This is a genomic window from Streptomyces sp. NPDC096176, from assembly GCF_044763255.1.
Classification (GTDB): domain Bacteria; phylum Actinomycetota; class Actinomycetes; order Streptomycetales; family Streptomycetaceae; genus Streptomyces.
In genome coordinates this window covers 119756-175729 of the sequence record NZ_JBIWFV010000011.1, presented here as the reverse complement: position 1 = coordinate 175729, position 55974 = coordinate 119756, and the positions used below count along the sequence as shown (strand labels likewise).

At 70.2% G+C, this 55974-nt stretch carries 50 protein-coding genes and 7 pseudogenes (2 of these 57 only partly in view); 20 read left to right on the top strand and 37 right to left on the bottom strand.

Annotated features, from left to right (window positions below):
- The 4 genes from ACIQ7Q_RS27470 to ACIQ7Q_RS27455 all read right to left on the bottom strand — a co-directional run.
- Window positions 1-374, bottom strand: partial view of an ABC transporter ATP-binding protein gene (locus tag ACIQ7Q_RS27470; protein WP_403867540.1) — the start only. The gene continues 448 nt to the left of window position 1, outside the view; only the first 374 of its 822 coding nucleotides appear in the window; its start codon is at window positions 372-374; its stop codon lies beyond the left edge, outside the window.
- Between the two features lie 18 nt (window positions 375-392).
- Window positions 393-1400, bottom strand: coding sequence for a FecCD family ABC transporter permease (locus ACIQ7Q_RS27465; RefSeq protein WP_403867537.1), 1008 nt, complete (start codon window positions 1398-1400; stop codon window positions 393-395).
- Complete coding sequence (locus tag ACIQ7Q_RS27460) at window positions 1397-2452, bottom strand: FecCD family ABC transporter permease (RefSeq protein ID WP_403867746.1); 1056 nt, start codon at window positions 2450-2452, stop codon at window positions 1397-1399. The genes ACIQ7Q_RS27465 and ACIQ7Q_RS27460 overlap by 4 nt, the downstream gene beginning before the upstream one ends.
- 101 nt (window positions 2453-2553) lie before the next feature.
- Window positions 2554-3531: an ABC transporter substrate-binding protein gene (locus ACIQ7Q_RS27455; protein WP_403867534.1), complete on the bottom strand. Its 978-nt coding sequence runs from the start codon at window positions 3529-3531 to the stop codon at window positions 2554-2556.
- Window positions 3532-3615: 84 nt separating this feature from the next.
- On the opposite strand from ACIQ7Q_RS27455, the gene ACIQ7Q_RS27450 reads away from it, so the two are divergent.
- Window positions 3616-4815, top strand: a complete 1200-nt coding sequence (locus tag ACIQ7Q_RS27450; RefSeq protein WP_403867531.1) for a hypothetical protein — start codon at window positions 3616-3618, stop codon at window positions 4813-4815.
- 176 nt (window positions 4816-4991) lie between these two features.
- Here ACIQ7Q_RS27450 and rpsR read toward each other — a convergent pair whose 3' ends face one another.
- From rpsR to rpmG, 3 genes and pseudogenes are all read right to left on the bottom strand, one after another.
- Window positions 4992-5228 (bottom strand): 30S ribosomal protein S18, encoded by a 237-nt coding sequence (gene rpsR, locus ACIQ7Q_RS27445; RefSeq protein WP_403867528.1) that lies wholly within the window; start codon window positions 5226-5228, stop codon window positions 4992-4994.
- Window positions 5229-5261: 33 nt separating this feature from the next.
- Window positions 5262-5576: pseudogene (locus ACIQ7Q_RS27440) on the bottom strand (GTP-binding protein); the annotation flags it as partial.
- 68 nt (window positions 5577-5644) lie between these two features.
- On the bottom strand, window positions 5645-5809 hold the full coding sequence (rpmG, locus tag ACIQ7Q_RS27435) for a 50S ribosomal protein L33 (protein ID WP_403867526.1): 165 nt from the start codon (window positions 5807-5809) through the stop codon (window positions 5645-5647).
- Window positions 5810-5876: 67 nt separating this feature from the next.
- Here rpmG and rpmB point away from each other — a divergent pair, with 67 nt between their 5' ends.
- The 4 genes from rpmB to ACIQ7Q_RS27415 all read left to right on the top strand — a co-directional run bounded on the left by rpmB (window position 5877) and on the right by ACIQ7Q_RS27415 (window position 8275).
- Window positions 5877-6113, top strand: a complete 237-nt coding sequence (gene rpmB / locus ACIQ7Q_RS27430; protein WP_403867523.1) for a 50S ribosomal protein L28 — start codon at window positions 5877-5879, stop codon at window positions 6111-6113.
- Window positions 6113-6418 (top strand): 30S ribosomal protein S14, encoded by a 306-nt coding sequence (gene rpsN / locus ACIQ7Q_RS27425; RefSeq protein ID WP_403867520.1) that lies wholly within the window; start codon window positions 6113-6115, stop codon window positions 6416-6418. Before rpmB ends, rpsN begins: the two co-directional genes overlap by 1 nt.
- 152 nt (window positions 6419-6570) lie before the next feature.
- Complete coding sequence (locus ACIQ7Q_RS27420; RefSeq protein WP_403867517.1) at window positions 6571-7014, top strand: Fur family transcriptional regulator; 444 nt, start codon at window positions 6571-6573, stop codon at window positions 7012-7014.
- 40 nt (window positions 7015-7054) lie between these two features.
- Window positions 7055-8275, top strand: coding sequence for a GTP-binding protein (locus ACIQ7Q_RS27415; RefSeq protein WP_403867514.1), 1221 nt, complete (start codon window positions 7055-7057; stop codon window positions 8273-8275).
- An 89-nt stretch (window positions 8276-8364) separates the two neighbouring features.
- On the opposite strand, the pseudogene ACIQ7Q_RS27410 reads toward ACIQ7Q_RS27415, so the two are convergent.
- The 6 genes and pseudogenes from ACIQ7Q_RS27410 to galE form a co-directional block, all read right to left on the bottom strand.
- Window positions 8365-8595 (bottom strand): annotated as a pseudogene (locus tag ACIQ7Q_RS27410) (GTP-binding protein); the annotation flags it as partial.
- A 188-nt stretch (window positions 8596-8783) separates the two neighbouring features.
- Window positions 8784-9550 (bottom strand): annotated as a pseudogene (locus tag ACIQ7Q_RS27405) (NPP1 family protein).
- 28 nt (window positions 9551-9578) lie between these two features.
- Window positions 9579-10675: pseudogene (locus ACIQ7Q_RS27400) on the bottom strand (glycoside hydrolase family 19 protein).
- A 68-nt stretch (window positions 10676-10743) separates the two neighbouring features.
- Window positions 10744-11028 (bottom strand): annotated as a pseudogene (locus ACIQ7Q_RS27395) (transporter); the annotation flags it as partial.
- 717 nt (window positions 11029-11745) lie between these two features.
- Window positions 11746-12425, bottom strand: a pseudogene (locus ACIQ7Q_RS27390) (ATP-dependent helicase); the annotation flags it as partial.
- A gap of 401 nt (window positions 12426-12826) precedes the next feature.
- Window positions 12827-13816 carry a UDP-glucose 4-epimerase GalE gene (gene galE, locus ACIQ7Q_RS27385; protein WP_403867511.1) on the bottom strand — a complete coding sequence of 330 codons (990 nt, stop codon included), beginning with the start codon at window positions 13814-13816 and terminating at the stop codon, window positions 12827-12829.
- A gap of 195 nt (window positions 13817-14011) precedes the next feature.
- On the opposite strand from galE, the gene valS reads away from it, so the two are divergent.
- Window positions 14012-16582, top strand: coding sequence for a valine--tRNA ligase (gene valS, locus ACIQ7Q_RS27380; RefSeq protein WP_403867508.1), 2571 nt, complete (start codon window positions 14012-14014; stop codon window positions 16580-16582).
- Window positions 16583-16652: 70 nt separating this feature from the next.
- Here the strand turns inward: valS and ACIQ7Q_RS27375 are convergent.
- Together ACIQ7Q_RS27375 and ACIQ7Q_RS27370 are read right to left on the bottom strand one after the other, a co-directional pair.
- A pseudogene (locus ACIQ7Q_RS27375) lies at window positions 16653-17202 on the bottom strand (transposase family protein); the annotation flags it as partial.
- 406 nt (window positions 17203-17608) lie between these two features.
- Window positions 17609-17953 (bottom strand): hypothetical protein, encoded by a 345-nt coding sequence (locus tag ACIQ7Q_RS27370; protein ID WP_403867505.1) that lies wholly within the window; start codon window positions 17951-17953, stop codon window positions 17609-17611.
- 442 nt (window positions 17954-18395) lie between these two features.
- Between ACIQ7Q_RS27370 and ACIQ7Q_RS27365 the strand changes: the two genes are divergently transcribed.
- From ACIQ7Q_RS27365 to ACIQ7Q_RS27340, 6 genes are all read left to right on the top strand, one after another.
- On the top strand, window positions 18396-18887 hold the full coding sequence (locus tag ACIQ7Q_RS27365; RefSeq protein ID WP_403867502.1) for a hypothetical protein: 492 nt from the start codon (window positions 18396-18398) through the stop codon (window positions 18885-18887).
- Window positions 18888-18931: 44 nt separating this feature from the next.
- Complete coding sequence (locus tag ACIQ7Q_RS27360; protein WP_403867499.1) at window positions 18932-19591, top strand: Crp/Fnr family transcriptional regulator; 660 nt, start codon at window positions 18932-18934, stop codon at window positions 19589-19591.
- 102 nt (window positions 19592-19693) lie between these two features.
- The gene (locus tag ACIQ7Q_RS27355) at window positions 19694-20509 is read left to right on the top strand and encodes a hypothetical protein (protein ID WP_403867496.1); all 816 of its coding nucleotides are present in this window, start codon (window positions 19694-19696) and stop codon (window positions 20507-20509) included.
- 55 nt (window positions 20510-20564) lie between these two features.
- Window positions 20565-22826 carry a hypothetical protein gene (locus ACIQ7Q_RS27350; protein ID WP_403867493.1) on the top strand — a complete coding sequence of 754 codons (2262 nt, stop codon included), beginning with the start codon at window positions 20565-20567 and terminating at the stop codon, window positions 22824-22826.
- Window positions 22827-22876: 50 nt separating this feature from the next.
- On the top strand, window positions 22877-23524 hold the full coding sequence (locus ACIQ7Q_RS27345) for a hypothetical protein (RefSeq protein ID WP_403867489.1): 648 nt from the start codon (window positions 22877-22879) through the stop codon (window positions 23522-23524).
- On the top strand, window positions 23521-23769 hold the full coding sequence (locus tag ACIQ7Q_RS27340; RefSeq protein ID WP_403867486.1) for a hypothetical protein: 249 nt from the start codon (window positions 23521-23523) through the stop codon (window positions 23767-23769). Before ACIQ7Q_RS27345 ends, ACIQ7Q_RS27340 begins: the two co-directional genes overlap by 4 nt.
- Window positions 23770-23831: 62 nt before the next feature.
- On the opposite strand, the gene ACIQ7Q_RS27335 is transcribed toward ACIQ7Q_RS27340, so the two are convergent.
- The 3 genes from ACIQ7Q_RS27335 to ACIQ7Q_RS27325 all read right to left on the bottom strand — a co-directional run bounded on the left by ACIQ7Q_RS27335 (window position 23832) and on the right by ACIQ7Q_RS27325 (window position 29360).
- Window positions 23832-24542 (bottom strand): tyrosine-type recombinase/integrase, encoded by a 711-nt coding sequence (locus tag ACIQ7Q_RS27335; protein ID WP_403867483.1) that lies wholly within the window; start codon window positions 24540-24542, stop codon window positions 23832-23834.
- 1365 nt (window positions 24543-25907) lie between these two features.
- Window positions 25908-27236 (bottom strand): class I SAM-dependent RNA methyltransferase, encoded by a 1329-nt coding sequence (locus ACIQ7Q_RS27330; protein WP_403867480.1) that lies wholly within the window; start codon window positions 27234-27236, stop codon window positions 25908-25910.
- 75 nt (window positions 27237-27311) lie between these two features.
- Window positions 27312-29360: an APC family permease gene (locus ACIQ7Q_RS27325; protein WP_403867477.1), complete on the bottom strand. Its 2049-nt coding sequence runs from the start codon at window positions 29358-29360 to the stop codon at window positions 27312-27314.
- A 184-nt stretch (window positions 29361-29544) separates the two neighbouring features.
- Here ACIQ7Q_RS27325 and ACIQ7Q_RS27320 point away from each other — a divergent pair, with 184 nt between their 5' ends.
- On the top strand, window positions 29545-30213 hold the full coding sequence (locus tag ACIQ7Q_RS27320) for a potassium channel family protein (RefSeq protein WP_403867474.1): 669 nt from the start codon (window positions 29545-29547) through the stop codon (window positions 30211-30213).
- Entirely contained in the window at window positions 30213-30896 is a 684-nt protein-coding gene (locus tag ACIQ7Q_RS27315) for a potassium channel family protein (protein ID WP_403867472.1), read from the top strand. Before ACIQ7Q_RS27320 ends, ACIQ7Q_RS27315 begins: the two co-directional genes overlap by 1 nt.
- A gap of 497 nt (window positions 30897-31393) precedes the next feature.
- On the opposite strand, the gene ACIQ7Q_RS27310 is transcribed toward ACIQ7Q_RS27315, so the two are convergent.
- The 8 genes from ACIQ7Q_RS27310 to ACIQ7Q_RS27275 form a co-directional block, all read right to left on the bottom strand.
- Complete coding sequence (locus ACIQ7Q_RS27310; protein WP_403867469.1) at window positions 31394-32134, bottom strand: DUF3159 domain-containing protein; 741 nt, start codon at window positions 32132-32134, stop codon at window positions 31394-31396.
- A gap of 3 nt (window positions 32135-32137) precedes the next feature.
- The gene (locus tag ACIQ7Q_RS27305; RefSeq protein ID WP_403867466.1) at window positions 32138-32578 is read right to left on the bottom strand and encodes an OB-fold nucleic acid binding domain-containing protein; all 441 of its coding nucleotides are present in this window, start codon (window positions 32576-32578) and stop codon (window positions 32138-32140) included.
- 33 nt (window positions 32579-32611) lie between these two features.
- Entirely contained in the window at window positions 32612-33295 is a 684-nt protein-coding gene (locus tag ACIQ7Q_RS27300; RefSeq protein ID WP_403867463.1) for a response regulator, read from the bottom strand.
- Window positions 33296-33357: 62 nt separating this feature from the next.
- Entirely contained in the window at window positions 33358-35901 is a 2544-nt protein-coding gene (locus ACIQ7Q_RS27295; protein ID WP_403867460.1) for an ATP-binding protein, read from the bottom strand.
- A gap of 215 nt (window positions 35902-36116) precedes the next feature.
- Window positions 36117-36848: an ABC transporter ATP-binding protein gene (locus ACIQ7Q_RS27290; RefSeq protein ID WP_403867457.1), complete on the bottom strand. Its 732-nt coding sequence runs from the start codon at window positions 36846-36848 to the stop codon at window positions 36117-36119.
- Between the two features lie 236 nt (window positions 36849-37084).
- Window positions 37085-37864 carry a DUF3710 domain-containing protein gene (locus ACIQ7Q_RS27285; protein ID WP_403867454.1) on the bottom strand — a complete coding sequence of 260 codons (780 nt, stop codon included), beginning with the start codon at window positions 37862-37864 and terminating at the stop codon, window positions 37085-37087.
- A 1-nt stretch (window position 37865) separates the two neighbouring features.
- Complete coding sequence (gene dut / locus ACIQ7Q_RS27280) at window positions 37866-38378, bottom strand: dUTP diphosphatase (protein ID WP_403867451.1); 513 nt, start codon at window positions 38376-38378, stop codon at window positions 37866-37868.
- Entirely contained in the window at window positions 38378-38998 is a 621-nt protein-coding gene (locus ACIQ7Q_RS27275) for a PaaI family thioesterase (protein ID WP_403867448.1), read from the bottom strand. Before ACIQ7Q_RS27275 ends, dut begins: the two co-directional genes overlap by 1 nt.
- 58 nt (window positions 38999-39056) lie before the next feature.
- On the opposite strand from ACIQ7Q_RS27275, the gene ACIQ7Q_RS27270 reads away from it, so the two are divergent.
- Window positions 39057-39515 carry a DUF3093 domain-containing protein gene (locus ACIQ7Q_RS27270; RefSeq protein WP_403867445.1) on the top strand — a complete coding sequence of 153 codons (459 nt, stop codon included), beginning with the start codon at window positions 39057-39059 and terminating at the stop codon, window positions 39513-39515.
- Between the two features lie 31 nt (window positions 39516-39546).
- On the opposite strand, the gene ACIQ7Q_RS27265 is transcribed toward ACIQ7Q_RS27270, so the two are convergent.
- The 4 genes from ACIQ7Q_RS27265 to ACIQ7Q_RS27250 form a co-directional block, all read right to left on the bottom strand.
- Window positions 39547-40497, bottom strand: coding sequence for a hypothetical protein (locus ACIQ7Q_RS27265; RefSeq protein ID WP_403867442.1), 951 nt, complete (start codon window positions 40495-40497; stop codon window positions 39547-39549).
- 12 nt (window positions 40498-40509) lie between these two features.
- Window positions 40510-40806 (bottom strand): DUF4193 domain-containing protein, encoded by a 297-nt coding sequence (locus ACIQ7Q_RS27260; RefSeq protein ID WP_005310959.1) that lies wholly within the window; start codon window positions 40804-40806, stop codon window positions 40510-40512.
- A 382-nt stretch (window positions 40807-41188) separates the two neighbouring features.
- Window positions 41189-42424, bottom strand: coding sequence for a sensor histidine kinase (locus ACIQ7Q_RS27255; RefSeq protein WP_403867439.1), 1236 nt, complete (start codon window positions 42422-42424; stop codon window positions 41189-41191).
- Between the two features lie 5 nt (window positions 42425-42429).
- Complete coding sequence (locus ACIQ7Q_RS27250) at window positions 42430-43083, bottom strand: response regulator transcription factor (RefSeq protein WP_403867436.1); 654 nt, start codon at window positions 43081-43083, stop codon at window positions 42430-42432.
- 301 nt (window positions 43084-43384) lie between these two features.
- Between ACIQ7Q_RS27250 and ACIQ7Q_RS27245 the strand changes: the two genes are divergently transcribed.
- A complete protein-coding gene (locus ACIQ7Q_RS27245) occupies window positions 43385-43552 on the top strand; it encodes a hypothetical protein (protein ID WP_189888452.1) in 168 nt (55 codons plus the stop codon).
- 79 nt (window positions 43553-43631) lie between these two features.
- Here the strand turns inward: ACIQ7Q_RS27245 and ACIQ7Q_RS27240 are convergent, their stop codons facing one another.
- Both ACIQ7Q_RS27240 and ACIQ7Q_RS27235 read right to left on the bottom strand, forming a co-directional pair.
- Window positions 43632-44432, bottom strand: a complete 801-nt coding sequence (locus ACIQ7Q_RS27240; RefSeq protein WP_403867742.1) for an inositol monophosphatase family protein — start codon at window positions 44430-44432, stop codon at window positions 43632-43634.
- A 23-nt stretch (window positions 44433-44455) separates the two neighbouring features.
- The gene (locus ACIQ7Q_RS27235) at window positions 44456-45583 is read right to left on the bottom strand and encodes a ferrochelatase (RefSeq protein WP_403867433.1); all 1128 of its coding nucleotides are present in this window, start codon (window positions 45581-45583) and stop codon (window positions 44456-44458) included.
- A gap of 107 nt (window positions 45584-45690) precedes the next feature.
- Here ACIQ7Q_RS27235 and ACIQ7Q_RS27230 point away from each other — a divergent pair, with 107 nt between their 5' ends.
- From ACIQ7Q_RS27230 to sepH, 3 genes are all read left to right on the top strand, one after another.
- Window positions 45691-46941 carry an MFS transporter gene (locus tag ACIQ7Q_RS27230; protein ID WP_403867431.1) on the top strand — a complete coding sequence of 417 codons (1251 nt, stop codon included), beginning with the start codon at window positions 45691-45693 and terminating at the stop codon, window positions 46939-46941.
- Window positions 46892-48220, top strand: coding sequence for a D-arabinono-1,4-lactone oxidase (locus ACIQ7Q_RS27225; RefSeq protein WP_403867428.1), 1329 nt, complete (start codon window positions 46892-46894; stop codon window positions 48218-48220). Before ACIQ7Q_RS27230 ends, ACIQ7Q_RS27225 begins: the two co-directional genes overlap by 50 nt.
- 808 nt (window positions 48221-49028) lie before the next feature.
- Window positions 49029-50078 carry a septation protein SepH gene (sepH, locus tag ACIQ7Q_RS27220; protein WP_403867426.1) on the top strand — a complete coding sequence of 350 codons (1050 nt, stop codon included), beginning with the start codon at window positions 49029-49031 and terminating at the stop codon, window positions 50076-50078.
- Window positions 50079-50131: 53 nt separating this feature from the next.
- Here the strand turns inward: sepH and ACIQ7Q_RS27215 are convergent, their stop codons facing one another.
- Window positions 50132-50962, bottom strand: a complete 831-nt coding sequence (locus tag ACIQ7Q_RS27215; RefSeq protein WP_403867423.1) for a sulfurtransferase — start codon at window positions 50960-50962, stop codon at window positions 50132-50134.
- Window positions 50963-51193: 231 nt separating this feature from the next.
- Between ACIQ7Q_RS27215 and ACIQ7Q_RS27210 the strand changes: the two genes are divergently transcribed.
- Window positions 51194-51967 (top strand): VOC family protein, encoded by a 774-nt coding sequence (locus ACIQ7Q_RS27210; RefSeq protein WP_403867419.1) that lies wholly within the window; start codon window positions 51194-51196, stop codon window positions 51965-51967.
- Here the strand turns inward: ACIQ7Q_RS27210 and ACIQ7Q_RS27205 are convergent.
- The 4 genes in view from ACIQ7Q_RS27205 to ACIQ7Q_RS27190 are tightly spaced (at most 38 nt apart) and all read right to left on the bottom strand, a layout consistent with a single transcriptional unit that may run on beyond the window.
- Window positions 51939-52643, bottom strand: coding sequence for a thymidine kinase (locus ACIQ7Q_RS27205; protein WP_403867416.1), 705 nt, complete (start codon window positions 52641-52643; stop codon window positions 51939-51941). The genes ACIQ7Q_RS27210 and ACIQ7Q_RS27205 overlap by 29 nt on opposite strands.
- Before the next feature lie 38 nt (window positions 52644-52681).
- Window positions 52682-53893: an alkaline phosphatase family protein gene (locus tag ACIQ7Q_RS27200; protein WP_403867413.1), complete on the bottom strand. Its 1212-nt coding sequence runs from the start codon at window positions 53891-53893 to the stop codon at window positions 52682-52684.
- Window positions 53893-54477 carry a DUF5998 family protein gene (locus tag ACIQ7Q_RS27195; protein ID WP_403867410.1) on the bottom strand — a complete coding sequence of 195 codons (585 nt, stop codon included), beginning with the start codon at window positions 54475-54477 and terminating at the stop codon, window positions 53893-53895. Before ACIQ7Q_RS27195 ends, ACIQ7Q_RS27200 begins: the two co-directional genes overlap by 1 nt.
- Before the next feature lie 37 nt (window positions 54478-54514).
- Window positions 54515-55974, bottom strand: partial view of a GNAT family N-acetyltransferase gene (locus ACIQ7Q_RS27190; protein ID WP_403867407.1) — the 3' end only. 1885 nt of this gene lie beyond the right edge of the window; only the last 1460 of its 3345 coding nucleotides appear in the window; the start codon falls outside the window, past its right edge; the stop codon is at window positions 54515-54517.

The following is a 55974-nucleotide window of genomic DNA, read 5'->3' as shown; positions in this document are numbered from 1 at the left end:
CGGTACACCACGGGGTCGTCGCCCTCGCGCAGCATGCCCAGCGGGCCACGGGCCGCGTACCGCCCCTGCCGCACCAGGTGCCGGACCGTCATCCCCGGCACCGCGGGGGCCGCCTGGTGCAGCAGCGCCACCCTGGCCGCCGTGGCACGCCGTGACAGGGCGGCGAGGTCGTCCCCGCCGAGCAGCACCCGCCCCCGGTCGGGCCTCAGCAGCCCGGCGGCCAGGCGCAGCAGGGTCGACTTGCCGCATCCGTTGAGACCGATGAGCGCGGTCAGCTCACCCGGCCGGACCGTCAGGTCGACGCCCCGCAGCACGGGTCGTGCGGGGTAGCCGAAGTGGACCCCCTGGACCTGTATCCCCATGGAGTCGGTCATGCTCTGTCCTCCGTCGATTCAGAACGTACGGCCCGGCGCGCGGCGCACGACGGCCAGCAGCAGGGCGGCGCCGAGGCAGGCGGTGAGGGCGCCGACAGGTAGCGTGAGCCGGTCGGCGTCCAGCACCCGGGACAGCAGTCGCGAGGACAGCTGCGCCGCGGCATCCGCCCCGCAGACGACGACCGCTCCCAGCAGGGCGGCCCCGGGTAGACCGACCCGCAGGTCCGCGCCGAAGAGGGTCATGGCCAGGTGCGGGACGAGCAGTCCCACGAAACCGAGCGCTCCGACGGCTGCCACCGCCCCCGCCGTCAGCGCCACCGCGCACAGCAGGGCGAGGGTGCGGGCCGGCCGGGCGGCGAGCCCTGCCGCCTGGGCGATGTCGTCACCGCAGCGCAGCAGGGTCAACGGACCTGCGAGGAGCCACGCCGCCGCTCCCCAGGCCAGTGCCCAGGGCCAGAGGAGGTGCCAGTGCTCCCAGACCCTCCCCTCGGTGGTGCCGACCAGCCACTGCACGACGCTGCCGAGTTCTCCCGGCGCCACGAGCAGCACCATGGCGGTGAGCCCGCCGAGCACCGCCGACACGAGGACTCCGTACACGGCGGTCTGAGCCGGATCGCCACCGGCTCGGCCGGCCAGCAGCCACAGCAGCAGCGCTCCGGCACACCCGCCCGCGCACGCGGCGAGCACCACGGCCAGCGGAGAGTCCCACCCTGCGAGGCCCAGGGCCGTCGCGGTGACAGCCCCCAGGACCGCCCCGGGAGTCACCCCTGTCACCTCGGGCCCGGCGAGCGGGTTGCGCAGCGCGGACTGCAGGATCAGCCCGGCCACGGCGAGGGACGCGCCCGCTCCCAGGGCCACCAGCGTTCTGGGCAGCCGCAGCTGCCAGAAGATGTGCCGTTCCGTCAGGTCGCCGCCACCACCCAGCACGTCCCACACCGCACCCGGGGACATGCCGCGTCCGGCCACCAGTTCCACCCCCGCGCACACGACAGCCAGAGCCGCGAGGGCCGCGAAACGCCGGCTCACCGCGTGCCCTCCGTTCCGGTCATCTGCGCGGGATGCGGCGAGGCGCCGCGCGTCCCGGGCTCATCACGACGCACCTGACCGCGCGGCGGACCGGCGGATCCCCCGCCGCCCCGACCGCCACGGCCCGACCCCATCAGGGCGACCCCGGCCGGAACCCCCAGCAGAGCGGTCCAGGCACCGGCCGGGGTCTCCACAGGAGCCAGCGCCAGCCGGGCGGGGACATCGGCGACCGTCACGACGACGGCACCCCACGCGGCGGACCACGGCAACCAACTCACCGCTCCCCCACCGGGGTTGAACCACCGGGCCAGGTGCGGGGCGAGGAAGCCCACCCACGCGACGGGCCCGCACACAGCCGTGACGGGCGCGATCAGCAGGACGGCTATGGCGAGCGCCGCCAGCCTGGCCCGCTGGACGCGCACGCCCAGCGCCTCGGCGTCCTCGTCGCCCAGCCGCATGACCGAGAGCACCGGCGCACAGAGCACGAGGGCCGGGACGACGACGAGCAGCCACGGCCACAGTCCCTCGACGTCGTCCCAGGTCCGGGCGGAGAGCGACCCCAACAGATAGCGGTAGATGAGCTGGAGGTCGAGCTGGTCCGCCATGACCATCAGGACAAGCAGCGCGGCCTGCAGAGCGGCCGCGATCGCGGCGCCCGTGAGCAGCACCGCGGACGGACTGCGTCCGAGCCCGGCGGCGAGCAGGGTCAGCCCCCCTCCGAGCGCGGCCCCACCGAGGGCCAGCACGGGCTCGACCGCGGCGGGCAGTGACAGGGACAGCACCAAGGGTGCCGCCACGCCCAGCGCCGCCCCGGAGGAGACACCCAGCATCTCCGGCACCGCCAGAGGATTACGGAGCGCTTCCTGGAGCACGAGCCCTGCCGCGCCCAGACAGGATCCGGCGATCAGCGCCAGCACCAGTCGGGGGACGCGGAGTTCGGTGACGACGATCCCGGGGAGCGTGGCCTCCCCGTCCAGCACCGCGCCGGCGAGCCGGTGCGGTGGGACGTAGGGGGTGCCGAAACACAGCGCGCAGACCGAGGCGACCAACAGCACCCCGATCACCAGCAGGGGTTGCCTCCGCGCGCGCGGCGGTGGCTGCCGGGCCCTGCCCGCCAGGTCGTCCGCCGTTACGGGCGCCGAGGAAGGCGTCCTCACCGCAGCGCGGCCGTCGCCTCGTCGAGGACGATGCCCATCGAGCGGGTACCGCGCCCCTTGGCCCACACTTCCGAGTTCACCTCGTGGACGTCACCGTTCTTGACGGCCGGGATCTTGCTCCAGAGGGGGTTCTTCGCCAGCTTCTCCGACAGCTTCCCGTCCCCGCCGCCGAAGCTCATGGTCTCGACGAACAGGACATCAACCCCCTGCGCGAGGATCTCTTCGAGGCTGTAGGTGCCCTCCACACCGCGGGACTTCCACGGGTACTCGGCGATCCTGGGCATCAGGCTGGCCGTCACGTCGGCTTCCGGGGTCGCGACCCCGAAGTTCTCGTCGCTGCCGTAGATGATGAGGGCGGTCTTGTCGCTCGGGGCCTTCTCCGCGTTCGCGAGCTTGGTGCGGAAGGCCCGTTCGGCCTTCTCCCCCTCGGCGGTGCGGCCGGTGAGGGCCGCGGTGTCGCGCAGGTAGCCGACGCTGTCCTCCCACGTCTCGGGCTGCATGGCCCAGAACGTGGTGGCGCCCTTCAGCGCGGGGGCCAGCTTGCCGTGGGTGTCCCCCAGGCCGATGACGAGGTCCGGCTTGTGGGAGAGGATCGCCTCTACTTCCGGGGCGATGAATCCGCCCGGGACGACGGTGACCTTCTTGGCCTGGTCCGCCCCGAGGAAGCGGGGGTGGGCGAGCAGTGCGCTGTTGGTGGCCGTCGGGACGATGCCGAGTTCGGTCAGGATGTCGTCGCAGAGCGCGACCAGGCAGACGATCCGCTCCGGCTGCTTCGCCAGGGAGACCTTGACGCCGTTCACGTCGGTCAACTGCGTGGCCGCCTTGATGGGTTCGACGGTGACCTCGGTCTTCGGGGCCGGCCGCGCCTTGTCGGCCGTCGGCTCCTCCGCGGACGAGCCGCAGCCGACCAGGACAGAACCCACCGCCACCGCAGCGAGCCAACTACGAACGAACTTCGACGGTGCGCGCAACATCGGCGCCCTCGCTTCTTCTCCGGGAACTGGAACGCCCTGAACATACATGATAATCGTTTTCACTAAATAGCCCCTGGAGGACTCATGACCCCTACCGCTTCCGCGCTCCTCGTCTCCGACCACGTGGACGGGGCCGTGCATGTGGCGAGCGTGCCGGACGGCGTGGTCACAGGACGCCTGACAGGGCGCCATCTCTCCGAGCACGCGGGGTTCCTGGCGCTGCCGGGAGGACGGGTGGCATGCGTCGACGACCGCCGGGGGGAACTGCTGGTGCTCGACCCGTTCGGCGAGGAACTCGTGGAACTCGCGGTTCCGGTGGCCGTGCCCGCCGAGCACCTGGCCTGCGATCCGTCCGGTCGCCGAGTCGCCGTCACGACAGGCTTGGGCGAGAACGAGCAACCGTGGTCGGACCTCCTGACAGTGGTCGACCTGGCCACGGGAGAGGCCTCACGCGTACGCACACGCGTCGGCGAACCGGGCGTGACGGTGCTCGGCGGCGGCGACCCGCTCGTCGTACTGCGGCACAGGGAACCGGGCGCGCTGGCGGTCCACCGGTTCGCGGATCTCCTCACGGCCCCGCCCGGCTGCCCGACGGTCGTTCCCCACGCGCTCCTGCCGCTCCCGGACGACGGGCACGGTGACGCACACGACCCCGGCTCCGGGCAGGTGTTCGCCGCCACGAGCAAAGGAGTGCACTCGGCTCACCGGAACGGTGACACCCTCGTGGCCGGGAGGGTGATCCCATGGGAGTCGCCCGCCCGCGGCTGGTACCTCCGTCTCGACACCCGTCGGCGGGCCCTGTGGACCACATTGCGCGGGGGCACTCCGGACCCGCTGCGGTGGCCGGAGTGGACCAACCAGGCATGGCACCACGACCTGGAGACGGGCCGTACGCTCCTCACCGATCTCGGTCCCGGTCTGGTCTTCCGGCTGGCGCTCTCCAGGAGCCACACCGCCTTCACCCGCATCCACCCCGACGGGGACGAACTGGTGCTCATGGGCGCCGACGACACCCTTCGACACATCCCGCTCCCCGCCATGGACGGCGCGCCCCGGCGTGGCGGCACCCCTTGGGAGGGCGTGGAACGCCGTGCGGTGGCGGCCTCTCCGGGCTCCGACTGGGTCGCCATCACCCGCGGCGGTCACGGCGAAGTACACCTGATCGACGCTGAGACGGGCGAGGAGGCGAACCGTCTGCGATGGGACACGCCGCTGCACCACGGCGGCCACGTCGCGCTGCTCAGCCGGAACGACGGCGCCGACGGCGACCCGGTGGGCCGCTGACGCGGCGTCGCCCGCCCGCCCGCAGGATAAATGAGCCGGCCGTTGACGGTCGGGATCGTCAACGGCCGGCTGCGGACCGGCAGCGCCCGCAGGACCGGCAGCACACCCCTCGCAGGGCTCGATCACCCACGCACGGCGCGGCGCGTGACATCCGTCCCGGCCAACCCGGATACACGTCAGCGACTCGTATACGGCAGCAGCGCCATCTCGCGGGCGTTCTTGATGGCGGCGGCGAGCTGTCGCTGCTGCTGGGCACTGACCCGGGTGACGCGACGGCTGCGGATCTTGCCACGGTCGGAGATGAACATCCGCAGCAGGCCGGTGTCCTTGTAGTCGATGTACGTGATCTTGGCGGCGTCGAGCGGGTTGGGGCGGGACTTCATGGGCTTGCGGGGTTCCTGGCGGCGGGCCATGCGAGTGCCCTTCTTGGTCGAGTTGTCCGTGGGTCAGGCGGCGTCGAGGAGGGGGGCGAAGGCTGCCGGAAGGCGCTTCCAGCCGTCCGGACCCGCCGCGTACTCCTCGTCCGTGAGGAGGCAGGATTCGAGGAGCTGCTCCAGGCCGTCGCGGTCCAGGCCCGGCGAGGTGAAGACCAGGTGCTGGCAGCAGTCGCCATGCTCGGGATGCCAGTCCATGGCCGCGGCGGCACGACGCATGGGCGGGACCATCTCCCAGGCGGCGTCGGGCAGGGACGCGAGCCAGGGGCCGGAGTCCTCCCCGCACAGCGCGCCGCCCGCGGCCTCCCATGCGAGCAGCACGACGGGGCCGTAGGCGGGGTGGATGCCGGGCTTTATGGCAGGGATCTCTCTGTGTGCGGTCGGCGGGTGGGGGCTCAGCGCTCTTCGCGGAAGTCGACGTGGCGGCGGGCCATCGGGTCGTACGTGCGCAGGACCAGCCGGTCGGGGTTGTTCCGCCGGTTCTTGTGGGTGACGTACGTGAAGCCGGTGCCCGCGGTGGAACGCAGCTTGATGACCGGGCGGAGTTCGGTGCGTGCCATGAGGTTAGTATATGGGAACGGTTTTCATTACCAAGATGAGTCCCGCAGAGAGAGGCAGGCCGTACCCATGTCCGCCCACTGCCAACTGACCGGCGCCAAGCCCGGCTTCGGCAACACGATCTCCCACTCCCACCGGCGCACCTCGCGCCGCTTCGACCCGAACATCCAGCACAAGCGCTACTGGCTGCCCAGCGAGGGGCGCAACGTCCGCCTGACCCTGAGCGCCAAAGCGATCAAGACGGTGGACGCGATCGGCATCGAGGCAGCCGTGGCTCGGATCCGGGCACGAGGAGTGAAGGTCTGATGGCGAAGCAGAGCAAGATCGCGCAGAACGAGAAGCGCAAGGCGATCGTCGAGCGGTACGCCGCCCGGCGGGCCGAGCTGAAGGAGATCATCCGCCGTGCCTCGTCGACCGCCGAGGAGCGCCGGGCCGCCCAGGAGGAACTGCGCCGACAGCCGCGCGACGCCAGCGCCACCCGGGTCCGCAACCGCGACAGTGTCGACGGCCGCCCCCGCGGCTACCTGCGCAGGTTCGGACTCTCCCGGGTCCGCGCGCGGCAGCAGGCCCACGCCGGCTTCCTCCCCGGGGTGACGAAGTCCTCCTGGTGATGCCCACCGGATGACGTGCGCGCCCCGGCCGAGCACACCCCACCACGAAGATCCGGTGGGGTGTGCTCGGCCGGGGCCGCCGGACCCGGGATGCCCACGACGTCGACCACCCGATCAAGACTCCCGGACATCGGAGGGGGCAGAGGGCGGCCATGAGTACCGACACCCCTGAGGTCCCCGGTCACGTGACCTCGTCCGTCACGGACCGCCGGGGAACCGGCGCGCGACAAACCGAGATCCTGAAGATCCTCGGAGAATCGGGCCGATTCCTCACGGCCCGGCAACTCCACGCGCTGAGCGTGACGCAGGGGTCCGGCACGGGCCTTTCCACGGTCTACCGAATCCTTCGGTCCGCCGACGCCGCCGGCCTGCTCGAGGTCGTGCACGCCCCCTCTGGGAAGGCGTACCGCCTTCTGCCCGAGAGCCACGAACACCGCCTGGAATGTCGCACCTGCGGCGAGGGTGTCCCGTTCGCCTCCGAAGCGCTGGAGGAGTGGCTCGCGGGGCTGGGCGGCCTCTACGGCTTCCGCGACGTGCGGCATGCCTTGAGCGTGACCGGAACCTGCCACGCATGCCAGCAACACACCGAGACATGACGTTCACATCGAAGCAGTTTCACCGAGGGGTCTTCTCCGCATGTTCTTCCATCGCGCGACCGGTACGCCGAAGGGCCTCCTGAGCGTGGTCGCCGGGAACTCACCAGAGATCAGAGGAGGTCTGGTCGAACAGCTGCGGCGAGCGAGCCCGGAGGCCGTGGTCCTCTCCGTATCGATCGAGGGCGGTCCGGCCGGCGGCCATCCGGTGGTCCAGCGTCTGATGACCACCACCGCATCCCGGCTCACGGCTCCGGCCTCCCTGGGTGCGACAGGCGACCCGGTAGTGATCCTGCGTCAGGACCTGGTCGCGCTTCGCCGGGCCACGAAGGACGTCCATGTCGTCCTCGCGCTGCCCGAGCACGTCGATGTCCTCCCGTTTCTGGCCCAGTTGTGGCGGACCCGGATCGGCGCCGACAGCCTGGAGGACCACTACGACGCCGCTCCGGTCCTCGTCGGCGTCGACCCGGCCGTCTTTCTGGCGGACATCGCCTGCGTCCACCGGGCGGTCCGCATGTGGGGCGGCGACGCCCAGGGGGAGCCGCTCACGCCGGCGGAGGCCGCCGCCCGGCAGGTGGAGGCGGCCGACGCCCTCGTCCTGACGGACGCGTCACCGGTGAGCCAGGAACCCGGCCAGGCCGCCGCCGCGCTCATGCGGCACCTCAACGCCCGCGCCGGCATGATCACCCTCGGCCGGATCGCCGCCCGCCAGCCGGCGTCCGGCCGGGTCCTCACCCGCCCACAGGTTCCCGCGCAGGCGCGGGAGGCGTGGGAGGCTCGGCTCGACGCCGTGACCCACCCGTACGCGTACCCCGATACCCACCAGGCCGTTTCCAGTGTCGTCTGGCAGTCCCGACGCCCCCTGCACCCCGAGCGACTCGCCGACGCCCTCGGCGACGTCATGCTCGGCGTACTGCGCAGCCGGGGCCACCTCTGGCTCGCCAGCCGGCCCGACGCCGTCGTCACCTGGCGCTCGGCCGGTGGCCACCTGGAGATCCGCGAGGCCGACCGCTGGCTGGAGGCACCGGCGTCCCCGGCCTGGGAGACCGCGTCACCGCAACGGCGCACGCTGGCCTGCTGGTTCTGGGACGACTACTACGGCGAACGCCGCAACGAGATCGCGTTCACGGGCGCGGGCCTCGACCTGAACCGCATCGCCGGCGCCCTGGACAGCGCGCTGCTGACCGAGAGTGAACTCTCGCTCGGCCCCGAGAGGTGGAGCGCCATGAACGATCCGCTCCTCAGCGAGACCGAAGACCGCTGAGCCATGGGGGGCGTGCACGCGCCCACGCCTGAAGGCACCTCGCCGTTGCGAGGTGCCTTCAGGCTGTCAAAGCCGGGTCGAGCGGTGCCGATGACGTCGGCGAACTCGATCTGATCCATCAGCAGGTCGCTCACCGTCCGCTCGTCCTCCTCATACTGATCGAGGCCGCGCTCGACCAGACCGTCGCCGCCCGCGAGCTCGGGCAGGAAGTTCGCCGCGTCGACGACGGTGACCATCGTGTCCAGGCGGGCCAGATCGCCCAAGGTCGCGCCGTCGTCTTGGCGGGAGATCATCAAGGCCGCCACCGAGGTCGGCCGCGACGTCACCCCGCATCTACGTCCAGCGCGGACAAGCTGCTGTCCACCGTCGAGCCACTGGGCCGGGCCGCAAGGCTCGTGGGCCGGTTGGCGCGAGCCGGGCGTAGGACACCGACCGCCGGTAGGGAAGGCCCCCGCGGGCGAGCGCCGGCGGGGCCGCTTTGACGCATCGTCACATGACGTGGAAGGCGTCAGGCGTACGGATCGAAGGGGATCCCGTCCGGGCTCGCGTAGTCGAGGGCCCCTGGAAGTCGCCGTCATCGATCTTGATGGTGGCCGAACCGAAGTCGGCGCTCATGAGCTTGTCGCGGTATCCGGCTGGATAGCCGTCCCAGCCGATGAGACGCGGGAAGAACCAGTTGCCCGTGGCGTTCTCGGCAGGGTCGTCATTGCTGTTGGCGAAGCGGAAGACGTGACTCCCGATGCCTTCCTTGTGGTACACGATCTTCGGGTGGGTACCGTCGAAGCGGATCGCCGAACGGTCGAGCGTCTGGTACGTGTTGTGCTGGGACGCCGACACGTACTTGACTTCGTTGTTGTTGATCCACACGATGACGTGTTCCCAGTCGTGAGTGTGGCCGAGGGCCGCCGGGCCGAGGGTGATCTGGTCCTTCTCGAAGTAGCTGGCGTACATCACGGCGCACCAGTCGTTGTTGCACTTCGAGCGCGAGTAGGTGTTGGCGTTGGCCAGCTGGGCGTAGTCGTGGCACTTGCCGTTGACGTCGCCGCCGAGCTTGAGGCCGGGGTTGATGGTGCCGTCGGCGCCGATGGCGGCCGTGGCGTAGCAGCCGTCGCCGTCGCCGTCGTAGGCGGGGGAGAAGGTCTGGTCCAGGCCGGGGGCGTTCTGCGGCAGCAGGGTCAGGACGTTCGCGTGGGCAGTCGCCGGGACTGCCACGACGAGCGTCATCGCGCCGACTGCGCCGAGGAGGACCTTGGCGAGTGATCTCAACGTACGCATCTCGACTCCTTGTTGAGCGCGGCTGTCGTCAGCAGTAGAGGTTGTTGCCCGGCGAGACGCCGAGGATCGAGGTGAACCGGTTGTAGGCGTCGACGCGGCTCTGCACCTGGGCGGGGTTCTTGCCGTCGCACTCCAGTGAGCCGTTGATGGAGCGGATGGTCTGGCCGAAGCCGGCCTGGTTGACCATGGCGTTGTGCGGGGTCATGGTGCCGGGGCCGGTCCGGGTGTTCCAGTACCACAGGCCGGTCTTCCAGGCCCCGGCGGCGTCGTTCTGCACCAGCCAGGGGTTGCCCAGCAGGTCCAGGCCGAGCGCGTCACCGGCGGCCTTGTAGTTGAAGTTCCAGGACAGCTGGATCGGGCCGCGGCCGTAGTAGGCGGCCTGACCGGCCGGGCAGCCGTAGGACTGGCTCCAGTCGCAGTAGTGGGGGTAGTTGGCGGTGTTCTGCTCCACGATGTGGACCAGTCCGCCGGTCTCGTGGTTGACGTTGGCGAGGAAGGCCGCGGCCTCCTGCTTCTTCACCGTGTCGCTGCCGGTGTTGGCGAAGGCCGGGTACGCGCTCAGCGCCGCCACCAGGCCGTTGTACGTGTGAAGGAGTTCCGGCTCGGGAACATCTGGTCGAACTGGGCCTCGGTGACCACGAATCCGGACGGCGTGGAGCCGCCACCGCTCGCCGGCGCGGTCCACTTCTGGTTCGCACCGCCGGTGCAGGTCCAGATCTGCAGGCGGGTGCCGTTGGCGGAGTTGTTGCCGGTGACGTCCAGGCACTTGTTGGCGGCCGGGTTCACGATGTCGTTCGCGGAGCTGACCACCCATTGCTGGTTGGAGCCGCCGGAGCAGTCCCACAGCTGGACGGCAGCGCCGTCGGCAGTGCTGCGGTCGACGACGTCCAGACACTTCCCGAGCGCGCGCAGAGTGCCGTCATCCGGGTTGGACCAGATCTGGGCGCCGGTTCCGTTGCAGTCGTAGAGCTGTACGGCGGTGCCGTTGGCGCTGCCCGCGCCCGCCACGTCGACGCACTTGCCGGCGAGCCCGGTGATCGAGCCGTCGGCGGCCTGGGCGGGCGTCGCCGATCCCCTCGCCGCATGGTCCTTCACCCCGAGCACGACAAGCCTGCGGGCCCGCATAGAGCAGCCTCATCCGCAACCCGGACTGGTCAGCCGAGGACCTCTTCGAGGCGCTGGGCGCATTCGAAGTCCATCAACCAGGACAGATGGAAGAGGCCCTGGTTGATGACGCCGGCGTCGGTGCCACGCTTGTACTCGACGATGACCGGCGCGCCGTTTTCATCGATCCCCAAAGTGTCGATCCGACCGCCGTGGACGGGGCCGGTGCTGTACTCGGTCGCCAGGAATCGGACGCCCAGCATCGCGTCCATGTGGGCTTCGACAAGCGCCTGCACGTCCGCCTCGGCCTCAGCAAGACGGGGCGTGACCTCGGTCACGCCACCCTTCGTGTTGAACAGCTTCAGGCCCCACAACACCCCTCCCCGATCTTGATGCGGGAGGGGCAACATCGAACAGCACTCGATTGTTTCCAGCCAGGAAAAGAGAGCCTTCCGGCAGGCCCACCTCACTGCGGAGCGACGCCCATTACGCGGCGCCTCGGCCTCCCTCCGCTGCGTCCCACAGGGGCGCCGCGGTAAGCCCCAGAAGCCCCTGACGGCCTATCAGGGCGGGCGCCAGGCGTGCGTCAAACGAGCGTCACGAGCGTCATTTCAGCGTCAAGATATCGCCCGTAACGCCCACACCGCACATAATGCGCACACACAAAACCGCAGGTCAGGAGCCCTTTGCGGCCGGTTCGAGGATGGCGACACACTCCACGTGATGCGTCATCGGAAAGATGTCGGCTTGAGCGGGTCTCGGAAAGGCCAGGTCAGAGGCCATTTCTCGGCTCACTGTCCCGCCTGCGTGCGCCCAGTGCGTCAAACGAGCGTCATGACGAACAGCCCATCCGTCCCCTTCGGGGCGGAACAGGCTGTGAGGGGCGACGCTGGGCACGGTGGCGTGGGCGAAGGGGGCGTAGCCCGCGGACCAGGAGGGCTCGGAAGTCTCGGAAGTCTCGGAAGTCGGAGGTCTCGGAGGTCACCGTCGATCCATTGTTCCGGGCGCCCTCTGCTGGGCAGGATGTCCGTCTTTCGTGTGCCCGGCACGCTCATGCCGCCCTTCCCTGGCCCACACCGACGATGTCACAGTCAGCTCCGGACAAAACGCACCGGCTCCGCGAGCACAGCGGTAGCGGACTCCGTGTCGGCCAGCCGGGCCGACAGGGTGGCTTCAGCCAGGCGTGGAGGAAGGCCTCGCTGAACTTCAGGCCGCGTAAGGCGCGTTCGTCGACGTCCGGCAGACACAGCCGATCCGTCACGTCCCGCGTCGCGTCGCTCCAGGTGCGCGCGGTGATGTCCTCCCGCAGTCGGATCCAGCGGTCGTTGACGTGCTGCCCCGGCACGGCGACCGTGCCCAGGGTCGCGGCAAGTGTGGCGTTCGTGCGGTGACCCGCCCAGGTCCACCAGCGCAGGTGGCCGCCCGTGTCCTGAATGATCAGGGTGCCTCCTGGGTGCACCCTCTCCAGGTACTCCTCGCGGGCCTGGCGCAGGGCGGCAGCCGCCCGCCCCGTCATCCTCACCGGCGGGTCCTCGCCCAACAGTACCCGGCGTTCGGCGCGCGTCAGCTCATGGGAACCCGCCGGGCCGAACCCGGCACTGCTCCACTTCGCCTTGCCTCCCCCGTCGACGGGCTCGACGAAGCAGCGCCTGCGCCGCCAGTCGATGTAAGTGACCTGCCAGCTCCGCCCGCCCAGCAGCAGCCGGCGCGGACCGTCGATCCGTTCGGTGAGGAGGCTGGGGTCGGTACGGCCGATCTCCGCGCGTCCCGAAGGACTGCTTCTTCTTCTGCATGCTGGGGAGACTCCAAGATTTGGTCAGCGGGAGGGCGCCTACGGAAGTGGGTGCGGGCATCGCCCACGGACCGTCCGTACTCCACCTGCTGCTCCTCACCGCTGGCGCCGTGCTGGGTGCGGTGGCCCTCGGCGCCCTGCCGGCGGCCAGGGCGGCGAGGGCCGCCTGCCGGCGGCCAGGGCGGCGCACCGACGCCTGGCCGACACCCTCAACTCCGCGGTCTGACGGGCCCTCCCCGGCCCGGTGGTGGCAGGCCGGCGTGCATCATTGGCAGGACACCCGGCCCGGGCTCGTCATCCCAGTCCTGCTGTGCCTGTCCGCCACCACCACCGCCTCCGCTGACCCTGCCGCGGCGACGGCCACTGGTCCGCACGCGAGGTCAGGTGCCGGTCGGCTCACTCGCGGCAGTCGCCTGGGCGAAGTTCCACGCATCTCGGACCATCTCGGACAGATCCGAGCGGCACGGCGTCCATCCCAGTCGTTCCCGGGCGCGGGCGGAGGAGGCGACCAGCGTCGCAGGATCACCGGGCCGACGCGGGGCGACGATTTCGGGGAGGGGATGGCCGGTCACCTTGCGCGCCGCGGCAATCACCTCTCGTACGGAGAAGCCGTTGCCGTTGCCGAGATTGCAGACAAGGTGCTCCCCGGGCACGGCGGCGTCGAGAGCGAGCAGATGGGCTTCGGCAAGATCGGCGACATGGATGTAGTCGCGGACGCACGTGCCGTCAGGTGTGGGGTAGTCGTCCCCGTAGATAGAGATCGCCTCGCGCTGGCCCTGTGCGACCTGCAGCACCAGGGGTATGAGGTGCGATTCCGGGTCGTGGCGCTCTCCGCGGGAACCGACCGCGCCGGCGACGTTGAAGTACCGCAGTGACACCGCGGCGAGGCCGTGGGCGGCACTCTCACCGGCGATCATGTGATCCACCGCGAGTTTGGACGCACCGTACGGGTTCACGGGAGCGGTCGGCGTGCTCTCGGAGATCACGCCGGTCGCCGGTTCCCCGTAGACGGCGCAGGTCGAGGAGAAGACGAGCGTGCGCACGCCGGCCTTGCGCATCGCCCGGATCAGGGCGAAGGAACCGAGAACGTTCGTGTCCCAGTATTTCTCCGGGCTGATCATCGATTCGCCGACCTCGGCGACCGCAGCGAGGTGCATCACCACCGTATAAGAGGAATCGAGAACCTTGGCGGCATCCTGAATACGCCCCTCGATGAACTCGGCACCAGCCGGTACGGCCTCGCGGAAACCGGTGGACAGATCGTCCAGTACGGTGACCCGGTATCCGGTCTCGATCAGACGTGCGGCCACGACAGAGCCGATGTAGCCGGCTCCGCCGGTCACCAGGATCCGCCCCAGTACGTTGCTCATGTGCGCGCGTCGCCTCTCTCGTTCTTCCACGGGGGGTAACCCGGACAGCTGCTCGCTCTCGGCCCCTACACTGGGTAGAGGCCGAGTTGCAGCTCATCAGTATCACTGGCGAGCCCGTCCGGAGTGATCGCCGTCAGAGGTGTCCTTCTCCAGCTCGCCTCAAGCTGTGGAACTTACTGGGAAGGGTGTGTCGACGTGACGCGCTATGGCTCTCCGCTGCCGGACAAGCCTTCGCTCGACGGGTTGGAATCGAAGTGGTCGTCGTTCTGGGGTGACGCGGACGTACACCGTTTCACCCGGCCCGGAAGCCGTGACGCCGTATTCTCGATCGACACCCCGCCGCCGACGGTCAGCGGCTCGCTCCATGTCGGCCACGTCTTCAGCTACACCCACACGGACATCATCGCCCGCTTCCAGCGCATGCGCGGCAAGCACGTGTTCTACCCCATGGGCTGGGACGACAACGGGCTGCCCACCGAGCGCCGGGTGCAGAACTACTACGGCGTGCGCTGCGACCCGTCACTCCCGTACGACCCGGAGTTCACCGCCCCCACGCCCGTCACCGAGCGGACGGGCAAGGACAAGAAGGCTCCCGCGGTCAGCATCTCGCGCCAGAACTTCGTCGAGCTGTGCGAGAAGCTCACCGCCGAGGACGAGCTTGTCTTCGAGGAACTGTGGCGCAAACTCGGCCTCTCCGTCGACTGGTCGATGCAGTACACGACCATCGGCAAGGAGGCGCAGCGCGTCGCGCAGGCTTCGTTCCTCCGCCTGGTCAAGCGAGGAGAGGCGTACCAGTCCGAGGCGCCCACGATGTGGGACGTCTCCTTCCGGACCGCGGTGGCCAACGCCGAGGTGGTCGAGAAGGAGCTCTCGGGCGCGTATCACCGTGTGGCGTTCAGGCACGGCACCGACGAAGTGCACATCGAGACGACCCGTCCCGAGCTGCTGCCCGCCTGCGTGGCTCTGGTCGCGCACCCGGACGACGAGCGCTACCAGTCCCTCGTCGGCCAGGAAGTCACGTCGCCCCTGTTCGGCGTTCGCGTGCCGGTCGTCGCCCACCATGCCGCCGACCCCGAGAAGGGCAGCGGCATCGCCATGATCTGCACCTTCGGCGACGCGACCGACGTCATGTGGTGGCGCGAGCTGAAGCTGCCGACGCGCACCGTCATCGGCCGTGACGGCCGGCTCCTGCCGATGGACTTCAGCGAACTGCCGACCGGGGACGCCGCGGCCGCCCAGGGCCTTTACGACCAGATCGTCGGCAAGACGGTGCACAGCGCCCGGGAGATCATCGTCGAGGAGCTGCGCAACACCGGCAGCCTGGTCGGCGAGCCCCGGCCGACCACGCGTGCGGTCAAGTTCTTCGAGAAGGGCGACAAGCCGCTCGAGGTCGTCAGCAGCCGGCAGTGGTTCATCAAGACCATCGAGCACCGCGAGCAGCTGCTCGCCCGCGGCGCCGACATCGACTGGCACCCGGCGCACATGCAGTCGCGGTACAACGACTGGGTCCAGGGGCTGAACATCGACTGGCTGATCAGCAGGCAGCGCTTCTTCGGCGTGCCCTTCCCGCTGTGGTACGCCCTCGATGCGGCCGGACAGCCTGACTACGGGGCCCCGATCCTTCCCGACGAGTCGGTGCTTCCGATCGACCCGTCCAGCGACTGCCCGCCCGGATTCACCGAAGAGCAGCGGGACAAGCCGAACGGCTTCACGGGCGAGCCCGACGTCATGGACACGTGGGCCACCTCGTCGCTGAGCCCTCAGCTGGCCTCCGGCTGGCTGTCCGACCCGGAGCTCTTCAGCCAGGTGTACCCGATGGACCTGCGTCCTCAGGGTCACGACATCATCCGTACGTGGCTGTTCACCACGGTGGTGCGCTCCCACCTCGAGTCGGACACCACTCCGTGGAAGCACGCGGCGCTCTCCGGATGGATCCTCGACCCGGACCGGAAGAAGATGTCCAAGTCCCAGGGGAACGTGGTCACTCCCGGACACCTGCTGGACGAGTACGGCGCCGACGCGGTCCGCTACTGGGCGGCCAGCGGACGCCCCGGGACCGATACCGCGTTCGACCCGCAGCAGATGAAGATCGGCCGGCGCCTGGCCATGAAGTTGCTCAACGCGAGCAAGTTCGTGCTTTCGCTGCCCGCGCCGAGCACGGGGGCGAAGGCAACGGAGCCGCTGGACAAGGCCGTTCTGGCCAAGCTGGCCGCGACGGTCGAGGACGCCACGAAGGCGCTCGAAGGTTTCGACTACACGTCGGCGCTGGACGCCATCGAGCGGTTCTTCTGGTTCTTCTGCGACTACTACGTCGAGCTGGTCAAGGAGCGGTCCTACGGCAAGGGTTCGGAGGAAGGCGCCGAGTCGGCCCGGGTCACGCTCCGGCACACCCTCGACATCATCACCCGGATGTTCGCCCCCGTCCTCCCCTACACGGCGGAGGAGACGTGGTCGTGGACCCACGAGTCGACCGTGCACTTGGCCTCGTGGCCGACGAGCGCGGACCTGTGGGAGGCGGCCTCCGGCACGCGCCCGGAGCTCGCCGACGCCGCCGCTTCAGCCATTGCCGCCATCCGTCGCGCCAAGTCCACCGCCAAGGTCTCGATGCGGGCTGAGGTCGCCCGTGCCGTGGTCCAGGCACCTGCCGCCGTGCTGGACGATGTCCGGCTCGTCGCTTCCGACATCCAGGCGGCCGGGGTCGTGTCCGACCTGGACTTCCAGACCACAGAGGGTGTCGAGCTCACGGTCGACGTCAACCTGGCCTGACCCCCTGAGGTCTCCGCATCTGCGCCCTGCCGGCCATCCGGCAGGGCGCAGTGCTTTTCACTGAGCTTCTTCAGCGTTGCCGCTCCAGGGTGAGGCCGGCTTTGGCGATTGACGTCATGCGGTTCGGAATGCAGCGGGCTCTGCGGAAGATCCGCCAGGACTTCAGGCGGGCGACGCCTCGTTCGACCAGTGTCCGTGCCGCGGCCAGGGCCCGGTTGACGGTCTTCTCGGTTGGGGTGAGTTCCTGCAGGGGCCTGCGTTTGATGCCCGTGGTCAGCCAGGGGCCACCGCCCTGGTAGGCAAGATCCGCCAGGATGGAACGCCCTGGCGCTCGCAGATCCGGATGATCCGGTGGGTGCGGGCGGCGGTCAGGTGGTGGGTGCGGCCCGGCAGGGCGGGCAGGAGCCACAGCAGCCGGCCGCCGGGGTCGGTGACCACCTGCACGCGGCCCGGCCGTCGCCGATCCGGTCGCACTCGGCGAGGGTGCCGTCGAGAAGGACGAAGTCGGGTTCGTGCCCGCGCAGCGTCTTCATCAGGCCCGGTGCACGTTCGGCGAGCAGGTCGACGACCGCGCTGGTGTAGGCGTGGGCGGTGGACTCGCTGATCCCGAATCCAGCGGCGAACACCCCGCGCCCACCCCGAGGGACGTCTCGGCCGCGACGCCAAGGACCTCGCGCTGTACCGGGAGAAGTTCCGCCGCCGTCTGCCGGAGTCGCTGGACGAGCTGCACGGCCCGTCCCAAGGGATCGTGGAACTACCGCTACACCTGCCCTGGTCCGGGATGACGTCATACGACCGGGCAAACCGCGCCAGCGTATGGTCCTGTACCGCACCGTCCTACACGAGGGCCTGCGCGACGACCTGCCCCGCACCTCGACCCGGGCGCGCTCCTCCAGCTGTAGCCGGTGATGAGCACCCTCGTCGGTCGCACCGTGCGCGCCGTACGGGAAGACGCGTTCCCTCAGCTCGCCTCCCACACCCGATAGAGCGGCATAGCGGTCGGCCTCGTACGTCTGAGTGTGGTCACTATTCGGCGTCAGGGTGCATCTGTACCCACCGGCCGTCGATGAACTTCATCTCCACGCCGTAGTACGGCTGGGGCGGGGCAACCAACCGCTTGCCGCGGTGTGGCGCTGTCGGCGGCTTGGGGCGGCCAGCGGGCTGCACCTGCGCCGCGCCCGGCTTCATTTTTGGGTCGCGCTTCCGCAACGCTTCGATTCTCTTGAGGAGTTCGGCGCGGCTGATGTCTTTGGGTACCCGGGTCACACGGGTCGGAGCCACCGAGCGGGGCGACGAGCGGTCTGTGGTCGACCGGCAGGCGCGGTGCACCGGCAGCCCGCCCGGGGCGAGGACGAGCTTCTTCCTGGCCACCGGCAGGCGGCATACGACACAGCGCTTGAGCGCAGGCTTGGACCTGAACGCGTCGGACACGATCCCCCCGGATGGTGATGCCTTGGCGTGACAGCACAATAGGCGCGCTGGTGACCGCCCGGGAGGGTTCGGGCGAAAACCGTTGCGCCTCCAAGAGCGCGCCTTCCACCGAGCAGGACGGTGGATCCACAGCGACAGAAACCGTGCGGCCGAGCGATCTGCCCACGAATGCGAGACGGCGAAGTCCGCTACGGCGGCACTTGCGTACCGGACCGTGATCAAAGCGATGAGTGTCAGCCGGTGAGCAAAGACCTCGAAGGCCGTGGAGTGAGGAAGCTACCGCTCCTCGTGCCCTGCGGTAGGCATCACTCTTCGGCAGTCGAGAGCAGGCTGGCAACTGCCATGACAAGCGGGCGACGGCCACAGAGGGATGTGGGGCGGCATGCACGAGCCAGGCAGTATTCCGGCGGAGATGGAGCGGCTCCAAGGGCACGCTGAACGCGCCTTCGTCGAGGTGCAGCGGGCGGATACGAAAGCAACAGCGCTGTGCGGAATCGCCGGTGGCCTGCTGGCTGCAGGGATTGCCGTGCTGTCGAGTACACGCGGCATGCCCCCAATCGGAGTGTTCTCGCTAGTTCTGATGTGCCTGCTGCTGATGGCCGCGATAGGGGCTGCGCTGCTCGCGCTGCGGCCCGTGGTCCCAAGGGCGGGGCTGCATACCGAATTGATGGACGAGGCGCTCGTTCATCACCGGGTCGGTGTGAGTACGGCTGCGCGTGGGGAGCTTGAACGGCATGCCGAGGGCCGTCGACTACAGGTGCTGGCCTGGCTGGCGGACAAAAAGCTGCGAGCGGCCCGCCTGGCCGTCGACTTTGCCCTAGCAGCACTCCTGATGGCTGGAATGTGTCTATTGAGCAACATTCTGGTTAGTTGAGACGATCACCTTAAGTGTGTCGGGGCCGCACAGCAGGGGGACGCATGTATCAGCCGCATGCCACGGTGATCGGCGACAAGTTATGGGCACGCCTGAAGGCGCTCGCACCGGAGCGTGTGAGGCCCGCTCGGAGTGTGCTCCTCCGCCAGGGAGATCCAGCAACTCACGTGATCGTGCTGGAGTCCGGGTCAACGTTGATCACCCTGGCCGGGACCTGCGGAGAAAGGACGCTTCTCGCCGTGCGCGGCGCCGGTGAGTTACTCGGCGAGCTGGCCGTGCTGGACTCCCAGCCGCGCACCGCCACGGTCATCGCCGCCGAGACCTGCCAGATCCGCATCGTCCCGGCTGCCGCTTTCCTTACATTCGTTGAGGAGCATGATCTGCTGGCCCCTCTCCTGCGCCATGCCATCGCCCGGGTCAGGGAATCGGAGGCCGTGCGGCTCGAACTGGCCACTGCGTCTGTGCCCCTGCGTCTCGCATCGGCTCTGTCGCGACTGGTCGAGGCCGCATCCGCTTCGGCTCCGGATCTCGCCGTGCGTCTGACCCAGACTGAGCTGTCTCAGATGATCGGCGCTTCCCGCAACGCTGTGGTCAACGCGCTCAAGCCCTGGCGCGAGCAGGACTGGGTCCGCACCACCTCCAGTGGAGGGCTCCTCGTTCGCGACATCCATTCGATTCAGTCGCACGCACGTACGCAGGCGTGACGGGCCGCACTTCACGCCTGCCCACTGCTGGGCAGCGGCGGCCGTCCCGCCCGATCAGCATGGGCACTTCCCTGACCGCCTGTGCTGAAAGGACGGTGCCCGATGGATGCGCCGCTGCACGCAGAGCCCCTGGACGTGCCTGCCGAACTCGCCCTCGTGGCACTTGATATGGAGAAGTACAGCCAGATCCCGGAGGCGAAGATGGCCGCCGCTCGGTGCGATGTGGACGACATCGTGGCGACCGCGCTCGCCGAATGTCAGCTGCCCGACCCGCAGGAACTTCCCGGCGGCTACAAGGACAGTGGCGACGGGGCGATCCTGCTGTTCCCGCCCTCAGTGCTGGCACGACTCGTCGACCCACTGCTGGGCCGGCTCAATGCGGCTTTGGTGCGCTACGAGCGGCAGCGGCTGGCCAGTAGTCCCGTCCTGCGCCTGCGGGCCAGTATGCACGTCGGCCCACTGTCCCTGCCCGACCATCGCGGTAACGCCATCAATGACACCGCCCGGCTGCTCGACAGCCAGGCAAACCGCCAGGCGCTGTCCGCCGCGAAGGACAGTGGCGGCTTCCTTACTGCCGCGCTCTCCGAGATCGTCTACCAGCGCACTGTGCACGCGGGACGCATGCAGGATCTGGGCCCGCACCACTTCCTCGAGGCGGTTGCCCGCGTCAGCGACAAGCCCGGCTTCGAGCAGCCCTGCCGGATTCACGTGCCGGGCCTGACCGGACCGGCCGTGCGCCCCTACGTCACGGACGCCGCATCGCCGGCCGCTGCCACCTCCTCCACCGCGCAGCCGAGCGACGCGTCGGTGACGCCGGTTGCCAGCAGCGGCGGCACGTTCCAATTCCACGGTCAGGTCAGCGACGCCACGATCGCCAACAGCATCGACACCCTGCGGATCGATCGCCGCCAGCGGTAAGTCGTCTGGCCTTCCACCCTTTCCGCCCTTCCCACACTCACCCTGGAGCACCCGTATGTCTGACGTGCCGTTCGACCCCACCGGCTCCAACGCAACCCCACCGACCAGCGAGGTTGGCGAGAACCAGTCCAACGGCTCCGGCGGCTGGCTGCATCGCTTGCGCCCCGGATCCGGTGCTCCCTATCGGCGGGACGCAAACCCTGACGACCCATCTCCCTCCCCCGTTCCCCCACCACCGGCTGCCGTCCCTCCCGCGCATCGCATTCATGAAACGGAGGACGGAGCGACACACGTGTATGGGGACCCCGACGTCGTCGCCCACTACATCAAGCAACTGATCCTGGAGACCCGAAAGCAGGACTTACTGGAGGGCATCGAACAAAATCGCGAGCGACTGCTCGATCAGCCGTTCGTTCGGAGCGCGCACTGGAACACGATCTGGGAGCAGATCGTCAATCCCGCTACCAGCCGCCCGCATCAACCCGTGATCATCATTGTCGCGCCCCGGTCATGCGGCTCGACAACCCTCGCACTACGGCTTCTGGCCGAGCACACTGCTCACGACGCCACCGTGGTCAAGTTGGACGCGGACTGGAAGACCCCCAGCAAAGGACGCCTGCCACTGGAGCTCGCGCACGCCTACCAGCTTGACCTCAAGCACCCGGAGAAAGATCAGGTATCGGCCGACTTCCTCGATGCACTGTCGGAACACGCTACCCACCTCCGAGGTTGCGGTTCCTATCTGGCGCTGACCGTGGCACAGGACTTGTGGAAGGATCACCGTCTCAGCGATCGCGACGGCGTCCAAGTAGTTCGTCTGCGCGAGGCTCCCGATGCCCAGGAAGTAGTAGAGGCGCATCTGGACGCCAACGGCTACGGACAGCTGGTCACATCGCTTCGCTCCTTCCCCAAGGCCGCGGCTTCCTTGCGCGGACTGACGGCGGTGGCCGCCGTACGGGCCGCGCGCTCCGCCGTGACAGCTTGGAAGGAACATATTCACGCCGACTCCCAGCAGTCGCGAGTGCGAGCAGACACCGACGGCGGAACCCCGGCCACCCTGGAAGAACGCATCATCGCGGCTCTGACCGACTGGCGAGGGGAACTCGACGGCCGGTTCGGCGAGATGAACAGCCTGCATACCCACGACAACCCCTCACTCACTGTGGACGACCGTTGTCTGCTGCTCGCCCTGGCCGTGCAACAGTCGGCGCCCCTGCCCGTCGTCGCGCGCAGTGCAGCCGCTCTGATGAAAGCCATCGAGGACGTCCCCGAGGCTCCTGGCGCAGCAGCAGGATTCTCGCCGACGCTCAGTGCCCTGGCCGGACGGGGAATGCGTCGGCGCATCCAGGATGTCGGGGGCCAAGTCGACATGCAGGACACCGTGCTCTTCGACCGGCCTGCCTATGGACGCGCGGTGCTGGAGTATGTCTGGGACAACTACGACGTCATGCGTGAGCCCTTGCTGACCTGGCTCGTCGCGACGGCTCAAAGCGCCGAGCCGGAAGACCACGCAGTGGCTGCGTTGGCTGAGCTCACCGTGCGGCACGGATCGGTGGACTACCTCACAACACTGGGCAACCTGGTCGGCAGCAGCCATCCAAAGGTGCTTGGTGCGGTCATGGAAAGCGCCGTGCGCAACGAACACGTCGGACGCCTGGCGTGGGAAGCACTGTACGGGTGGGCGGAGAAGGAGAGTTACGCGCCCGCCGTGATTGCGCTGTGCCGACGAGTCTTGGAGGATTCCTCCGTCGCCACCTCTCTGGCCAAGCGGGCAATGGTGCGCCTGCGCCGGGTCGCGCACAAGAACACCGGCACCACCGTGGTCGGCCAAGTCCAGGCTGCCTTCGACGCTCTGGTCCAACACCCCACTGTCGCCCAGCGACTGGCCGGGGAGGTCCAGAGCTGGCAGCAGGGCAAGGTTTCCTCCGCGCGCAGCGGCGCCCTGGCCTTCCTTGCATTGATGACCCGCCGGCACGACGGCACGCCATGGCTCGTGGGCTCCCCGCCCACGGACATCGACGTGCAGCGCGGCGTCCACGACCTGCTGTCCTCTTCGGAGACCGCCGCCGAGGCCATCTCGCGTCTGACGGACTGGATCCGTGCTTGTGCCGCCGATCCCAGCGCCTACACGCAGTTGCGCGACCTGCTACTGCCCGCGCTGCGCGGCCACAACATGTTCGAGGCCGGCTGGAGGTTCATGAGCGGGCTGCGTGGCATCTCCACCGTTGAGGGCGTCAGCGTGGCCGACGACTTCTACAACCACCTCGTCGACAGCCGTGTGCGCACGGTCTTCCCGCTCGAAGAGAACCTCGTATGAGGTGGCCATGGCGCCGCGCAGTCCGTACAAGTAGGTCTGCCCAGCCACGGTTGCTGCCCAGTGCCACCGACGGCATCGCCTTCGAGGCCCTGTACACAATCACCTGGCGACCACTGTGGCGGGTTCCCCCCAACGTGGAGGAGACAGCACGCGCCGCTGTGCATGCCGCAGCGACCGAGGCGGCCGCGCGTCTGCGAGCCTCGGACGTGCCCGCCGCCCAGGACGCCGTCAACGCCGCCCTCGGCTGTCTGCCTCGCCGAGCCCCGAACTACTGCCTGCTGAACGTCAAGGCGACCCTCGGTCTGCCCAGCGCGTCACAGGAGCTGCTGGCGCAGCGGGCAGCTGACGAGCAACGCGTCCGCCGCCTGCGCTTCTTGAAGGAGAACCTCTACGACCACCCGGACCTCGTCGTCCTGGACCAACTCGAACACCACGCCCCCGGCGCCCTGGGCGACGAGCACGTTGCCGAACTCCAACGCCTTGCTCGCCTGATCTGCTCCTGCGACCGCTGGTGGTTCCCGCTCCTGCAGCAATGGGAACAGGTCGGCCAAGGGTTCACGAACATCGAAAAGCGCCAGCAGGCCATGGTCGTGCTGTCCGACTCCCTCAAAGCACTCAACGGCGGCAGTCTCCCCAGCGGCATCGCAGCAGGAGACATGTCCGGGTCTGACGGAGCACCCCGAAGGGCGCACCCATGAAGCTCGCCCTGTGGCGGATGCTGCTGGCACCCCTGACCAGCCTCCGAGCCCTGTTCATTCAACGTCGCAGCGCGACACAGCTGTCCTACGACGTCGCCTGGCGCCAGGCGCGCCTGGACCGTAGTCCCGACGACATGGTCTATCGGCTACACGGCCACCAAGCCACCGCACCCGACCAAGCATCCAGTGCTCAGTCGCCCTTGGCCCCGCCAAGGAAAGACGAGCCGACCGACCGGTTTCCCTGACCGACGTCTCCGTAAACCACAAACACCTTCGCCCTGTCCATGGAGGACAGGGCGAAGGACGTTCATGCGGCAATGGTCAGCGGCGAGTCCAAACGCTTCCAGGCTCCGAGCACCGCCTTGTGCGCGTCCGGTTGCAGATGGGCGTAGCGCTGGGTGGTCTGGAAGCTCTCGTGGCCGAGGAGGTGCTGGACCTCATAGAGCGAGACTCCCTTCTGGACCAGCCACGAGGCGCAGGTGTGGCGCATGGAGTGCGGCGGGTAGTGCGGGACGAGTTGCTGCTCGCCGTCGGTGTCGAAGTAGTGGGCGGCTTCGACTGTGGGCCACCAGGTCTGCCGGCGCCAGTTGCTGTCGGCGAGGAGCCGACCGGCACGGCCCTTGGTGATGGTGGTGAACACCACGGCGTCCCGGTCGAGCCGGTGGATGTGGCGTTCGAGGGCCTCCAGGACGTGAGGCGGGAGCGGGACCTCTCTACGGCTCTTGGAGCTCTTGGGGTACTCCTTGATGCCGCTCTTGCTGTTGACCTCCACCACGAACAGGCGCGAGCGGCGCTGGTCGATGCGGTGGCGATGCAGGCCGGAGAGTTCTCCCCAGCGGAGTCCGGTATAGAAGCCGAGCAGGCACATCGTCCGCCACGCGACGGGGAGTTCGTCCAGGATGCTCTGCGCCTGGTCTAGCGTGAACCACTGCGGCGGCTTGACCGCGATCTGGGGCAAGTCGATGTTGCGGCACGGGGTCACCGCCAGGACATCGTCGTCGACGGCCGCGCGCATCATGGAGTTGCCCGGCCTCCTCGCGCAGCACCTCGGCGACCTGTTCTCGGACGGCCTGCTCCTTCGCTTCCTCCACGGCGGCACGCCAGCGCACCTCACGCTCTTCTCTCGCACGTTCCTCCCTCGCTCTGCGCTGGGCCTCTTCCACCGCTCGCGCCTCGATCTCGCCGAGAACCAGCCCCAGAGATTGTTCAAGGGTCCGGCTCTTGCGGTCCCGCCAGCGGCCGGGTCTGTCAGTCAGCCCGTGGGCGACCTCCACGACGAGACGCGAGGACCGTTCCGGATCCGTGGACTCGGGAAACTCCTGCCTGATGGTGACCGGATACGCGAAGCCGTCGACAACAACGTCCATCCACCCTCGCGCGGGCGGTAGGACGACCCGACCTTCCGCACCGCGTGCCCTCGCCGCGCCGCTTCGACAGCCATCCCTTGGAGCATCAGAAGTGACCTGCGGCGCAGCTCAGGCGGCATCACCAGCCGCCTCGCGTCATCCTTGAGCGCAGCCACAACTGGATGAAGGGACGCCAGCCGCGTGGGGACCCGAACGGCTGGGGCGTCCGCCTCTGGCCTCTGGCTCCGGGCATTGGGATGCGGGCCCTCTGCGAGGAAGAACTCCAGCCCGGCCAGACCGTACGGCACCTTCTCGATGCGCTTCCCCTCCGGCTCCATGCCATGCCGCTTCGCGTAATTGACGACCCGTCGCCATTCCGCGATCTCCTCATCATCAGCATGGGCGAAGCGGACGTGTCCTTCAGCGAGGAGCCGTTCGACCAACTCGCGAGCTTTCGCCCGCCGTGCGCGGGCGACGGGACGATCGCCATACGGCGCCGACGGCTCACCACATTCGGCAGGGTCCACGTCGTCAGGGTGGCGGCCATGACGGAGATAGAACCGGCCGGCCTCCGTGACCTCCGCCCGGGCAGCACCGCCCGCCCTCGTCCACCATCAAGAGGCCACGGGCACGCAGGGCGTACGCCGAGCGCCACTCTCCTGGCGCCCAGGCTCCGGATTCCTCACCGGCCGCGAGCCGCTCAAGAAGCGCGCGCTGCCGTTCGTTTGGTGCGGGCCGTCGTTCCACGGCATTCAGCCCACATCGCGCAGGCACGCCCTGTATAGACCCGAAAGGGCGGCTCCCTGCAGTGAGAGTCCCCTGTGACTGCTCTGGGACTTCCGGCCGCATCGTCGGGAGCGTCACCAGCCCTCAACACCCACCGGAAGTCGCCACATCGATACGGCCTGACGTGCCCAAAAGCTGCCTGACACTCCATCAGAACGAGCGTCAAATGAGCGTCACGAGCGTCATTTCAGCGTCAAGATATCGCCCGTAACGCCCACACCGCACATAATGCGCACGCGCAAAACCGCAGGTCAGGAGCCCTTTGCGGCAGGTTCAAGGATGGCAACGCACTCCACATGATGGGTCATCGGAAACAGGTCGAACGCCCGCAGCGTGCGCGGCTTGTAGCCGCCCTCGCGGAAGTAGGCCAGGTCGCGCGCCAGCGCCGCCGGGTCGCACGCGACGTACGCGATGCGACGCGCCCCCAGGCCCGAGAGGTGCTTGACCGTCTGCTTGCCCGCGCCCGCGCGGGGCGGGTCGAGGACGATCAGGTCGACCTCGGAGATGCGGGTGCGCGGCAGGACGGACTCGACCTTGCCCTGCTCGATGCGCACGCGGTCGAAGTGCTGGAGGTTGTGCCGGGCGTCCTCCACCGCGCGCTTGCCGGACTCGATGCCGAGGACCGCTCCCTGCTCGCCGACCCGGTCGGCGATCGCGCCCGCGAACAGGCCGACGCCGCAGTAGAGGTCGAGCGCCATGTCGCCCTTGCGCGGCAGGAGGCCCTGCATCACGGCCTTGACCAGCATGTCGGCGGCCTGCGGGTGGACCTGCCAGAAGCCGCCCATGCCCACGCGGTACGTGCGCTCGTCGGCGCGCTCGCGGACGAAGGCGCGCCCGTGGACGCGGTGGACAGAGCCGTCGCGCTCCTCGACCCGGAGGACCGAGACGGGCTTGTCCAGTTCGACCAGGGGGAGCCGGCCGCCGGGGCGCGGGGTGAGGACGACCTGACGGTCGCTCGAACCGGTCGCCGCGATCGCCTCGACCGTCTCCATCTGCGGCCAGTCCTGCTTCTCGATGCCCAACTCGCTGACGCCCGGAGCGGCGATCAGGCAGTGGTCGATCGGCTGGACGTCGTGCGAACGGTGCTTGCGCAGACCCACCTGGCCCTCGGCGTCGATCGCGTACTGGACACGCGTGCGCCAGCCGGGCACCTCGCCCGCCGGGAGCTTGTCGCCCGGTGCCGGCATGACGGTGCCGTCCCAGCCGGCCTCCTCCGGGGTCAGGCCGGCGAGCCGCTGCAACTGCTCAGCGATGACCTCGCCCTTGAAGCGGCGCTGCGCCCCCGGCTTGGCGTGCTGCCAGTCACAGCCGCCGCACTTGCCGGGGCCGGCGTACGGGCAGGGCGCCTCGACGCGGTCCTTGGACGCCTCGATGACGCGCACGGCGTCGGCGCGCAGGAAGCGGGAGTCCTCCTCGCCCTCGGTGACCCTGGCCACGATCTTCTCGCCGGGCAGCGTGTGCCGGACGAACAGGACGCGGCCGTCTTCCGTGCGGGCGACGCAGTGACCGCCGTGCGCGACCGGACCGACCTCGACCTCGTACTCCTGCCCGACCAGCGAGGACTCAGGTGCGTTCTGCATGGTGGGGTGACTCCAGAGATCAAAAGGGGGGCCCGAAGGACAAGACCCACCAGTCTACGTCGGTGGGGAGGTGCTTCAGGCCTTGCCGCTGGGCTCCTTCGGCCGCTGGTCCACGGGGCCGCGGCGCACCGAACCGGGCGCGTTCCACTCCTGGCGCTTCCTGGCCCGCTTCTTCGCGGCCTCGGAGGACACCAGCTGGTACGGCACCGACGTGACCATCACCCCGGGAGTGAACAGCAGGCGGCCCTTCAGCCGCAGCGCGCTCTGGTTGTGCAGCACGTGCTCGTACCAGTGGCCCACCACGTACTCGGGGATGACGACGCTGACCACGTCCCGCGGGCTCTCGGTCCGCAGGCCCTTCACATATTCGATGACGGGCCGGGTGATCTCCCGGTAGGGCGAGTCGAGGATCTTCAGCGGCACGTTGATGCCGTGTCGCTCCCATTCCTTCTGCAGCGCCTTCGTCTCCGAGGGGTCGACGCTGATGCTGATCGCCTCGAGTGTGTCGAAGCGCATCGCCTTGGCGTAGGCGACGGCGCGCAGCGTCGGCCGGTGGACCTTGGAGACGAGCACGATCGCGTGGACGCGGGAGGGGCGGACGCTGTCGTCGCCGGGCTCGTCCGGTGCGGCGATCTCCGCGGCGACCCGGTCGTAGTGCTTACGGATCGCGCTCATCGTCCCGTAGAAGATCACCATGCCGAGCAGGGCGACCCACGCGCCGTGCGTGAACTTCGTGGCGAGGACCACGATGAGCACCAGGCCGGTGAAGAAGGCGCCGAAGGTGTTGATCGCGCGCGAGCGGATCATGTGACGGCGCTTGGCCTTGTTGCGCTCCGTCTTCAGGTGACGGTTCCAGTGCCGGACCATGCCCGTCTGGCTGAGGGTGAAGGAGACGAAGACGCCCACGATGTAGAGCTGGATCAGCTTGGTCGAGTCGGCTTCGTAGAGCCAGACCAGCAGGATCGCGGCGCCCGCGAGCAGCACGATGCCGTTGGAGAAGGCGAGCCGGTCGCCGCGGGTGTGCAGCTGGCGCGGCAGATAGCGGTCCTGCGCGAGGATCGAGCCGAGCAGCGGGAAGCCGTTGTACGCGGTGTTCGCGGCGAGGAAGAGCACCAGGGCGGTCGCCGCGGCCAGCAGGACGAAGAAGAACGTGCCCTGCCCGAAGACGGCCGCCGCGACCTGCGAGATCACTGGGTTCTGCACGTAGTCGGGTCCGACGGGGACGCCGTTCGCGATGAGGTCCTTCGCGGGGAACTCCGCCATTTTCACGCCGGTGGCCATGGCGAGGCCGATGATGCCGCAGAACATGGTGACGGCGAGGATGCCCATGAGCAGCAGCGTCGTCGCCGCGTTCCGGCTCTTGGGCTTGCGGAAGGCGGGAACACCGTTGCTGATGGCCTCGACGCCGGTCAGCGCGGCACAACCGGAGGAGAAGGCACGCAGCAGCAGGAAGAGGAGCGCGAAGCCGGCGAGTCCCTCGTGCTCCGGCTTGATCTCGTAGTCGGCGGTCGGGGCGCGCATGGACTCGTCGAGGACGATCCCCTTGAACGCACCCCAGAGGATCATGATGAACACACCGGCGACGAAGATGTACGTGGGGATCGCGAAGAGCTTCCCCGACTCCTTCACACCCCGCAGGTTCATCAGAGTCAGCAGAACGATTATCCCGATGGCGCAGAACACCTTGTGCTCGACGACGAACGGGATCGCGGAGCCGAGGTTCTCCACCCCGGAGGAGATCGACACGGCGACGGTGAGCACGTAGTCGACGAGAAGGGCGCTGGCGACGGTGAGGCCGGCCTTCGGGCCGAGATTCGTGTTCGCGACCTCGTAGTCACCGCCGCCGCTCGGATACGCGTGCACGTTCTGCCGGTACGAGGCGACGACCGTGAACATCAGCACCACGACAGCGGCGGCGATCCAGGGGCTGAAGTGGTACGCCGACACACCCGCGATCGACAGGACCAGCAGGACTTCGCCCGGCGCGTATGCCACGGAGGACAGGGGGTCGGAAGCGAAGACGGGGAGAGCGATGCGTTTGGGAAGGAGCGTCTCCCCCAGCTTTTCACTGCGCAGCGCCCGGCCGATCAGGATCCGTTTGGGGACGTCGGTCAGTTTGGACACGCTGAGGATCGTAAGCGTTCGATATGAGCCAAGCCCAACCAGCGGGCTACAACCTGCGGGATCTTAACGCGTCTGCTTCACCGTGCCCTCTTGACGGACCGCACGTACCCGCATGGGGCGGAGTCTGAGACCCTGTATTGCCTTATTGACTTGTACCGCCATTGACAGAGCCGGAAGGACGGTCGTGCACATCGTCATCATGGGTTGCGGGCGAGTGGGAGCCGCTCTCGCGCAGACCCTGGAGCAGCAGGGGCACACGGTCGCCGTCGTCGACCGCGACCCCACCGCCTTCCGCCGGCTGGGGTCCGGGTTCGGCGGCCGACGCGTCACCGGCGTCGGCTTCGACCAGGACACCCTGCGCGAGGCGGGCATCGAGGATGCCGGCGCGTTCGCCGCCGTCAGCAGCGGCGACAATTCCAACATCATCGCCGCCCGGGTGGCGCGCGAGATGTTCGGCATCGAGAACGTCGCGGCGCGTATCTACGACCCCCGGCGAGCCGAGGTGTACCAGCGCCTGGGCATCCCGACGGTCGCCACCGTGCGCTGGACCGCCGACCAGATGCTGCGGCGGCTGCTGCCGTCCGGCGCCGAGCCGCTGTGGAGCGATCCGAGCGGCGCGGTCCAGCTGGCCGAGGTGTACACCTCGCCCGCGTGGATCGGCCACAAGGTCAGCAGACTGCAGGAGGAGACGGGCGTACGGGTCGCCTTCCTCACCCGGCTGGGCGAAGCGATCCTGCCGACGTCCCAGACGGTGCTGCAAGAGGGTGATCTCGTGCACGTGATGATGCGCACGGACGAGATCGCGAAGGTCGAGGAGGCCTTCACGGAAGGCCCTGAGGAGGGCGGTCACTGATGCGGGTCGCTATTGCGGGCGCCGGTGCGGTGGGCCGTTCCATCGCGGGCGAGCTGCTGGAGAACGGGCACGAGGTACTCCTCGTCGACAAGGCGCCGACCGCCATCTCGGTCGAACGCGTGCCGCAGGCCGAATGGCTGCTGGCCGACGCCTGCGAGATCACGTCCCTGGACGAGGCGGCGCTGCAGCGCTGCAACGTGGTGATCGCCGCGACCGGTGACGACAAGGTCAACCTGGTGGTGTCGCTGCTCGCCAAGACGGAGTACGGGGTCCCGCGGGTCGTCGCGCGGGTCAACAACCCGAGGAACGAGTGGCTCTTCAACGAGTCGTGGGGTGTGGACGTCGCCGTCTCCACACCGCGCCTGATGTCGGCGCTGGTGGAGGAAGCGGTGAGCGTCGGCGACCTGGTGCGGCTGCTGCGCTTCAGCCACGGCGACGCCAACCTCGTCGAACTGACGCTGCCGCCGGAGTCGGCGCTGGCGGGCACGCAGGTGGGTGCGGTGGCATGGCCGCAGGACACCTCGCTCGTCACGATCATCCGGGGCTCTCGGGTTCTCACGCCGAGCCCGGAGGAGACGCTGGAGGCGGGCGACGAGCTGCTGTTCGTGGCGGCGCAGGCGCAGGAGGAACAGCTGGAGGACCTCCTCTCGGTCCGCCGCGAGCTCCCTCCGTCGGAAGGCTGAGAGCCCGCGGGGCGCTCGCCCCCGTATGCCCCCGCCGGTGGCGTGGCGATCTTGGGGTGGCCCTGCCCCCTTGGGCCGGCCCTGTCCCGGTGACGTGGCGTTCTCGAGGTGCCTCTGCTGGTGGATGCGGCGTTTCCGGGGGTGCCCCCTGTTCGGGGGTGGTGCGGGGGCGGGCCATCCGGAGGGGGAGCAAAGGGTCGCGCGGGGCGGTGGCCCGCCGGGGGTAGCGAAATGGCCGGCCGGGGGGAGGGGGACGCGCAGGGGAACGTGTTCGGGACGTAAGGCGCCGTTAGTGAGGGGGAGGCAAGTACGGGAAAGCAGTCCCGGACATGCCCCCGGAGCGGCACCCGGACGCCAAGCACACACGGACCGGGCTGCCCCCGAGACGCCGGGCCACGCCCGGCAGCGCACCCGGGACAACCGGGCCCCGCCGGACACGTGGGGCCCGCCCCGTGGGTGGCTGAGCCCACGGACCGGGCCACGCCCGAGACCCCGGGCTACCCCTCCGGCTGCTGCGCCGCCGCCTTGCGGGCCTCCTCCGCGCGTTCCTCCGCCTCCATCTCGGCGAAGACGTCGATCGGCGGCGGAGCCTTCGCCAGGAAGACCCACGTCAGATAGACCGCCAGCAGGAACGGCGGGATCTTCAGGGTCACCAGAACCCAGCCGAGCTGCGTCGTGTCGGCCCACCAGTACAGGGGGAACAGGATCGCGCACTTGGCGAGCAGGATCAGGCCCCAGGCCCAGCTGGCCTTGGCGTAGGCCTTCTTGCGGCCCGGGTTGCGGGTGCGCCAGGAGAGGTTCTCCTTGAAGACCGGGCCGAGCATCAGGCCGATCAGGGGGACGCCGGCGAGCGTCGTGACGATGTACGCCATCGCCAGGCCGAGCGTGTAGAGCATGCCCGGCAGGTAGAAGTCCTTCGCGTTGCCGGTCATCATCGCGAACACGACACCGAAGGCCACGCCGAAGACGCCGCTGAACGCGTGCTTGACCGTGTCCCTGCGGACGAGTCGGACGGCCACCAGCACCAGCGCGGTGGCGAGCGCCGCGATGGCGGAGATGTGCAGGTCCTTGTTGATCGTGTAGATCGTGACGAAGAGCAGTCCGGGCAGGACCGTCTCCACCATGCCGCGCACGCCGCCGAAGGCTTCGAACAGCGCGGCCTCCGTCACGGTTTTCGTGTCCGTGTCGGTGTCCTGCTGATCGTTCGTCGTGGGGGTCGGCTTGTCGACAGACGCCACCGGCTACTCCTGTCCGAGTGGTCGGAGTTCGTATTTGGGATTGAACAGCACCCGTCGACCGTGACTCATCGAGATCCGGCCCGATGCGATCAGTCTGCGGCCCGGCTCTATGCCCACGATGGCACGGCGGCCGAGCCAGACGACGTCCAGCGGGGCCGTGCCGTCGAAGAGCTCCGCCTCCAGTGCGGGCACACCGGCCCGCGGACGCAGGGTGACCGTGCGCAAGGTACCAGTCACTCTGACGACCTGGCGGTCGTTGCATTCGGCGATGCGGATACACCCCGATGCCTGTGCGTCCTCCTGGAGCTCCTCGGACTCGAGGTCCTGCTGCGAGCTGGAGAGCCGGTCGAGCATGCGACGGAAGCGGCCGGCCGGTCTGGCCGCCGTCCTGTCCTTCGCCGCTTTCTCCGACGCCGCCTTCGCGGAACGGGGTACAGCACTCATGGAGAAAGCCTACCGGCCGCCACCAGGACCACATCAACGTTCGAAGCGGTATCCCATGCCGGGTTCGGTGACGAAGTGTCTCGGGTGCGACGGATCGGCCTCCAGTTTGCGGCGCAACTGGGCCATGTAGACGCGCAGATAGTTCGTCTCGGTGCCGTACGAGGGGCCCCAGACCTCCTGGAGCAGTTGCTTCTGGCTGACGAGGCGCCCGGTGTTGCGCACCAGCACTTCCAGCAGGTGCCACTCGGTCGGGGTGAGGCGTACGTCACGGCCGTCCCGGTTCACCTTCTTCGCCACCAGGTCGACGGTGAAGCCCTCGGTCTCGACGGTCGTCACGTCGTCCTCGCCGCCGACGGGCTCGGCCCGGCGGACGGCGGCGCGCAGCCGGGCGAGGAGTTCGTCCATGCCGAAGGGCTTGGTGACGTAGTCGTCGGCACCGGCGTCGAGGGCCTGGACCTTCTCGTCGGAGGAGTGGCGGGCGGACAGGACGAGGATCGGGACGCGGGTCCAGCCGCGCAGGCCCTTGATGACCTCGACGCCGTCCATGTCGGGCAGTCCGAGGTCGAGGACGACGACGTCGGGGTGGCGGGCCGCGGCCAGTTCGAGGGCGGAGGCGCCGTCGGCTGCCGCGTCCACCTCGTACTTGCGCGCCTTCAGGTTGATCACGAGGGCACGTACTATCTGCGGCTCGTCGTCGACCACGAGCACCCGGGTCATGTGCTGCCCGCCTTTCTGCCCGTGCGGGCTGCTTCCACTGCTGGTGTGTGCACGGTCGGCCGTCATGAGGTGACCTCCGCGGGCAGGCCGGCTCCGGTGACTTTGTGGGCGGGGACGGCCGTGAGGGTGAGGACCATGGTCATGCCGCCGCCGGGGGTGTCCTCCGCCGTCAGCGTGCCGCCCATCGACTCCACGAACCCGCGGGCGACGGCGAGGCCGAGACCGACGCCCGCGCCGCGCGGGGCGTCGCCGTAACGCTGGAACGGTTCGAAGATCCGCTCCTTGGCCTCGTCGGGTACGCCCGTGCCGCGGTCCGTGACGCGCAGTTCGACCCGCTCCCCCAGGGTGCTGGCGGCGACCTTGACCGGGGTGTCGGCGGGGCTGTACTTGACGGCGTTCTCGACGATGTTGGCGACGGCCCGTTCGAGCAGCCCCCGGTCCACGGCCACCAGCGGCAGAGACTCGGGGATGTCCAGCTCGACGCTCTCGACCGGTACGCCGACGAGCGCCAGCGGAATCACCTCGTCCAGTCCGGTTTCGCGGATGAGGGGGGTGACGGTCCCGGTCTGCAGCCGCGACATGTCGAGCAGGTTCCCGACCAGGTGGTCGAGACGGTCGGCGCCCTCCTCGATGCCGGCCAGCAGTTCGGCCTCGTCCTCGTCGGACCAAGCCACGTCGTCGGACCTGAGGGAGGTGACGGCGGCCTTGATGCCGGCCAGAGGGGTGCGCAGATCGTGGCTGACGGCGGCGAGAAGGGCGGTGCGTATTCGGTTGCCCTCGGCGAGTTCGCGGGCCTGCTCCGCCTCGCCGACGAGGCGCTGCCGGTCCACGACGACGGCTGCCTGGGTGGCGAAGGCGGCGAGCACGCGGCGGTCCTCCGCGGGCAGTACGCGGCCGGAGAGGGCCATCGCCATGTGGTCGCCGACCGGCATGTCCACGTCCGCGTCGTCGGGGCGGACGGCCGGCGCAGGTCCGACGCCGGCCGTGCAGGTCCACGGGTCGACGTCGCTCCGCCGCTCCAGCAGCGCGACGGACTCCATGGCGAAGGTCTCGCGTACGCGCTCCAGCAGGGCGTCCAGCGCCGTCTCGCCGCGCAGGACGCTGCCGGCGAGGAACGAGAGGATCTCGGACTCGGCCCTCAGCCGCGCGGCCTGGTGCGTGCGCCGGGCGGCCAGGTCCACCACGGAGGCCACCGCGACGGCGACCGCGAAGAAGATCACGATGGCGACGAGGTTCTTGGGTTCGGCGATGTCGAGTGTGTGGGTCGGCGGGGTGAAGTAGTAGTTGAGCAGCAGCGAGCCCACGCCGGCGGAGGCGAGGGCGGGCAGCAGCCCGCCGAGCAGGGCGGAGATCACCGTCAGGAAGAGGAACAGCAGGACGTCGTTGGCCAGCCCCGGCCCGTTCTCGAGGCTGGTGAGCAGCAGCGAGAGCAGCACGGGAGCGACGACGCCCACGAGCCATCCGGCGATGATCCGGGAACGGCCGAGACGGGCGCCCCGGGCGCCGGGCAGGCCGCGCCCCTTGCCCGCCTCGTCGTGGGTGACGATGTGGACGTCGAGGTCGGGCCCGGAGTCCCTGGCGACGCTCGCGCCGACGCCCGGCCCGAAGAGGTACTGCCAGGCCCTGCGGCGGCTGGAGCCGAGCACGATCTGTGTCGCGTTGACGCCGCGTGCGAACTCGAGCAGCGCGGAGGGCACGTCGTCGCCGATGACGTGGTGGAAGGTGCCGCCGAGGTCCTCGACGAGGGTCCGTTGGACGGCGAGTTCCTTGGGCGAGGCGGAGGTCAGTCCGTCGCTGCGGGCGATGTAGACGGCGAGGATCTCGCTGCCGGAGCCCTTGGCCGCTATGCGGGCCGCGCGGCGGATGAGGGTACGGCCCTCGGGGCCGCCGGTGAGGCCCACGACGATGCGTTCGCGTGCCTGCCAGGTGGAGCGGATGTTGTGCTCGCCGCGGTACTGCTGGAGGTACTCGTCGACCCGGTCGGCGAGCCAGAGGAGGGCGAGTTCGCGCAGGGCGGTGAGGTTGCCGGGGCGGAAGTAGTTGGAGAGCGCCGCGTCGACCTTGTCGGGCTGGTAGATGTTGCCGTGGGCCATGCGGCGGCGGAGCGCCTGCGGTGCCATGTCGACGAGCTCGATCTGGTCCGCCCTGCGGACCACCTCGTCGGGGATGGTCTCTCGCTGCCGTACGCCGGTGATCGTCTCGACGACGTCGCCGAGTGACTCCAGGTGCTGGATGTTGACGGTCGATATGACGTCGACGCCCGCCGCGAGGAGTTCCTCGACGTCCTGCCAGCGCTTGGCGTTGCGGGAGCCGGGAACGTTGGTGTGGGCGAGTTCGTCGACAAGGGCGACCGCGGGGCGGCGTTCCAGGACGGCGTCCACGTCCATCTCGGTGAATTCGGCGTCGCGGTAGGTGATCTCGCGTCGCCGGATCTGCTCGAGCCCGTGCAGAAGCACTTCGGTGCGGGGCCGGTCGTGGGTCGCGACGAAGGCCACGACGCAGTCGGTGCCGCGCTCCACGCGGCGGTGCGCCTCGGAGAGCATGGCGTACGTCTTGCCGACGCCCGGCGCCGCGCCGAGGTAGATCCGTAGCTTGCCGCGTCCCATGGCCTCATTGTCTTTCGAACACTGCCTTGCGCAGCGTCGACCTTACGTCGAACAGAACGGGCGAAGCGGTCGGTCAGGGACTCGGGGGTGCGTATTGACGCGATTCTGATGCGGCGGGAGACGGTGAGCGTGGAGGGCTGGCCGGCGGATCGGTTCGGAAAGGCCTGGGGGCACTCGACCCGTGTGGGGCGGGCCCGGCGGAGGTCGGTCCCGGGTCAGTGTTCGACGAGCTCGCCGTCGCCGAGTTCCAGCACCCGGTCGGCGAGCCCCAGGAGCTGGGCGTCGTGGGTGGCGACGAGGGCCGTGACGCCCTCGCTGCGGACGACCGCCCGCAGCAGCTCCATCACGGCGAGGCCCGTCTCGGCGTCGAGCTGGCCGGTCGGCTCGTCCGCGATCAGCAGTGCGGGCCGGTTGGCCAGCGCGCGGGCGATGGCGACGCGCTGCTGCTGGCCGCCGGAGAGCTCCCCGGGCCGCTGGGCGGCGTGCTCGGCGAGGCCGACCAGCGCGAGCATCAGCCGGACGCGCTCCTCCCGCTCGCGCGGGTCCGCCTTGCGCAGCCGCATCGGCACTCCGACGTTCTCCGCGGCGGTCAGGATCGGGATCAGCCCGAAGGACTGGAAGATGAAGCCGATCCGGTCGCGGCGCAGCTCCAGCAGCCCGTTCTCGCCGAGTTCGGACAGGTCGGTGCCGTCGACCGTGATACGGCCCTGGTCCGGGGAGTCGAGGCCCCCGACGAGGTTGAGGAGGGTGGTCTTGCCGGAGCCGGAGCGACCCTTGAGCGCGACCAGTTCTCCGCGCGGGACCTCGAAGGACACCCCTCGCAGTGCGTGGACGGCCGCGGCGCCTGTGCCGTAGGAGCGGTGCAGATTCTCGACCCGCACCATGGGTCCGCGTGCCGGGTCCTCGGCGACGGCCCAGCCGGCCTGCGCGCTGCTGCTCTCGGCCATCAGAAGTCCCCCCGCTGTAGATCGTGTCCGGCTCAGTATGTGCAGGGGGCATGTGGCCCGGCAACGGTCTGGCCGGGCAACGGTCATGCGGGCGGGGCTGCTTGCGGGCGCCACCCCGCCCACGTGCGCAGGGCGGGGTGGGCGGCCCGGGCACCGGGCCATGGAACGACGACTGGGCCGCACCCCTCGGGGGTACGGCCCAGTCGGTTCTCGGCGCTGTCGTGACGGCGAAGCCGTCAGCGGACCTCGGTGATCTCGGGCCCGCGCTGAAGCTGGCCCATGCCGCCCGAGAAACGGGAGCCTTCCTGCTCCTCCTGCTGGACACCTTCCGGCACCATCTGCGCGTCGTCCGGCAGTTTGAGGACGATCGGGTCGCGCGGCGCCATGGGGCCTTCGCCGCGCACGACGACGGTGTCCCGGAAGATCTGCTCGAGCAGACCGGCCGCCTGCGGCTGCACCGCGCCCTGTCCGGAGATCACTCCGCGCAGGAACCAGCGGGGTCCGTCGACGCCGACGAAGCGCACCAGCTGCACGCCGCCGGTGCCGTCGGGCAGCTGCACGGGCACCTGGGCCCGCAGCTCCCAGCCGAGGGGGCCCTCGACTTCGTCGATGATGCCGCCCTGCTGGGTGATGCCGGAGGCGATCTCCTCGCGGACCTCGCCCCAGATGCCTTCCTTCTTGGGCGCTGCGAAGGCCTGCAGCTGAATGGCACTGTCGCGCAGCACCACGGTGGCCGCGACGATCGCGTCGCCGGCGACCTCGACACGGAGCTCCATGCCCTCGACTCCGGGCACGAACAGGCCGCCCAGGTCGACCCGGCCCTCGCCGGGCCTGGAGACCTCGGAGACGTCCCAGGGGCCGTCGGGCCTGGGCGCCGGCGGGAGGTTCACCCGGCGGGCTCCACTCTCCTCAGCGTCCTCGTCGAGCTCGGCAGACTCGTCGGCGACTCGCTCGGCCTCGCCCGCTGCGTCCGCCGCGTCACTGGCGGAACCACTCTTCTTGCGACGTCCGAACACGTCACTGTCCTTCCCGGTCGGATACGACCGAAGCGTATCGATTCCCACCCGTAGAGGCGTCCACGGCGGCATGACCGCCGGTGGACCCGAAGCCCCCCTCGGCCCGCGCAGAGCCGGGAAGCTCCGCCACCTCGTGGAAGCGCACCTTCTCGACCTGCTGGACGACCAGTTGGGCAATCCGGTCGAACCGTTCGAACCGCACGCTCTCGCGTGGATCCAGATTGACCACGATCACCTTGATTTCCCCACGGTACCCGGCATCAATCGTCCCTGGGGCATTCACGAGGGCGACTCCGCAGCGGGCCGCGAGCCCGGAGCGGGGGTGCACGAAGGCGGCGTAGCCGTCGGGGAGGGCGATCGAGACCCCGGTGGGCAGCACCGCGCGCTCCCCGGGGGCGAGTTCGGCGGCCTCGCACGTCACCAGATCGGCGCCGGCGTCGCCCGGGTGCCCGTACGCGGGCAACGGCACCTCCGGGTCCACTCGCCGGATCAGAACATCCACGGGGGAGCACATCAGGGGTTCACCTCGAAGGCGCGGGCGCGCCTGATCTGGTCGGGGTCGGCCATGGCCGCCTGGATCTCCGCCGGGCGGCCGTTCTCGATGAAGTGGTCGATCTTGACCTCGACGAACAGGGCAGCCGCCCGGACGGCCACCGGCCCAGCGGGGCCGCCGATCCGCCCTGTGGCGGTGGAGTAGATCTTGCGGCCCGCCACGGCGGTGACCTCGGCGTCGAGGTACAGCACGGTGTCGACCGGCACGGGACGGACGAAGTCGGTCTCGAGCTTGCCGGTGACCGCGATGACCCTGAGCAGCCAGTTCAGGGAGCCGAGCGTCTCGTCGAGGGCGGTGGCGAGCACGCCGCCGTGCGCGAGGCCGGGGGCGCCCTGGTGCGCTGGCCTGACGGTGAACTCGGCGGTGACGCGTACACCGTCCTGCGCCCGGGCCTCGAGATGCAGGCCGTGCGGCTGCTCCCCGCCACAGCCGAAACAGTGCCCGTAGTGCGAGCCGAGAAGTTCACCCGGGACGGGCGCGTCGGGGTGCCTCACCGGCGCCTTGGCGTCGGCCGGCGGGGTCAGAGCCTTGGAGGCGGCGGGGGGTCCGGGGTCCGCCACCGGGTCGTTCGCGTTACTCACAGGCGCAGACCTTACCCGCGCGGCTACCCGCCGGTCGCACCGTGCCAAGCTTGGATTCATGCAGCCTTCGGCCCCGCAGTACGCAGAACGTCTGACCGCACCCCGTTCGTGGTGGGTCGTCACCGCCCTTGTCGCCGTCTCGGGCGCTCTGATCCTGCTGCCGCTGGGGACCCTGCCGATGCTCGGCGGTCTGATCGGCGCCGGCGCGCTGGCGGCCGCGCTGGTGACTTCCTACGGCTCCGCCCGTATCCGGGTGGTGGCGGGGTCGCTGGTCGCGGGAGACGCCAGGATCCCCGTCGCGGTGCTCGGCGACGCGGAGGTACTGGACGCCGAAGAGGCGCGGGCCTGGCGCCTCCACAAGGCCGACCCGCGGGCCTTCATGCTGCTGCGCAGCTACATCCCGCGGGCTGTCAGGATCGAGGTGACCGATCCGCAGGACCCGACCCCGTACGTCTATCTGTCGACGCGGGATCCCGAAGCGCTGGCGGCCGCTCTGACGGCCGTACGCGCCGTCTGACGGGCCCTGGGGCCGTCGCTGCCCCGCTGGGTCAGGCGCCCGCCCCGGGAGGGAGTGCGTGCGGGTCCAGCGGGTTCTTGGGCTGCTCCAGCGGGGGCAGCGCGGGAAGCGCGTCCCACGGAACCTGCTTGCTGCGCAGGTCCTTGCGGACCTTGTCCGCGAGCTTTCTGGTGTCGCGGCGGTTCATCACGGCGCCGACGGCGGCGCCGACCATGAACGGAATCAGGTTGGGCAGATTGCGCACCATGCGCTTCATGATCTGCTGCCGCAGCTGTCGCTTGAGCTGACTGCCCATCGAGACGTCGTACGTCGAGGGTTTGGTGACCTCGATCCCGCGCTCCTGGGACCAGGCGTTGAGATACGCCAAGCTGCGTTCTTTGAGGTTGCCGGGCGCCCGCAGTCCGTAGACCTCGTGGAGCTCGGCGATGAGCTTCAGCTCGATGGCCGCCACGCCCACGACCTCCGCCGCGAGCTCGGTCGGCATGGCCGGCGGCACGGGCATCATCGCGGCGGCGCCGATGCCGGCGCCGACCGTGGAGCTCGCGTTCGCCGCTCCCGCGACCAGCTTGTCGGCCAGCTGCTCGGGGGTGAGGCCCGGGAACTGCTTACGCAGTTTCTCCAGGTCGCGCACCGGGATGCGCGGCGCGTTGTCGATCAGGACGTCGGCGATGTGGGCCAGCGCGGCCTTGGCACTCTCCTTGCTCTTCGCCAGCCCCACCCGTGCCCCTTGTCCGCCCTTGGTGACGCCGTGCCTGACGGCGGCCAGGCGCCGGGCCCTGGTCGGGGGCCCTGCCTGGCCTGCTGCCTCTAGCGAGGCCGGCTGGCCCCGCTCCGCATCCTCGATCGCCCCAGGCGGCAGCGACGCGGCAGCGCCCTCCGTGGACGCCTCCGCGCCCGGCAGCGGGCCTGTACCGCCCTGGTGCGCCTCCGGCTTCTCATGACGCCGGAAGCGCCGCTTCCCGGGCGGTTTCTCGCCTGCCACTGGCGGCCTGCCTCAGTCGCAGTCGCGGCAGATGGGCTGGCCGTTCTTCTCGCGCGCCAGCTGGCTGCGGTGGTGCACGAGGAAGCAGCTCATGCAGGTGAACTCGTCCGCCTGCTTGGGCAGGACTCGGACGGCGAGTTCCTCGTTGGACAGGTCGGCTCCGGGGAGCTCCATGCCCTCGGCGGCCTCGAACTCGTCCACGTCGACGGTCGAGGTCGACTTGTCGTTCCGCCGGGCCTTCAGTTCTTCAAGGCTGTCCGAATCGACGTCGTCGTCGGTCTTGCGTGGGGTGTCGTAGTCCGTTGCCATGTCGCTCTCCCCCTCTGGGTGGTTGCGGTGTCTCCAGCGCACGTAACGCGTGAGAGGCCGGACTTGTGCCCGACCTGAGGCGGAGATTTTGCCTCACATCAAGGTCTGTTACTCAATCGACACCCAACCGGGCCCCTCAAGAGGGATCGGGTTGGATGGCGATGGGGACCGTACACGGTCCGTGGACGCGCTTCACGAGCGCCACCCCGTGTACTTCCCGTGATGTCACCCCCTGGAAACCCGGGCTTTTCCCGGCTTTTCGCAGGATCCTTGATCACTGAGAGTCGAAGGACCGGATCCGACCCATGTGATCGATCGCACATCTATTCGTCGGAGGCTGTTTCCGAAAATTCCGCTTAAAGCGAACAACCAGCCCGGGTGCTCAGACAGGAAGCGTGACGCGCGTCACCAGGCCGCCTCCCTCTCGGGGTACCGCGGAGATACGGCCGCCGTGCGCGCGGGCGACCGACCGGGCGATGGAAAGCCCCAGGCCGACGCCCTTGTCGCTGCCCGTGCGCTCCTGGCGGAGCCGTCGGAACGGCTCGAAGAGGTTGTCGATCTCGTACGCCGGGACCACGGGGCCCGTGTTGGTGACCAGAAGGACCGCATGGCCCTGCTCGACCTCCGTGGTCACCTCGACCCAGCCTTCTTCCGGGACGTTGTACCGGACGGCGTTCTGCACGAGGTTCAGGGCGATCCGCTCCAGCAGGACACCGTTGCCCTGGACGACGGCGGGAGCGCGCTCACCACGGACCTCCACGCCCTTGGCATCGGCCTCGGCGTGGACCTGGTCGATGGCGCGCGAGGCGACCTCCGCCAGGTCCACGGGCTTGCGCTCGACGATCTGGTTGTCACTGCGGGCGAGCAGCAGCAGACCCTCGACGAGCTGTTCGCTGCGCTCGTTGGTGGCCAGCAGCGTCCTGCCGAGCTGCTGGAGCTCCACCGGTGCCCCGGGATCGGAGAGGTGGACCTCCAGCAGCGTGCGGTTGATCGCCAGCGGCGTACGCAGCTCGTGGGACGCGTTCGCCACGAACCGCTGCTGGGCGCTGAAGGCGCGCTCCAGCCGGTCCAGCATCTCGTCGAAGGTGTCGGCGAGCTCCTTGAGCTCGTCGTCGGGGCCGTCCAGCTCGATCCGGCGGGACAGGTCCGAGCCGGCCACCTGACGCGCGGTGCGGGTGATCCGGCCGAGCGGCGACAGGACCCGGCCGGCCATCGCGTACCCGAATGCGAAGGCGATGATGCTGAGGCCGAGCAGCGCGAACAGGGAGCGTCGCAGCAGGTCGTCCAGGGCCAACTCGCGCTGGTGCGCGAGGCACGCGGAGACGGCCTGGTTGAACTGCTCACCGGAGCCCTCCTCGGGGAGCGTGCACCAGTCCGTGGTGGGCTGGACCTTCCCCTCGACGATCTTGAAGGGCAGTTCGGCCACACCGACGTTCAGCGCCTGCGCGGTGAACAGGTAGATGATCGACAGCAGCAGAATGCCCGCGATCAGGAACATTCCGCCGTAGAGCAGCGTGAGCCGTATCCGGATGGTCGGCCGCAGCCACGGGCGGACCGGCTCCCTGGGGTCCCAGGTCGGTTTCGGAGGCGCCTCCGGAGGCGCGGGAAGGGTGGCCACCCCGATCAGATCCGGTAGCCCGAACCGGGCACCGTGACGATCACGGGCGGCTCGCCGAGCTTGCGGCGCAAGGTCATCACGGTCACGCGCACGACGTTCGTGAACGGGTCCGTGTTCTCGTCCCATGCCTTTTCCAGCAGCTGCTCGGCCGACACGACCGCGCCCTCACTGCGCATGAGCACCTCCAGTACCGCGAACTCCTTCGGAGCGAGCTGGATCTCCTTGCCGTCCCTGAAGATCTCGCGGCGGTTCGGATCGAGTTTGATGCCCGCGCGCTCGAGGACAGGCGGCAGTGGCACCGTCGTACGGCGTCCGAGCGCGCGCACACGGGCGGTGAGCTCGGTGAACGCGAACGGCTTGGGCAGATAGTCGTCGGCGCCCAGCTCGAGGCCCTCCACGCGGTCGCTCACGTCACCCGAAGCCGTCAGCATCAGTACCCGGGTGGGCATGCCGAGCTCGACGACCCTGCGGCAGACGTCGTCGCCGTGGACCAGCGGGAGGTCGCGATCGAGCACCACCACGTCGTAGTCGTTGACCCCGATGCGCTCCAGGGCGGCGGCGCCGTCGTAGACGACGTCGACCGCCATGGCCTCCCGGCGCAGTCCGGTGGCCACCGCATCGGCGAGCAGTTGCTCGTCCTCGACGACGAGTACGCGCACGTCGCTCTTCCTCTCTCCGGAGCCCTTCGGGGTGACAGGGCAGGTCTGCGCACTGACTGTGCGGATCCATCCTGCCCGTTACGCGCGTAAACCGGAGGTAAGTCGAACGGGCCCCGACCTGCGCCCCGAGGAATCACAAGGATTCGCGGGACAGTTGAGGTTTCCACCCGGGAAGGCCTGGGGAGGACGACTGCACACCCCGATCACGCCCTGTATGTGGCACACCACGACCTGTGCCAGGGCGGATCAACCCACCGTCGGCACACCCCCGTGCCACCGACCTACGACGAGGGGGCGCATCATGGACGCTTTCACTGCCGGACTGCTGCAGCGTATAAAGGCCGCCGAGACCGACCTCACGATCGCTCGGGAGACGGGCGACGACTTCCTCGCGGACGTCGAGCAGGCGGAGCTGGACGACCTGCATCGCCTGGCCGCCGAGCACGGGGTCAACCTCACGGCAGCCTGACGCCCGCGCGAGCGCACCGCGTACGAGGGGCCCGGCACCGCAGAGGCGGTGCCGGGCCCCTCGCGCATGCCCAGTCGTGTCAGTCGTGCCAAGCGCCCAACTGGTCCAGGAGAGCCTGCAGGGGTTCGAAGACGCCCGGTGTCGCGGCGACCGTCAGCGCGCCGGACGGCGGCTCACCGGGGCGCCCGCCGGTCAGTGCGCCGGCCTCGCGGGCGATCAGGTCGCCGGCCGCCAGGTCCCAGGGGCTGAGGCCGCGCTCGTAGTAGCCGTCCAGGCGGCCGGCCGCGACGTCCGCCAGGTCGATGGCCGCCGAGCCGCTGCGCCGGATGTCCCGCAGCCGGGGGATCAGTCGCTGGGCGATGTCCGCCTGGTGCGCGCGGACCGTGTGGACGTAGTTGAAGCCGGTCGAGACCAGCGCCTGGTCGAACGGCGGCGCCGGCCGGCACCGCACGGGCCGGTCGTTCAGGTACGCCCCGCCGCCGAGCACCGCGCGGAAGGTCTCGCGTCGCATCGGGGCCTCGACCACGCCGACCACCGTCTCCCCGTCACGCTCGGCGGCAATGGAGACGGCCCACGTCGGCAGCCCGTACAGGTAATTGACCGTGCCGTCGAGCGGGTCGATGACCCACCGGACGCCGCTGGTGCCGACCATGGACGCGCCCTCCTCGCCGAGGAAGCCGTCGTCCGGGCGGTGGTCGGCCAGGATGCCGGTGATCAGCTTCTCGGCGGCGATGTCCATCTCCGTCACGACGTCGACGGGGCTGGACTTCGTCCGGGCGACGCCCAGGTCGTCCGGCCGGCCGTCCCTGAGGAGTGCGCCGGCCTGGCGGGCCGCTTCCAGGGCGAGGGCCAGCAGTTCGGACGTCAGCGGATCGGTCACGGGGTCGGTCACTGAGGTCTCCTTCACGCGTACGGGCTGTCGGCGCCGGCTGCCGCGGGCTTCGGCGCGCGGGCCGGACAGCAGCCGACCGGGCAGAGGTCGTGGCTCGTGCCGAGGGCTCCGAGCGCACAGCGCTCGGCCGCGATGCCCCGCTCGGTCGCGGCCCGCTCCAGGACAAGATCGCGCACGGCCGCCGCGAACCGCGGGTCCGCGCCGACGGTCGCGGAGCGACGAACCGGCAGTCCCAGTTCGGCGGCCTTCGCGGTGGCCTCCGTGTCGAGGTCGTACAGGACCTCCATGTGGTCGGAGACGAAGCCGATGGGGACCATGACCACCGCGGGCGCACTCGATGCGTGCAGCGCCTCGAGGTGGTCGCAGATGTCCGGCTCCAGCCATGGGATGTGCGCGGCGCCGCTGCGGGACTGGTAGACGAGCTCCCAGGGGTGCTCGACGCCGGTTTCGTCGCGCAGGGCGTCGACGATCAGCCGGGCCACGTCCAGGTGCTGGCGGACATAGGAGCCGCCGTCGCCGTGCTCGGACGCGGGGCCGGAGGCATCGGCCGCGGACGTGGGGATGGAGTGCGTGGTGAAGGCGAGGTGCGCGCCGACGCGGACCTCTTCCGGCAGGTCGGCCAGCGAGGCGAGAACACCGTCGATCATCGGGCGTACGAAGCCGGGGTGGTTGAAGTAGTGCCGCAGCTTGTCCACGCGCGGCAGCTCCAGACCTTCCGCCTCGAGCGTGGCCAGGGCCTCTGCGAGGTTCTCGCGGTACTGGCGGCAGCCGGAGTAGGAGGCGTACGCGCTGGTGGCGAGGACGGCGATGCGCCGGTGTCCCGCGACGGTCATCTCACGCAGGGTGTCGGTGAGATACGGCGCCCAGTTCCGGTTGCCCCAGTGGACCGGCAGGTCCAGGCCGTGCTCGGCGAAGTTCTTGCGCAGCGCGTCCAGCAGGGCGCGGTTCTGGTCGTTGATGGGGCTGACGCCGCCGAAGAGGAAGTAGTGCTGCCCCACTTCCTCGAGCCGTTCCCGGGGGATGCCGCGGCCGCGGGTCACGTTCTCCAGGAACGGGACCACGTCGTCCGGGCCTTCGGGGCCGCCGAACGAGAGCAGCAGAAGGGCGTCGTAAGGAGCTGGATCACGCAGATCGGACATGGGGCGATCCTGCCACCCCCTTCGCACACCGGAAAAACCGCGGTGCGCGCACGGACGGTCGGCGCGTAATCTGTGAAGGCTGCTCATACGCCTTACCGGAGTCCCCGTTGCCCAGTCCGTACCGCGCGATCTTCGCCACCCCCGGCGCCTTGGGGTTCTCCGCCGCAGGCTTCGTCGGCCGGATGCCGCTGTCCATGATGGGCATCGGAATCATGACCATGGTCTCCGAGCTGACCGGCCGCTATGGCCTCGCCGGCACGCTCACGGCCACCCTCGCCCTGTCCGCGGCCGTACTCGGCCCGCAGATCTCGCGCCTCGTCGACCGTCACGGCCAGCGCAAGGTGCTGCGTCCGGCCACGCTGGTCACCATGGCCGCGGTCGCCGGGCTGCTGATCTGCGCCCAGCAGGGGGCGCCGGACTGGACCCTGTTCGTCTTCACGGCCGCCGCCGGGTGCGTGCCGAGCGTCGGCGCGATGACCCGGGCTCGCTGGGCATCGCTGCTGCGGGGTTCACCGCGCGAGCTGCACACGGCGTACTCGGTGGAGTCGATCATCGACGAGGTGTGCTTCATCTTCGGTCCAATCGTCTCCATCGGTCTGTCGACGCTGTGGTTCCCGGAGGCAGGCCCGCTGCTCGCCGCCGCGTTCCTGCTGGTCGGCGTCTGGTGGCTGACGGCGCAGGGCGCCACGGAGCCGAAGCCGCACCCGGCGGAGGAGCACACCAGCACAAGCGCGCTGCGCTCTCCCGGTCTGCAGGTGCTGGTCGCCGCGTTCGTCGCCACCGGGGCGATCTTCGGCGCGGTCGACGTGGTCACGGTGGCGTTCGCGGAGGAGACGGGCCACAAGGCCGCGGCGAGTTGGGTGCTCGCGGTCTACGCGCTCGGCTCCTGCCTCGCGGGCGCGGTCTTCGGCCTGCTGCATCTGAAGGGCGAGCCCGCCCGGAGGTGGGTGCTGGGCGTCTGCGCGATGGCCGTGAGTATGATCCCCCTCCAACTGGCCGGGAGCCTGCCGTTCCTGGCCGTGGCACTCTTTGTCGCGGGCCTTGCCATCGCGCCGACGATGGTGACGACCATGGCCCTCGTCGAGGCTCACGTACCGCGCAGCAAGTTGACCGAGGGCATGTCCTGGACGAGCACCGGGCTCGCGGTCGGCGTCGCTCTGGGTTCCTCGGCCGCCGGCTGGGTGGTCGACGCGCAGGGAGCTGCTGCGGGGTACGCGGTGCCCGGCGTTGCGGGAGTGTTCGCGGCCCTGGTGGCGTTCCTGGGGTACCGCCGGCTGCGCAGGCCGGTGCCGACGCGGGAGGGGCAGCGTGAGCAGCGTGATCAGGACCCGGAGGAGCGAGAGCAGCCAGTGGCGTAACTGGGCGGGGACCGTCGCTTCCAGGCCGGCGAGGGAAGCGCGCCCTGCCTCAGTGCAGGAGCTCGCCGAAGCGGTGCGTGAGGCGGCGGAGGACGGTCTGAGGGTGAAGACCGTCGGTACGGGGCACTCCTTCACGGCCATCGCCGCCACCGACGGCCTGCTGATACGCCCCGATCTGATGACGGGTATCCGGCGGATCGACCGGTCGCAGATGACCGTCACCGTGGAGTCGGGCACTCCGCTCAAGCGGCTGAACACGGCCCTCGCCCGCGAGGGCCTTTCGCTCACGAACATGGGCGACATCATGGAGCAGACGGTGGCGGGGGCGGTGTCGACCGGCACACACGGCACGGGGCGTGATTCGGCGTCCGTGGCCGCCCAGATCAGGGGCCTCGAACTGGTGACGGCGGACGGCTCCGTGCTGACCTGTTCGGAGAAGGAGAACCCGGAGGTCTTCGCCGCGGCCCGGATCGGTCTGGGCGCGCTCGGGATCATCACGGCGATCACGTTCGCCGTGGAGCCGGTCTTCCTGCTGACGGCGCGTGAGGAGCCGATGCCCTTCGACCGGGTCCTCGACGAGTTCGACGCGCTGCACGCGGAGAACGAGCACTTCGAGTTCTACTGGTTCCCGCACACCGGCAACTGCAACACCAAGCGCAACAACCGCAGCGCGGGCCCCGCGGCCCCGCCCGGCCGGATCGGTGGCTGGGTCGAGGACGAGCTGCTGTCCAACGGGGCCTTCCAGGTGGCCTGTTCGCTGGGCCGCGCGGTGCCGGCGGCCATTCCCGCGATCGCCAGGGTCTCCAGCCGCGCGCTGTCCGCCCGCACCTACACGGACATTCCCTACAGGGTCTTCACATCTCCGCGCCGGGTGCGGTTCGTCGAGATGGAGTACGCGCTGCCGCGGGAGGCGGCGATCACGGCGCTGCGCGAGGTCAGGGCCATGGTGGAGCGCTCGCCGCTGCGGGTGAGTTTCCCGGTGGAGGTGCGGACGGCTCCCGCCGACGACATCACGCTCTCGACGGCATCGGGCCGCGAGACCGCGTACGTCGCCGTGCACATGTACCGCGGCACGCCCTACCGGTCGTACTTCACCGCGGTGGAGCGGATCATGACGGCTCATGGCGGCCGGCCGCACTGGGGCAAGATCCACACGCGCGACGCGGAGTACTTCGCCGACGTCTACCCGCGGTTCGCCGAGTTCACCGCGTTGCGTGACCGGCTCGATCCGCAACGGGTGTTCCAGAACGCCTATCTGCGCCGGGTGCTGGGCGACTGACCCTCACGGCCCGTCACCGTCGCCGTCCTCCGCGTCCGGTCCCGGCGTCGGGCCGCTCATGTGGTCGCCGCGCCGCTGGTGTGGTAGGCGAGCCGAACTCGCCTTCCCCGATGTCCCGTCGGGGCTCCGGCCGCGCCAATTCTCCTGCCGGGGCCCCGGGATGGACCGTGACCTCGCGGAGCTGCTCGCCGGTTCCGCGGAAGAAGTGGTGGAAGATTCGGCCGCCGCAGGGCGCCCCCACACCGACCACTCCGCACGATGACGGTTTCACAGACCCGGCGTCGGGATGCGCGCACGGCAGCGCCACCGTTTTCCGGCTTCTGCCACATCTCCGGCCTCTGCTTGCCCTTCGTCCCGTCGCGTGCCGGGTTGGGACATATGAGCGAAGCGATTCCGTTTCTGACGTTTCCGTGAAGCACAACACCTGGTCACCCCCCGTTCGGGCACACAACTCCCGCCCCCCTGGAGAAGTTCGGCGGCGCGGCGGTCCACCCCCATGGCCCGAATGGAGTACTGTGGCGAGCCCTGGGACCGGCTTCCCTCGTGGTGTCGGGACCCAGGTTGGGGGCCGAAAATGGCGCTCGATCCGGCGGCGCCGCGGTGAAGCACGGAGATCTATCGCTCAGAGTGACCAACCAATCACGCTGAGTGCCAATAGGTAACCGTGCCATAACGGCGATCCAGGGCAGCTGCCCGACACGCCGGGCAACTCGGCAAGGTTGTGGCAGGCTGCACCCGGGCAGGCCACACTCGACTAGCGGAAGCAGCGACGCAGGTGACGTCGGCAGGCACCACCCGGGAGGTCCCCATGCCCGAACTGCGTGTCGTGGCCGTCTCCAACGACGGCACACGACTGGTGCTCAAGGCTGCGGACAGCACGGAGTACACGCTTCCGATCGATGAACGACTGCGCGCAGCCGTGCGCAACGACCGCGCCCGCCTCGGCCAGATCGAGATCGAGGTGGAGAGCCATCTCCGCCCCCGCGACATCCAGGCGCGTATACGCGCCGGTGCCTCCGCGGAGGAGGTCGCTCAGCTCGCCGGCATCCCCGTCGACCGGGTGCGCCGGTTCGAAGGGCCGGTGCTCGCGGAGCGCGCCTTCATGGCGGAGCGCGCCCGCAAGACTCCCGTACGCCGCCCCGGCGAGAACGCCGGACCACAGCTCGGCGAGGCGGTGCAGGAGCGGCTGCTGCTGCGCGGCGCCGAGAAGGACACCGTGCAGTGGGACTCGTGGCGCCGCGACGACGGCACCTGGGAGGTCCTGCTGGTCTACCGGGTGGCGGGCGAGCCGCACTCGGCGAGCTGGACCTACGACCCGCCGCGGCGGCTCGTGCAGGCCGTCGACGACGAGGCGCGCGCACTGATCGGCGAGACCGACGACACGATCGCGCAGGAGCCGAGCTTCCCGTTCGTCCCGCGTATCGCGCGGCTGCCCAGGGACCGGCCGCTGGACCGTGCCCTGGACCGGCAGATGGACCGCCCGGCCACCGCTGTGCCGTCGGCCGACGGGGACGGCGACGACGAGCGGGACTCGCTGACGAGCCTGCTGGAGGCCGTGCCCAACTTCCGCGGCGACATGGTCGTTCCGGAGCGGCCCGCGCCGCCGGAGCCGGCGGCCATCGAGCCGGCGCAGGAGCCGGAGGCCGAGGAGGAGCCGGTCGCACCCGCCGCGTCGGCCGGTGCCGGATCGGCGTACGCGGACGTGCTGATGCCGCGTTCCGTCGCGGGCCACCGCGATCGGCTGACGGGTACCACGGACCGGCAGGCGGAGGCGGACGGCGTCCGCCCGGGCCGCCGCGCCGCCGTGCCGAGCTGGGACGAGATCGTCTTCGGCACGCGGCGCAAGAAACAGGAGTGACGAGCGCGTCGCAGGAGGGCCGGCCCGCAAGGGGCCGGCCCTCCTGCGTGTGGTCAGCCCGGCTGCGGGCCCGTGGCCACCGGACGGTTCGGGTGGTGGGACCACTCGGACCAGGAGCCCGCGTACAGGGCGGGCTCGAAGCCGGCGAGCTCCAGGGCCACCGCCTGCTGGGCGGCCGAGACACCGGATCCGCAGTAGACGCCGACGGTGCCCGTGCCGCTCCCCGCCCCGAGCCCCCGGAAGCGGGCGGCCAGATGCTCGGCCGGGAGGAAGCGGCCGTCGGCGTCGACGTTGTCCATGGTGGGCGCGGAGACCGCGCCTGGGATGTGCCCCGCTACCGGGTCGATGGGCTCCACCTCACCGCGGTAGCGCTCTCCCGCGCGGGCGTCGAGCAGAAGCCCCTCGCGGGCCATCGCGGCCGCGTCGTCGGCGTCGAGCAGCGGCAGCGCGCCCGGCTTCGGCTCGAAGGTGCCCGCTGCGGGAGCGGGGACCGTGGTCTCCAACGGTCCCGTCCACGCGGCGAGTCCGCCGTCGAGAACCCGTACGTCGCCGTGGCCCGCCCAGCGCAGCATCCACCAGACGCGCGCCGCGCCCCAGCCCTTGTCCCCGTCGTACGCCACGACCGGTGTGTCGGGCGAGACGCCCGCTGCTCGCATCACCGCGCCGAAGGCCGCGACGTCGGGCAGCGGATGCCGGCCGCCGGCTCCGGGCGGGCCGGCCAGTTCCGCTTCCAGGTCGACGAAGACGGCGCCGGGGAGGTGCCCTGCCTCGTAGTCGGGCCGTCCGTGCGGCCCGCCCAGCTGGTAGCGGACGTCCAACAGCACCGGCGGCGTCGGGCCGGCGAGTTCGTTCGCAAGATCGGCTGCGGAGATGATCGGAGTCATGTCGCCATCCTCGCGCACCGGTGTGTCGCACGGTAACGCCGTCGAAGCGGATTTGCCGCCCCAAAACGGGCAACCTGCGGCGGGAACCCGCCATATCCGGCGCGGCCCGGGCGCACCGCGCCCCGCGGGGTGACACCATCTGCTCGGGCGCAGCGACCTTCGCGCACATCCCCGCACGCCGCGCCCGGTCCCCCCGTACGGCCACCACGATGGTCCGAGGAGAGAGTGACGATGACCGAGGCGACTCGGCCCACGCCGGGCACACCTTGCTGGGTGAGTCTGATGGTGCACGGCCTTGACGCGACACAGGACTTCTACGCAGGCCTGTTCGGCTGGGAGTTCTCTCCCAGCCCGACCCAGCTGGGGCCCTATGTCCGCGCCATGCTCGGCGACAAGGAGGTCGCGGGCATCGGCCGCCTCCCGGTCGACCGGCATCTGCCGGTGGCCTGGACGCCGTACCTGGCGAGCGACGACGCGGACGCCACCGCCGAGTCGATCCGCAGCTGCGGGGGAACGGTCGGTGTGGGACCGCTCGACGCCGACACGGCCGGACGGCTGGTGATCGCCTCCGACCCCTCGGGCGCGGTGTTCGGCGTCTGGCAGGCATCGGCGCACCTGGGCAGCGCCGTGTACGGCACGCATGGAACGCCCGTGTGGAACGAACTGCTGACCCGGGAGACCGCGTCGGTCGGCAAGTTCTATCACGCGGTCTTCGGCTACGACGCCAAGGCGGACGACTCCTCCGCGCTCGACCGCCTCACGCTGTGTCTCGACGGCCGGCCGGTGGCCACCGTGCACGGGGTGGGCCAAGCCCTGCCGCGCGGTCGCGGGGCGCACTGGATGACGCACTTCGAGGTGGAGGACGTCGACGCGGCGGCCCACCGGGTGGTGGAGCTGGGCGGGCAGGTGATCGAGCCGCCCGGGCCGGGAGCGGGCGGACGCGTGGCGACCGTCTCCGACCAGGAGGGCGCGGCTTTCAGGATCGTACGGTCGGACGCCCGATGACCCCGTCGCCGTTGGCCGTGCGGCCGTCGCCGACCTCGACCGGCAGGACGTCCGGTGAGAGGGCCGCCGCGCGGGCCGTCGCCGCTGTCATCCTCCGGCGGTGGTGTCGTCGGCACAGCACCTCGTAACCGACCTCGTCCGGCGACTGGTTGACGTCCCCGACGACGACCTGGGCGCCCTCGACGACCATCTCCCCTCCGACGGTGCGCGCGTTGTGCGTGGCGCGGGCCCCGCACCAGCACAGCGCCTCGACCTGGAGCACCTCGACGCGGTCGGCGAGTTCGACCAGGCGCTGCGAGCCGGGGAAGAGCTTGGAGCGGAAGTCGGTGGTGATGCCGAAGGCGAACACGTCCAGGGCGAGGTCGTCGACGACGCGGGCGAGCTGGTCGACCTGCTGGGGAGCGAGGAACTGCGCCTCGTCGGCGATCACATAGTCGCAGCGGCCGCCCTTGGAGAGGCGGTCGACGAGGTACGCGTAGAAGTCGAAGCCCTCGGCGGCCTCGACGGCGTCGGTGACCAGCCCGAGCCGGGAGGAGAGCTTGCCCTCGCCGGCCCGGTCGTCACGGGTGAAGATCATGCCCTGAAGGCCTCGGGCAGACCGGTTGTGCTCGATCTGAAGAGCGAGGGTGCTCTTTCCGCAGTCCATCGTTCCGGAGAAGAACACCAGCTCGGGCATGGGGCGTTGAGACCTTTCGGGTCTGAGTGGCGGGGCTTTCAGGAACGTACTTCGAGGAGCGGTACGAGCTGCTCCGTGGGGGTCATGGAACCGTGCATGCCGACCATCGCCGACTCGTTGGGCTCGCTGACGGACGCGGTGATCACCACGTCGTCGTGTGCCGCGGCGACGACGTCGCCGATCCGCGCATACACCCTGTCGTCGATCCGGGGACCGAACCAGCCGGCGGCGATCGCCTCGTCCCGGCTCGCCACCCAGAACTGCTCCCCCAGCACCTCGCGCCAGACGGCGAGCACGTCGCTCGCGGCGCCCGGCACGGCGTAGACGTGGCGGGCCCTGCCCTCCCCGCCGAGCAGGGCGACACCGGCCCGCAGCTCCCAGTCCTCGTCGAAGTCGATACGGGACTGCTCGTCGAAAGGGATGTCGATCATGCCGTGGTCGGCGGTGACGTACAGAGCCGCGCGGGCCGGAAGCTGCTCGGCGAGACGCTCCACGAGCCGGTCCACGTACATCAGCTGACCGCGCCAGGCGTCGGAGTCGATGCCGAAGCGGTGGCCCTTGCCGTCGACCTCGCTGTAGTAGGTGTAGACGAGGGAGCGGTCCCCTGCGGCCAGTTGCGCGGCGGCCAGATCCATCCGCTCCTCGCCGGTCAGCCGGCCGTGGAACGTGCCGCCGCTGAGTGCGACCTTGGTGAGCGGCGTCTGCTCGAACGCGGGCGACGACACCTGCGCGGTGTGCACGCCCGCCCGGTCCGCGAGCTGGAAGACGGTGGGGTACGGCTGCCAGACCTGCGGCGCGCTCCACGGCCGCCAGCGCAGCTGGTTCATCAGCTCGCCGGTCTCCGGATTGCGCACCGTGTAGCCGGGCAGGCCGTGCGCGCCCGGCGGCAGGCCGGTGCCGACGGAAGCGAGCGAGGTGGCGGTGGTCGCGGGAAACCCGGCGGTGATCGGCCGCCCTGTGCCGCCGCGCGACGTGCCGAGCAGCGAGGTCAGGTACGGGGCCTCGTCGGGGTGGGCCCTGATCTGCTCCCAGCCGAGTCCGTCGATCAGGAACACGCAGTTCCGATCGGCCGGGGTGAGCTCCGGGATCGCCTGGCCGAGGCCGGGTACGCCCTGGCCCGCTGCGAGCGTCGGGAGCAGATCGGCGAGCGAGCCGCTGCCGTACTCCGGTACGGGCGCGGCGCCGACGGCGAGCGGGACGGGGTCGTCCGGCCAGAGTTCGGACCGGTCGGTCTGGGCGGGCTGGGCCATCAGCGGGTGGCTGCCGTGGCTTCGGAGAGCGCCTGGGCGAAGACAAGGGTCTGGCGGACCGTGTCCGGGCCGTCACCGGCCTCGCTGACCCGGAGGCTGAGGTCGTCGGCGGTGGAGTTGCCGGTGTAGCCGTGGTCGGCTTCGCAGTTCGGGTCGCCGCAGGCGGCCGGCTCCAGGTCGAGGCGGGAGACGGCGCCCCAGCCGATGGTGAGGACGACCTCGCGGGGCAGGGTCCCCGGGGTGTACGACTCCGGGTTGGCGACCACGCGGCTGACGACGACGGACGAGATCCGGCCGAGCTTCACCGACTCGGTGGAGGTGGTGGCGTACGGCGTCGGGGAGCTCGAGTCGGCGGCCTGCTCATCGGTGTGGCTGACGATGAACCGGTTCGCCGTGAGGACGAGGACCGTGACATGGCGCCGGACCTCGTTCGCGTCGAACGTGGTCTCCTGGTGCACCAGGTACGACGCGATCGGCTCGCCGCCGACGGCGGCCTCCACCGCCTCTGCCACGAGTGCCGGGTAGTAGCCGCTGCGCTCGATCGCCGCGCGCAGCCCCTGGGTCGTCGTACCGGTCTTCGCCATGCGGTCCATCCTACGGGGCCCTGGGGGCACCGGGCGCTCAGTAGCTGGGGAGCCGGCGAGGGCCCAGGTCGGTACGGGGCGGTGGTGGCGCCAGCCGTACGGACGCGTCCAGCACCGAGAGTCCGTGCTGGGCGACCACGACCGGCTCGAGGCTGATGCCGACCACTTCGGGGTGGTCGTCGACCAGCCGCGACACGCGCAGCAGCAGCTCCTCGAGCGCGGACGTGTCCACGGGGGCGGAGCCGCGCCAGCCGAACAGGAGCGGTGCCGTGCGAATGGTCCGGATCAACTCGGCGGCATCGCGGTCGGTGGCGGGGACGAGTCGGTGAGCGGTGTCGCCGAGCAGCTCGGAGGCCGCTCCGGCCAGCCCGAACGAGAGCACGGCGCCGATCGCGGGGTCGACGGCCGCACGGACCACGGTGTCCACGCCGCGGGGCACCATCGCCTGGACAACGGGCTGCAGCTCGGCCGGCCTGCCCAGGCTGTCGGTCAACTCGCGGTACGCCAGGCGCAGTTGCGCCTCGTCGGCCAGATCGAGCCGCACGCCGCCGAGGTCGGCGCGGTGACGCAGGTGCGGGGCGGTGGTCTTGAGCGCGACCGGATAGCCGAGGCCCGCGGCGGCCTGCACGGCGGCGTCGGCGTCGGGCGCGGGAAGTGTGGGCCGCACATGGATGCCGTAGCGCGCGAGCAGTTCGCGGGCGTCGGCGGCGCCGAGGGCGAAGCCCCGGTGATCCGCCGACGCCCCGAGCATCCGGTCGATGTGCGCGGCGGCCCCGGCCTCGTCGATGTCCTCGTACTCCGGCACCCGCCCCGGCTCTGCGGCGTACCGCCGCCACTGCGCGTACCGCGCGGCCTCGGCCAACGCCCGCACGGCCCGCTCGGCGGCGGGATACGCAGGAATCCACCGCGCTGCGGCGGAGCCGCCAGGCGGGTCGGGGGTGGGGATGGGCGCGTGGGGGCCGGGGGCGCCGCCCGGTGCGGCTGCGCGCCGGCCACCGGGGGCCGCCTCGCCGGCGCCGGGAGCGGAGGCGCTGCCCGCAGGGGTCGGGCGGCCGGGACCGTGACCGGCCGCAGACGCGGTCGGCGGCGCGGGAGGCGTGCCGCCACCGGGGCCGGGCGCCGCGCCGGAAACGCGGGCATCGCCCGCAAGGTTCGGGTAGCCCGGGCCGTCACCGGCCGCAGACGCGGTCGGCGGCGCGGGAGGCGTCCCGGGAGCGGGGCTGAACGCCGCCCCGGAAGCGGAGGCGCTGCCCGGTGCGGACGCGCGCCGCTCACCGGGGGCCGCCTCGTCCGCGCCGGAAGCGGTGGCACCGCCCGCGGCGTTCGGGCCGGGACCGGCAGCGGACGCGGACGGCGTCCCGGCGCCAGGTCCGGGGGCTGTGCCCGGGGCGGGCTCGCTGTGGGCAGGGGCCGGGCCGTGGCCGGCTGCGGGAACGCTCCCCGTCGCGCGCGGCGGGCGGGCACCGTCGGGCGCCGGCAGGGTGGCCGATCGGGCTG

Coding starts and splice junctions, on each gene's coding strand:
- sepH (WP_403867426.1), top strand. CDS start 49,029: ATGCCCGAACTGCGTGTCGTGGCCGTCTCCAACGACGGCACACGACTG.
- ACIQ7Q_RS27215 (WP_403867423.1), bottom strand. CDS start 50,962: ATGACTCCGATCATCTCCGCAGCCGATCTTGCGAACGAACTCGCCGGC.
- ACIQ7Q_RS27420 (WP_403867517.1), top strand. CDS start 6,571: ATGAGTACCGACACCCCTGAGGTCCCCGGTCACGTGACCTCGTCCGTC.
- rpmB (WP_403867523.1), top strand. CDS start 5,877: ATGTCCGCCCACTGCCAACTGACCGGCGCCAAGCCCGGCTTCGGCAAC.
- ACIQ7Q_RS27200 (WP_403867413.1), bottom strand. CDS start 53,893: ATGGCCCAGCCCGCCCAGACCGACCGGTCCGAACTCTGGCCGGACGAC.
- ACIQ7Q_RS27305 (WP_403867466.1), bottom strand. CDS start 32,578: ATGAGTGCTGTACCCCGTTCCGCGAAGGCGGCGTCGGAGAAAGCGGCG.
- ACIQ7Q_RS27355 (WP_403867496.1), top strand. CDS start 19,694: ATGGATGCGCCGCTGCACGCAGAGCCCCTGGACGTGCCTGCCGAACTC.
- ACIQ7Q_RS27300 (WP_403867463.1), bottom strand. CDS start 33,295: ATGACCCGGGTGCTCGTGGTCGACGACGAGCCGCAGATAGTACGTGCC.
- ACIQ7Q_RS27315 (WP_403867472.1), top strand. CDS start 30,213: ATGCGGGTCGCTATTGCGGGCGCCGGTGCGGTGGGCCGTTCCATCGCG.
- ACIQ7Q_RS27365 (WP_403867502.1), top strand. CDS start 18,396: ATGCACGAGCCAGGCAGTATTCCGGCGGAGATGGAGCGGCTCCAAGGG.
- ACIQ7Q_RS27340 (WP_403867486.1), top strand. CDS start 23,521: ATGAAGCTCGCCCTGTGGCGGATGCTGCTGGCACCCCTGACCAGCCTC.
- ACIQ7Q_RS27235 (WP_403867433.1), bottom strand. CDS start 45,583: ATGTCCGATCTGCGTGATCCAGCTCCTTACGACGCCCTTCTGCTGCTC.
- ACIQ7Q_RS27335 (WP_403867483.1), bottom strand. CDS start 24,542: ATGATGCGCGCGGCCGTCGACGACGATGTCCTGGCGGTGACCCCGTGC.
- rpsR (WP_403867528.1), bottom strand. CDS start 5,228: ATGGCCCGCCGCCAGGAACCCCGCAAGCCCATGAAGTCCCGCCCCAAC.
- ACIQ7Q_RS27245 (WP_189888452.1), top strand. CDS start 43,385: ATGGACGCTTTCACTGCCGGACTGCTGCAGCGTATAAAGGCCGCCGAG.
- ACIQ7Q_RS27350 (WP_403867493.1), top strand. CDS start 20,565: ATGTCTGACGTGCCGTTCGACCCCACCGGCTCCAACGCAACCCCACCG.
- ACIQ7Q_RS27195 (WP_403867410.1), bottom strand. CDS start 54,477: ATGGCGAAGACCGGTACGACGACCCAGGGGCTGCGCGCGGCGATCGAG.
- ACIQ7Q_RS27455 (WP_403867534.1), bottom strand. CDS start 3,531: ATGTTGCGCGCACCGTCGAAGTTCGTTCGTAGTTGGCTCGCTGCGGTG.
- rpmG (WP_403867526.1), bottom strand. CDS start 5,809: ATGGCACGCACCGAACTCCGCCCGGTCATCAAGCTGCGTTCCACCGCG.
- ACIQ7Q_RS27295 (WP_403867460.1), bottom strand. CDS start 35,901: ATGGGACGCGGCAAGCTACGGATCTACCTCGGCGCGGCGCCGGGCGTC.
- ACIQ7Q_RS27205 (WP_403867416.1), bottom strand. CDS start 52,643: ATGCCCGAGCTGGTGTTCTTCTCCGGAACGATGGACTGCGGAAAGAGC.
- ACIQ7Q_RS27415 (WP_403867514.1), top strand. CDS start 7,055: ATGTTCTTCCATCGCGCGACCGGTACGCCGAAGGGCCTCCTGAGCGTG.
- ACIQ7Q_RS27260 (WP_005310959.1), bottom strand. CDS start 40,806: ATGGCAACGGACTACGACACCCCACGCAAGACCGACGACGACGTCGAT.
- dut (WP_403867451.1), bottom strand. CDS start 38,378: ATGTGCTCCCCCGTGGATGTTCTGATCCGGCGAGTGGACCCGGAGGTG.
- ACIQ7Q_RS27360 (WP_403867499.1), top strand. CDS start 18,932: ATGTATCAGCCGCATGCCACGGTGATCGGCGACAAGTTATGGGCACGC.
- ACIQ7Q_RS27330 (WP_403867480.1), bottom strand. CDS start 27,236: ATGCAGAACGCACCTGAGTCCTCGCTGGTCGGGCAGGAGTACGAGGTC.
- ACIQ7Q_RS27450 (WP_403867531.1), top strand. CDS start 3,616: ATGACCCCTACCGCTTCCGCGCTCCTCGTCTCCGACCACGTGGACGGG.
- ACIQ7Q_RS27290 (WP_403867457.1), bottom strand. CDS start 36,848: ATGGCCGAGAGCAGCAGCGCGCAGGCCGGCTGGGCCGTCGCCGAGGAC.
- rpsN (WP_403867520.1), top strand. CDS start 6,113: ATGGCGAAGCAGAGCAAGATCGCGCAGAACGAGAAGCGCAAGGCGATC.
- ACIQ7Q_RS27210 (WP_403867419.1), top strand. CDS start 51,194: ATGACCGAGGCGACTCGGCCCACGCCGGGCACACCTTGCTGGGTGAGT.
- ACIQ7Q_RS27270 (WP_403867445.1), top strand. CDS start 39,057: ATGCAGCCTTCGGCCCCGCAGTACGCAGAACGTCTGACCGCACCCCGT.
- galE (WP_403867511.1), bottom strand. CDS start 13,816: ATGAGCAACGTACTGGGGCGGATCCTGGTGACCGGCGGAGCCGGCTAC.